Raw genomic sequence first — 57,671 nt, 5'->3', positions numbered from 1 at the left:
AACCGGCACATGGCCGCTTCCCCTTTCAATCCCTCTTCAAGGCGCAGGCGCAGCACGTCGCGGTAGAAGGCATCACCAAACCGCTCGAGCAACGCGGCCATCAGGGTGAGGTGGCGCCAGCCATTCAGCGTCTCGATGGGGGCGGCGGTGACGTACAGCTCCACTGGCCAGCTGGCCTCGCTCTTGTCGCAACTGCTATCGACACTGTGCTGGTCGAGGCAGGCAAAGATGCGCTCCAGCAGCCAGATATTGTCGCCCTTGGCGCTCGCCTGCCAGCCTTGCTCTGCAAAAATAGCGGCAAACTCGGCGGGATCTGGATGCTGGCAGAGGATATCGAGATCGCTGCCGGGCCGATCGAGGCCGATGGCGAGCGTGCTCACCAGCGCCATATCGCTGCACTGCGCGGCCAGCTCATCCCACACACCGGCGGTGAGCAGGACATGGGCCGAGCGCTGGCGCGGGTTGCCGTGGGCCAGATAGTCGAGGCGGCGCCAGTTTGGGCTGGCAGTGGGGGAGGCAGATGGAAAAACTGCGGCCGGGGCCGCAGTTTTGTCAGTGCCGAGTCGGCAGAGATCAGTCAGCAAGGGTCACCTTGGTGATCACCACGTCTTCGGTCGGAACGTCCTGATGGATGCGGCCGTAGTTACCGGTCTTGACGCCCTTGATCTTGTTGACCACGTCCATACCGGCGGTCACTTCACCGAATACGCAGTAGCCGAAGCCCTGAGTGGTGGCGGATTTGAAGTCGAGGAAGTCGTTGTTGTTCACGTTGATGAAGAACTGGGCGCTGGCAGAGTGCGGCTCCATGGTGCGGGCCATGGCGATGGTGCCGATCTTGTTGGAGAGACCGTTGGCAGCTTCGTTCTTGATAGGGGCGCGAGTGTCTTTCTCTTCAAAGCCCGGGGCATAGCCGCCGCCCTGGATCATGAAGCCGTCGATGACGCGGTGGAAAATGGTGTTGTCGTAGTGACCGTCACGGCAGTATTGCAGGAAGTTGGCCACGGTTTCCGGGGCTTTTTCAGCATTCAGGGTGAGGGTGATGTCGCCGTGATTGGTGTGCAGAGTGACCATGATATGTCCTTTCATTTGATGCGGACGACGAAGTGCCCGCAGGTGTATGGCATAAAGTGGTGGCAATTCTAGCCCATCAGGGGCTGGCGGCATAGTCTCTCTGGCGCCGTAACCGTGCTGGCAGGCGGGATTGGCCCGCTTTTCTGCCTCGTTTTCTGCCCCTGAACGGGGTATTATGACCAACCATTTTACTCACAGGCAGTGGTTAGAAGATGCTGAAGATATACAACACACTCACTCGTCAAAAAGAAGAATTCAAACCTATCCACCCGGGCAAGGTGGGCATGTATGTGTGTGGTGTCACCATCTACGATCACTGTCATATCGGCCACGGCCGCACCTTCGTCGCCTTTGATGTGGTCGCTCGCTACCTGCGTTACGCCGGTTATGACCTCACCTACGTGCGCAACATCACCGACGTGGATGACAAGATCATCAAGCGTGCCGCCGAGACCCAAGTGACCTGCGACGAGCTGACCGAGCGTCTGATTGGCGACATGCACGCCGACTTCGATGCCCTCGGCATGGTGCGCCCTGATATCGAACCGCGCGCCACCCAGCACATCGAAGAGATCATCGAGCTGGTGCAATCCCTGCTGGAAAAAGAGCACGCCTACGTGGCGGACAACGGCGACGTGATGTTTATCGTCGAATCCTACGCCGACTACGGCAAGCTCTCCGGTCAGGATCTGGAGCAGCTGCAAGCCGGAGCACGCGTTGACGTGGTCGATGCCAAGCGCAACCCGCTCGACTTCGTGCTGTGGAAGATGTCCAAGCCCGGCGAGCCGACCTGGGAAAGCCCCTGGGGCCCGGGCCGTCCTGGCTGGCACATCGAGTGCTCCGCCATGAACTCCAAGCACCTTGGCAACCACTTCGACATCCACGGCGGCGGCTCCGATCTGCAGTTCCCGCACCACGAGAACGAGATCGCCCAGTCCTGCTGCGCCCACGGTGGCGACTACGTCAACACCTGGATGCACAGCGGCATGGTGATGGTGGATAAAGAGAAGATGTCCAAATCCCTTGGCAACTTCTTCACCATCCGCGATGTGCTGGCACACTACGACGCCGAAACCGTCCGTTACTTCCTGATGTCTGGCCACTACCGCAGCCAGCTCAACTACTCGGAAGATAACCTCAAGCAAGCCCGCGCCGCGCTGGAGCGCATGTACACCGCCCTGCGCGATCTGCCGGTAGCCGCTGCTGCCGGTGGCGACGAGCAGGTAGCGCGCTTCAAGGAAGCGATGGACGACGACTTCAACACCCCGGAAGCCTACTCCGCCCTGTTCGATCTGGTGCGCGAGATCAACCGCCAGAAGGGTGAAGACATGGCCGTTGCCGCCGGGCTGGGCGCCCGTCTGCGCGAGCTGGGTGCCGTGCTCGGCATCCTGCAGCAAGACCCCGAGGCTTTCCTCAAGGGTGACGAAGCGGACGAAGAGGTTGCCGAAATCGAGCGCCTGATCGCCGAGCGCAATCAGGCCCGTGCCGACAAGAACTGGGCCGCGGCGGATGCCGCCCGCAACCGTCTCACCGAGATGGGCATCGTGCTGGAAGACAGCGCTGGCAAGACCAGCTGGCGCCGTGCCTAAGGCCGGTTGGCCTTGTTGGCGTCTGGTGCCAACAGGTTGAGCCAATAAAAACCGCAGCCCTAGGGCTGCGGTTTTTTATTAATATATGTGAGCGTGATGGTATGGAAATCAAACTATTTTGATTTGCTCTCGTTAAGTGAATCAGCTATTTGTTGTTTTTGATCTTTATGGATGCTGCTTGATATATTTTTATACAAATCGCTTTGGCCAAAATTAACCCCAATAGAAAAAATGCTAATAAACGCTCCAAAAATAGTGGCCCATTGGCCTAAAGTTACGTGAGATAACATCCATCTTATAGTGATTTTTTCTATATCAGTTTGAGGTGGGATTTCTGAACAAGATTGATTAGAATTGCTTTTAAAATTCAAACAATACTTTATTTTATTATTTAGGATGGTTTTGAGTGAATCTGAATTAGGATCAATAAAAATGAATGGGACTCCAAAACATTCAATTCTACTTTTATAATGCTCATAGGTACTGTTATGAGAGGTGACAGCGACAATCTCCAATGGATGATTATATATGTTGTTTTTAAATAACATATCTATCAGCTCAACGCCAGCGCCATCTGTTGGCATTTCACCTAATATCTTTGGGAGAACTATATCCACAATTAATATATCACACGCATGGTTTTTTAAGTATAGCAGTGCATCTTTAACATTATTTTTCTGTTCTAGATTTATATATTCCAGGCCATTTATTTCGGCTCCAACAAGAGTCACTTTATCATAGTTATCATCTATAATTAAAACGTTTAAACTATCCATTTAAATATTCTCTATTTAGGAGGCGTTCTAAATTAACTTCCCATTCTTTATCTGCAGAACTATAGTATATGGCACCTAAGTAGAAGCCTGAATATGTTGATTTTAGGAAGCTGTCAATACTTGTTAAATCGACTTGTCCTTCTTCAAAAGTTTGATATTGAGTGATAATTACAACAGGGATTTTCTCCCCCCTTAATTTCATTTGAGCTAAGAATTCTTTACCCGCAAAACTTTCTGGGGTACCACCAAGTGGATCATCTGAACTTGGATCAAAATTTGGCATGCTCATATCTAGGAAAATTAAATCATAAGTGCTAGACATTAAAGCACGTAGTCCACTTCGCAAAGATTGACATACAATGATCATCTCAACATTTAGAAAAAAAGATCTACAAAACTGTTCTATTTCTTTGCTTTTTTCAATTTGGTCTTCAACAATCAATATTTTCATATTAAACTTTGCCCATGTTATAAAGGGTTAATGATACTGAAAACATATTGTTATCTTTATATCCGAAGCTAATTTCATGCTTGATGTTTAAATCCCGCATCATAATCTTCCAGATTTTGAAAAAACCAGTGCCCCCTTCTCCTTGAATTGCATCTCTAGTAAGTTCTTCATCGCCATATGCATTTCGATAAAAATCAAGATTAAAGTTTGCTGTCTCTTGGTTATCAATAGGTTTGGTCTTGTTGGAAACAGTTATTTTAATTAAGTCGTTTTCTTTTTCTATTTCAACACCGATAGATACGTCATTTTTTTCTAAGTTAGATTTAGATATGGCATTTTCAAAGAGAATGAAGAATACATCAACCCAATATGAAACATCTTTTTGTTGAATTTGAATTTCGAAATTTTCAGATAATAATAACGGGATACTGAGTGATCTTTTTGCTATCTCTATTGCGGTCGATAATTCAAACTGTCCATCACCTTCAGCATCTACATGTTCAAACCATGAGCACACAAGAGCAAGGTCATTCTGTAAGTTATTTTTTGCTCTTCTTATCGCATTCGTGAAGCTTGCTTTTGCGCTTCTTGAGATATCTGATGTCTGAATTTCCTTCGTGTATGCTTCAAAGATTGAATTTAAGTTTGCCGTGAATTTTTCACGGATGTAATATTTGACTTCATCAAGAATGTAATCAGTTCTGAACCATAACCAATCCATAATTACTTTTAAGAAGTCATCATACGTAGGTGATAATGGAAGTTCTTGTTGTATTGCATATGTTTCTAATGGGGATATAGAGTAGTTGAACATAGCTCCATCTTTGTTCTTGTTTTCTGCCCCTCCCTCTAATGTATAAATTTGTAGCTTTTTATCATTAAATAGTGAAATTTCGTTTTCAAGGTTTTTTGTAAATGCTTTAGATATTTTCCAGAGTTGTTCAACATCACTTTCTGATACTGTTAGATTGGCTTGCTTAACCAAGCTTTCTATGTAATCTTCTATTTTTGATTGCTCAGGAGTGTAAATTCCCTCTGTGAGTGATGATTTTCTAATTGCTGTTGGTAAAACGCCATGGCGAATCCTTGTGCTGAGATAGTTATTTATTCCTTTTTCACCAAATGTAAATTCGGCTCTTATTAGCTTTGCTAGACTTAAGAAGGTCGCATTCTTCGGAGATAGTTTAGTGTCCGTGATATAGATAAGTGACAAACTTTTCCAATACTCTTTAGGTTTGTTTTTATTCGGTGCTAGAACTTGGTAAACTTCATGATATTGCGCATCATCAGCTATAGTTTGCTGATTTGAGATTAATTCAATATATCGGTCAAATAAAGAACGGTATGGAGTAGATTTTCGGCCTTTAAAAACAGCGGTATCGACATAGATACGACTATTTTCTACCTGCTTAACGGCTTTTCTTACGATCAGGTTTTTGTTTATTTGCTTAATTTCAAACTGCAGGTCATTATTATCGCTCACTTTGTCTAATAAATAATTGCAAATTTCTAGCCTACACTCCTCTATTTGTCTTGCTGTATCAAAATTTAAATAAAGTTTCATTACCTCTGTTGTGCAAACCCAACGTAGGAAATAATGAAGCTTATCTTTGCCAAATACATCTTCTCTGTTGAATAGTTCGGTTGGAAATATTAGGTTGTTTAATCTTAAGAAATTTTCGAAAGAAAACTTCAGGCTGGAGTCATAGGATTCATCGACATATTGTGAATGTAAGGCATAGGCAATTGGGAGATCAATTGTGTCGATATCTTGCACAGAGCTTTCAATAGCTGAAAGTATTTCTCGAGTGTCGAAAATTGAGAATAACTTATCATTAAATAATGAGAATTCGACAAATATTGATAGTGCCTTAAGATACGATTTTGAAAGGATATATAGCCTTGTTAATTCTCTTATTACCTCAATTTTTAATAGTCTATCATTTTCAGAAATTAAAGAAGAGAGTGCTTTCTCTGCATCAATATAATTTCTGTTATTCATCATTTTTATTGCTTGGAACTTCTTGAATCTATCTGTATTAACCCCGAGAAAAGAACCTCTGTCTTCTATACTGAAGCAATCGTACTCTTGATTAAGTATAAGATTAAGAGATGATGACTGTTCATAGTTGTCCTTCAAGTGCTGTAAATATTTGTCTTTGATGTTATCTTTGTAAAGTAGGTGCTTTTTAGGCGTGTTAACACATGAGAATAAGTGAATTCCTTTTTCAAAATCATACCTCTTTCTTGAGGATATATTAGGTGACTCTCGTTCTACGAAATGCCTTAATTGTTTGAACCAGTCAATTGTTCTCAAAGAGTTTGCTATACAGGATAAATACTCTAATGACTTTTCATAATCGACATTTCTTTCTAGAACATTAGACATGTTCTTTACTATTTTAGGTATTAATCCACTACCTAATTCAGTGTTACTCCTTGAATAAGATTTCGAAATAAGCTCGATTAAACAAAAATCAGAGTATTCCATTTTTGATTGATTGAATAAATCTACCACACCTTGATAATCGCCATTGGTGTATAGATCAACCATTATAATTGATAGGTCATCAAATTTGGGTTCAATTTTTATACCGAAAAAGCCATTTAAGTTACAGGACGGTTCATATCCAACTAACTCTAACGTCTTTAATACGTGTTTGATTTCATAATCATAAACATCCGAAAATGAATTGCCTGTTACAACGAAATATTCTAGAGTAGATATGATTAGTTGGAATACATCAATTATTGATGCGTTTTTCTCAACATCAAGTACAACATCAAAATTTACCCCATCGTTCATATCTAAATCAAAAAAACGATACAAATAAAAATCTTTCATCGATGGATGAGCTGACCTTTTAATATCGTTTTTGTGGGTGTTTTTTGAGGTGAAAAATATTTCGTCATCATTAAAATAGCCATTAACATAAAATAAGACGTATTTTAAAAAGCCATTGTTGTCGAGTTGTCCAAACTTTTCGTAAAGGTTTGTTTGTTCTGGCTGTTCTCTTAAAGTGTTTAGCGATGATTGAGTTATAATTGACCACATAGACAAGCCACAGAACTTGTCTATCTCACTAACTAATTGTATAGCATCATCAATTCTGTCTGAAAGGATTATCTCTGATAACTCCTTTTTCTTTTTCAAAAAGAATCTTATTTTATTTGAGTGATGTTCAATTAATGCTATACACCAAGCTAAATTTTTACTTGCATTTGCTCGTGGTGACTTTCTTACATACATTTCATTTATTGGTTTGTTACACGTCAAAGCAATTGCGTTGGAGAAGTGATGACTCTGGCTAATCTCTCTGAAGTTTTGATATATCTCTTTAGGCGTTAATATCTCGAATGTTTGTTGTGTTACGATATGGCGATTACGTCCTGACTTTAGGGTTTTAGTTAATGCCGAACTGTCTTTGCGCTTTCTACTTCGAGTTCTATTCATGTTTATTCCTGATAATTAAATTCCCTTGCTTGAGAAAGGCTAGTTCGATTATCGATGTATGTTCGAACGTTTAAGAAACAAGGTTATGTCATGGTCAAATAGCTCCCAGTCAGTAACCAATAAACTGATAGGGAAATAGTATCGTAGTGTGCAATGAACGAAGTGAATTGAGCATCTATTCAATATATGCCTGTTAACTGTCTCGGTACTACGGGTTGGATGTCGCCCCCTGTTGTTCGCCGAGGTGAGGGCACAAGGTCAGGAGCGCCGTCATGGACGACGGCTCAGACGCAGGCGGTACAGGGATGTACCGTCTGCATCGTTCCGCCAGACCTTTTGCCTGAACCGAGGGAACCCGACGCAGGAGGGCGAACAAGTGGGGGAGAAGACTTTTGGTGTTATTTGCCAAAGAGAGCGGGTCTTTCCAAAGTCACTCGCCAAGCCGCGCAGCGGCGGCGAAACCCCGTCGAGGACGGAGTCCTCGTGTCCTGCATGGCGAAGCCATGCCAATATCTTGTTTCAGGGCAAAGACGTTACCGACCCCTCACCCTAACCCTCTCCCGCAAGGGGAGAGGGGACGGTTACCGCGGACGATTACGCTTCGCTAATCGACCCTACTGGCGAAGCCATGCCAATACCTTGCTGCAGGGCAGAGACGTTACCGACCCCCTCACCCTAGCCCTCTCCCGCAAGGGGAGAGGGGACGGTTACCGCGGACGATTACGCTTCGCTAATCGACCCTACTGGCGAAGCTATGCCAATACCTTGTTGCAGGGCAAAGACATTACCGACCCCCTCACCCTAACCCTCCCCCGCAAGGGGAGAGGGGATGGCGACCGCGGACGATTACGCTTCGCTAATCGACCCTACGCTAAAGTCGCTACCGCCCCTGACTGTCGCTACCAGATTGCGCCGTTGACCATTGATCTCGGAAAAGGGGTCAACAGACGCCCGTTGCCATATTACGGAGCCAGAGTGGTCTTATCTATGGTTTTGATGAGCTAACTATCAGAAAAGAGTGATTTTTTGCGCTGGCACAAACTTTTATTAATTAGCGATTAGTTGTTGGTTGTCGGGGCTTGGCAGTGGCAGGGCGCTGGGGTGACGCCGCGAGAGGAGTGCAAACGGTAAAAAAAGAGTGAAGCGCAAACGGAGCAAAGCGAAGGGGCCCGCGGTGGGCCCCTTGTTGTTGGCGCTCGACGCCGCTATTTGGCTGCGGGGGTAGGGAAGTATTTGCTGTGCAGCAGCGGGTATTCGCTGCTCGCCAGCACCTGGGTCAAGCCGGTCTGGAACTCCTTGACCAGTTCGTCGCTCACCGGATGGCTGAAGGCGAAGCAGAACTGTTCCGAGCTCAGCACCCACTGCTCCTTGAAGCGGGCGGGATCGAGTTTTTGTTCGACGATCAGCTGCTCCATGGTGGTCTTGTTGGTGGAGACCAGATCGACCCGGCCGGAGGTGAGCATCTTGAGCGCCTGTGCCAGCCGGTTGGCGGCCATCAGTTTGCTCTCGTCAAAGCCGTTGTTGAGCAGCAGTTGCTCCCCCACATCGGCCCGTACCGCGCCGATATTGAACGCCTTGGCATCGTCGAGCTTGGTGATGGTGATATTGCGATCGGCCAGCCCCACCAGCACGATCTCGGCATACCCGATGGGGCAGGCCCACTTGAACAGGGGGTCCCGCGCCTGGGTGCGGGCGGTGGAGAAGAGCACCGCATTGGGCTTTTGGGTCAGCAGGTAGTAACCGCGCGCCCACGGCATGATGGTGACGGGCTGCGCCGGTGTATTGGTTTTTTTCCACACCAGTTGCAGCAGCTCGACCGCGAGGCCGGTGGGGGCGCCGCTGGCATCGGCGTAGTTGTAGGGTTTGTACTCTTCGGTGATGTAGTGCAGTTTGCCAAGCTCAGGACTCGCCTGTGCGAGGGTGGCCAGCAGCGCCCCGGCCAATCCAATCCATGGTTTCATTTTTGCCATCCTGATCAAGGGAATATCTGCTCAAGTGTGACCAAGCTGGCCGATTTCGCCAAGGCGACGGAGCATGTTTGGCAAAAAAGTGCGAGGGGCGGCCGCCATCTTGCGCCCTATGTCGGCGGCGATCGGGGCGTTAGCGCAGCGGCAGGTATTTGGCTTGCAGGGCCGAGAAATCCGCCGAGGCGACGACCTGGGTCAGCGCCTGCTGAAAGAGGGCGACCTCACTGTCGGGCACCTGACGGCTGAAGGCGTAGCAGAGCGGTCTGGCATCCAGCACGAAGGCGACATGAAAGTCATCCGGCTTGAAGCCCAGTTGTTGCAGGGTTTGATAGCCCGCCAGCTTGTTGGTCGCAAACAGATCGGCGCGACCTGAGGTGAGCATCTTGGCCGCCTGGGTGAGGCGGTTGGCCAGCATCAGCTGGCGCTCATCGATACCGCGTTCGAGCAGCAGCTGTTTGGAGACGGTGGAGCGCACCACGCCGACCTTGTAGCGGCTGATCTCGGCCTCCGAGCCGAGGGCGATGTTGTCCGCCTTGCGCCCCAGCAGCACAAACTCCGAGTGATCGATGGGGCAGGCCCACTTGAAGAGCGCTTCCCGCTGCGGGGTGCGGGCGGTGGCAAACAGCACCACATTGGTTTTTTGTTGCAGCAGGTTGTAGCCCCGGGCCCAGGGCAGAATGCGGATGGGCTGGGGCGACACGCCCCGCGCTTTCCAGATAAGCTGCATCAGCTCTACCGACAATCCGGTCGGCATCCCTTGCTGGTCGCTGAAATTAAACGGGGGAGAGATTTCGCTCAGATACTCGAGCTTGCCCGGATCGGCCTGCGCGAAGGTGGCCCACAAGAGCAGTAGCAGATGAGGTAGGTGCCATGTCCGCACGGGAAAGATCCTTCACAATCAACTATGTAGCCCAGTTTGACTGCTTGTGGCGGGAATAGCTAGCCACCTCTATTGCATCTTTCATCAATAAAATGGGCAGCGAACCGCTGCCCGTCGGGTGAGTGAGTGCTCAGCGCACCGGCAGGTATTTGGCCTGCAATTTGCGAAACTCTTCCGAGGCGAGGGCGCGGGTCAGGCCCTGCTGAAAGAGGGTGATCTCGCTGTCTGGCACCTGACGGCTGAAGGCGTAGCAGAGCTGCTCTGCGCTCAGCACCATGGCCACGTTGAAGTCGTCGCTGCTCAGCTTCAGTTCGCGGATGGCGTCATATCCCGCTAGCTTGCTGGTGGCGAGCAGATCGGCGCGGCCGGAGAGCAGCATCTTCAACCCTTGCGACAGGCGGTTGGCCGGGATGATGTTGTTGTCATCCATGCCGTTGTTGAGCAGCAACTGCTCGGCGGCATCCGAGCGCACCGCGCTGATCTTGTATTGGCTCATCTGTTCGAAGGCGGTCAGGGTGATGTTCTGCGCTTTGCGGCCCAGCAGTATGTACTCCGAGTAGCCGATGGGGCAGACCCACTTGAAGAGATCCTCCCGCGCCAGGGTGCGGGCGGTGGAGAAGAGCACCACGTTGGGCTTCTGAGTTAGCAAGTAATAACCTCGCGCCCAGGGCAGGATACGCACCGGCTGGGGGGGCACGCCGCTGTGTTGCCAGATCATCTGCAGCAGATCGACCGCAAGGCCGGTGGGCTGGCCATGCGGATCGCTGAAGTTGTAGGGGGGGTACTCTTCGGTGAGGTACTCGAGCTTGCCCAGATCAGCCCGGGCCGTCGAGGCCCAGCAGAGCAGCAACAGATGACAGATCAGCCATATCCTCATTGGGAACATCCTTAGCGATCAACCTTCCCTTGAGTGTGACCATGAACAGAGTAAATAGCCACTCACTGCCGTTACCAGCGGGCGCGGATCTGCCCGATGGGCTGGTAGGCCTCATCCCGCAGTCCCACCAGCAGGGTCTTGCCATCCGCTTGCAGCCGGAACTCGCCGTAGCGGGCCGTTTCGTACTGCTCCCCCGTGCCCTCTTCAAAGAAGTAGGCATCGGGGCCAATCTGCCACTGCCGCTCGCTTTGGTGCACCTGCAATAGCCGCTCATCGCTGGCGAGCCGATCCGGTTTGCCATCGGCCACCAGAGTGGCCACCTGATGGGCATCGAGGCGGATCACCAGGGTGTCGCTGCCCTTGTCTTGAGTCGCACGGGCGTCGCGGCTGGTCAGCTCGCGGGCAATTTCATAGTTGAGCCGCATGTAATCCCCCTGCATCAGGGAGCGGGGATCGACCGGAGCGAGCCGCAGCAGCACCACTTCGCCGCTGCTCATGGCGTGCTCATAGCGCCAGACGGTGGCATTGATGCCTGCCAGGATGGCGAGGCCGCTCAGCAACAGGGCGAGCTGTCGGGTGACGGGTTTCATGAGTCGCTCCTTGCCGCGAAGGTGGTGAGCAGCTGGCGGGCACCCAGCAGCAGGATGCCGGAGCCCAGCAGCAGCCAGGATTTGGTCATCAGGGTTAGCCCCAGATCGTAGTAATAGAGCGAGCCATAACCGAGCAGCAGCAGGGCTGAGAGAGTCATCAGCCCTAGACTGCCAGCATAAAACCCGAGGATCAGCACCAGTGCGCCCGCTCCCATGCCGGGGATGATGGCGCTGATCAGCACCAGCGGCAGGCCAAACAGCAGAGGGAGCCTCAGCTTCACCATCACCGCCAACAGCAGGGCGGCGCAGAGCAGGGGATTGAGCCAGTGCGGCAGGCGCGATAGCCCCAGTTCGTCCAGCACGCTGCTGCTGCCGTCCCAGAGCGGGTGGTGCAGACGGCCCAGCACCAGCAGCGAGAGGGCCAGCCCCAACGTGATGGAGTGGTAGAGCTGGTGGCGCTCTGGATCCCTATCTGCCCGCAGCCAGCAGAAGGTAATGGCCGCCATCACCAGCGGCAGGGCCAGCAGTTGCAGCCCGAGGCAGGCGAGGCCAAGGGTGAGCAGCAGGGCCGCCGCCACGCTGTGAAAAAGCCGCACCAGCCAGTGATCGAACAGCACGGCGATGGCAAGAGAGAGCAGGCACAACCCAAACCAGAGCAGGGCGTGATGAAGATCAAGCTGATCGAGCAGGCCATAGAGCAGCCAGGCATCGGCCGCCAGGGTGAGGGCCAGCACGAACTGATCCCAGAGATCGCCGCTTTGGCTGCGATTTAGGGCGTAGGCCCCCGCAAGCAGCACGGCCCCCAGCAGCAGGGCGCTGTTGGCCTCGCGGGTCAGCTGCTCGAAGGTGAGAAACAGGAAAAAGAGCAGGAACAGGGCGGCAATCCAGCCCACCAGCCCGAGCAGAAAGCGGCTCGACCAGTGGGGTTGGGTATCACGGGGCATCTCCCCTTCCACCAGATTGGCCTGTTGCAGCGTTTGCCAAAGGGTCAGGTCACTCATGGGACCTCCGTTGTTGTTGCAGCCAGCGGGCGGCGGTGACAGAAAGGCCGATGGCAATCAGGCTCAGCAGCAAGAAGCCGTTGATGTCGGGCTCCATCCACTTGCCCAGCGCCGCGAGGATGACGGCAATCAGGCTGAGGCACCCCATGGCGAGTCCGGCGATAAATTTGTGGTGCCACAAGGCATAGGCCGCAGCGAGCCAGCCAAGCCAGAGCGACCACACCAGCGGGGAGGCGGCATCGAAGAGCGCCAGCAGGGTGAGCAGGGTGGCCCCCAGACCTGCGGCCAGGCCCGCCAGCCAGCTTGGCATCAGGCGCCAGCGGTTTGGCGCCAGCAGAAGCAGACCCCAGAGGGCGGCGTTGAGCAGGGTCAGGCACCAGCCCAGCCCCTCTTCATCGAAGGTAAAGAAAAACGTGAACAAACCGAGCCGCCAGTAGAGCACCAGCGCCAGCTGGCCGAGCAGCCAGCTTAAGGTCCAGAGCAGGGGGCTTTGGCCAAATACAGCCAGTGGCAACAGCATCAGCGCCCAGGTGGCAAACAGCTGCCAGGGATCGGCGCCGGTCTGGTAGGTTTGACCCACCAGCGCCAGCAGGGCGCCGATATTGAGGGCGATGGCGAGCAGCAGCGCCTGACGGGGGGTATCCCCCAGCGGTTTGCGCCACAGCAGAATCAGCATGGCGAGCAGCGGTGCCTCCAGCAGGGCGAGGCGGGAGACCCGGCCCAGCTCTTGCCAGTTGAAGGCGACAAAGAAGATGAGGCCAGCCCCGATGCAGAGGGCACCGAGCCAGAGCAACAGCCGGTCAAACAGCCACTGCCAGCGCGCCGGATGGGGGGGAAGATCGGCGAGGGTCAGGGCGTCCGCCAGCTTCTCTGGCGTCAGCCGTCCCTGTTTGACCCATTCGAGAAGCGTCTCTCTTGATACGTTGTGCATGTGGGGACTCCGCGAGGTTTGCCCCATTATGGCATGAGGCACCCGCAACCGTGCACTGCCCCTTGGCTCTGCGGCTGGTGGTTGCGACAGCGGGTTACGCAATAGACACAGCAGTAAACAAAAAAGCCCTCCGAGGTGGAGGGCTTGGTCAGCGGAAAAGGCGATCAGGCAAAGATCAGGGTGCTCACCCCGAGGCCGACGAAGAGGATGGCGCAGGCGATGCGGATCCCCTTGAGCGGCAGCTTGTCTGCCCCCAGCTTGCCGATCAGCACCACAGGTACGTTGGCCAGCATCATGCCGAGGGTGGTGCCGGTAATGACCTGCACCAGCGAGTCATATTTGGCGGCCAGCAGCACGGTGGCGATCTGGGTCTTGTCGCCAATCTCGGCGATAAAGAAGAGCACGAAGGTGGCCATAAAGGGGCCGTATTTATCCAGCGAGCTCTCCTCGTCATCCATCTTGTCCGGCACCAAAATCCAGATAGCCATGGCGATAAAGGCGATGGCGACCAGCCAGGTCATTATCTTGGGATCGAGCCAGCGGCTGATGAACTCGCCAATCCAGGCGGCGCCCGCATGGTTGAGCAGGGTTGCCGCCAGCATGCCGGCGATGATGGGCCAGGGCTTGCGAAAACGGCAGATGAGCAGCAACGCCAACAGCTGGGTTTTATCACCGATTTCGGCAATAGCGACGCTGAGGGTTGAGGTTAACAAGGCTTCCATAAAAATGACCGGGGGACGGAATTGTTATAAACCAAAGACAAGCCTGCGCCATCCGTCCCCGGTATTGGCACTGGCCCGTCAAAGGTCTTGTCAAATCCATGGCTGGCATGGATCACCCTGACCATGGTGATTTGGCACCAAGTATGTTGATCAGGGTCGCAAACCGGTATTCATGCAATGGATGGCACCGGTGTGCGAGACTACTCCCCCTCGATGGGAGCGGGCATTCTAGGGAAAAACCGCATGAGTGACAAGGGGATCAGCCACCCACCAGCTTGACGCTGAAACCGGCTTTCTCCAGCTCGGTTTTGATCAGGTCCCGTTTATCCCCCTGGATCTCGATCACTCCCTCCTTGATACCGCCTCCGGTGCCGCACTTTTTCTTGAGCAGGGTGGCCAGGGATTTTTGCTGATCGGCGGGTACGCCATGAATGGTGATCACCCCGGCACCCTTGCGCCCCTTGGTCTCGCGGCGAATGCGCACGGTGCCGTCGGTGGGGAAGGGGGAGGCGGATTGGGGAGCGCTCTGCTCCTTGATCATGCCGCCATCCGTGCTGTAAACGAGGCGGCTGTTGTTGTCGTGACTCATGGCAATACTTTATGGGTTAGCTAAGCGGAGTTTGATTTTACTCAAATAAAAGTTGAAGACACAGCTTATAATGCCCCAAGTAAAAGCGAATTATTATTGTTTAACTTCAGGAGTCAGTCATGGTACTCACGCAGTTGTCACCGGGACAGAGTGCTCGCATCAAGAATATGAATCAGCTCGCCCGGCCGCTGCGCCGCAAACTGATGGTGATGGGCCTGTTGCCCCAGACTGAAGTCATCTATCTGCGCTCCGCCCCCCTGGGGGACCCGCTCCAGATCCAGTGCCAGGGGATCTGTCTCTCCATGCAAAAGAGTCTGGCCCAGCAAATAGAAGTCGAGCCGGTATAACCCCCTGCTCGGCTGCCGCTCCCGTTTAGAAACGTCACCGGGAGCGGTTCAGAGACAAGAAGTCGAACCTGCAAAGTGGTTTGCCACACAGGCGGCGGGTTCAGAAGAAAATAGAGGTAGAGCTGGTATGAATTATTCCCTGGTAACGGTAGGTAACCCCAATAGCGGCAAGACCTCCCTGTTCAACGCCCTGACCGGCGCCCGCCAGCAGGTAGGCAACTGGAGTGGTGTCACCGTCGACAAGAAGATGGGTGAGTTCAGCGCGGGTGAGCATCACTTCAAGTTGATGGATCTGCCCGGCATCTATAGCCTGGCCAGTCAGGATGGCAGTCTGGACGAGCAGATCGCCAGCCGCTTTGCCCAGGGCCAACAACCCGACCTGCTGCTCAATGTCATCGACGCCGCCAATCTGGAGCGCTCCCTCTACCTCACGCTGCAACTGCGCGAACTGGGCCTGCCCATGGTGGTGGTTCTCAACAAGCTGGATATCCTGCAAAAGCGCCGCATCGTCATCGACGAGAGCAAGCTCGGCAAATCTCTCGGTTGCCCGGTGGTGGCCCTCTCTGCCCACAACAGCAAGCAGGTTGCCGCCTTCAAGCAGCAGATCCGCCAGTTTATCGGTCAGCCGCAAGCCGCCTTGCAACTCGATTACGGCCACGCGCTTGAAACCGATCTGGCGGAGCTGGAGACCCTGCTCGCCCCGCATCACCTCACTACCCGTGGCCGCGCCCTGCGCCTGCTGGAAGAGGATGCGGTGATGCAGGAGACCCTGCTGCCCGGTCAGCAGGCGGCCGCCGCCAATGTAGTGGCTCGCGCCCATCAGGGACAGGATATCGACCTGCAACTGGCGGATATTCGCTACGGCCATATCCACCAGTGGGTACAACAGGCTCGTCAGCAGAAGGGCAAGCTCACCGAGGCCCAGAGCGAGTGGCTGGATCGGGTGCTGCTCAATCGCTGGATTGGCATCCCCTTCTTCCTGTTTGTCATGTACCTGATGTTCCTGTTTGCCATCAACGTTGGCAGCGCCTTTATCGACTTCTTTGACATCATGGGCGGCGCCCTGTTTGTCGATGGGGTGCACCACCTGCTGGGACTGGTCAATGCCCCCGAGTGGCTGGGCGCCATTCTGGCGGACGGCTTTGGTGTCGGCTTGCAGACCGTGGCCACCTTTATTCCGGTGATTGGCTGCCTCTATCTCTTCCTCGCGGTGCTGGAGAGCTCCGGCTATCTGGCCCGTGCCGCCTTCGTGGTGGATGCCCTGATGCGCCGCCTCGGCCTGCCGGGCAAGGCGTTCGTGCCGATGCTGATGGGCTTTGGCTGTACCGTCCCCTCGGTGATGGCGACCCGTACCCTCAACTCCGAGCGGGAGCGGCTGATGACCTCCGCCATGGCCCCCTTCATGTCGTGCGGTGCCCGTCTGCCGGTTTACGCCCTGTTTGCGGTGGCCTTCTTCCCCGAGTCTGGCCAGAACCTGGTGTTCGGTCTCTACCTCATCGGCATTCTGGTGGCGGTGTTCACCGGCCTGTTGCTGCGCAGCACCCTGCTGCCGGGCAAGAGCGACTCCATGCTGATGGAGATGCCGGATTACGAGTGGCCGCGGCCGGTCAACGTTGCCATCAAGACCTGGCAGAAGCTCAAATCTTTCGTCTTTGGCGCCGGTAAAACCATCGTACTGGTGGTTGCCGTGCTGAGCGTGCTCAACTCCCTGGGTACCGATGGCAGCTTTGGCCATCAGGAGCAGGAGAGTTCGGTGCTGAGCAAAATCAGCCAGGCGGTGACCCCGGTGCTGCACCCCATAGGTGTACGCGATGACAACTGGCAGGCCACGGTCGGTATCGTCACCGGTATCTTCGCCAAAGAGGCAGTGGTCGGTACCCTCAACAGCCTCTACGCCGGTGGTGGTGGTGAAGAGGAGGAGAGCGAGTTCTCGCTGGTGGCCAGTTTCCACGAGGCGATCGATGCCGTGGCGGCCAATCTGGCGGAGATCAACCCGAGCGACCCCATGGGGCTTGATGTTGGCAACCTCGACGACCAGAAAGCTGCCGCCGAGGCGCAGGAGGTGGATGTCTCCACCTACGGCAACATGCAGACCCACTTCGACGGGGCGGCCGGTGCCTTTGCCTACCTATTGTTCGTGCTGCTCTACATGCCTTGCGCCGCCGCCATGGGCGCGCTGGTGCGGGAAACCGGTCGTCAGTGGGCGCTCTTTACCGCCGCTTGGTGCAACTATATGGCCTTTATGTGCGCGACCCTCTTCTATCAGGTCGCGACCTTTGCCGCTCATCCGGAGAAGAGCCTGTTCTGGATCGCCAGCTACGGCCTCTCTCTGGTACTGCTCTGGTGGGCCGGTCGCCGTCACGGTGACATCGTCGCCCGCAAGGTGGTGACCTTATGATCCTGCGCGAGCTGGGGGATTACCTCGCCGCGCAGCAGAAGGTGAGCCGGCGTGATCTGGCTCGCCACTTCCACACCTCGGAAGATGCGGTGGAGGCCATGCTCGGCGTCTGGATGCGCAAGGGGCGGGTCATCAAGCGCGAGAGTCGGGTCTGTGGTGGCAGTTGCTGCGGCAAGAGCGAGGAGGTGATGTTCGAGTGGTGTGACGCGGGCCAGATTGGCATCAAGATCCGCTAAACGACAACCAAACCTCATCACCAAACATCGAACAAGAAAAAACGGCAGGCCCTGCTTTAAACGAGGGTCTGCCGTTTTTATTGCTGAAAACAGGCGGGATCAGGCGCCTTGGCGAGCCTCGCTCAGCAGTGCCAGCGCTGGTTGGGCGTTGTCCGGCATCAGCCGGTAGGCCTTGTGGTGTTTGACCAGGGAGGTTTTCTTGTTGCCCTGGCTCAGCAGCAGGCCGTGCTTGAAGGCCGCCTCGGCCAGCACCTTCTCGTCACCGCGCACATAGAGGGTGAGGGGGTTGACAAGCTCACCGTCCTCGATATGGCCTTCATATTCGCTATGGCTTACCACCAGACTCGCTTGACCGCCCGATTGCAGGCGCAGCTTGGCGTTCACTTCGCTCTCGATCAGCACCAGCCAGCCTGCCGCTGAGAGCTCCTCCAGCAGGGCAGCCAGCTTGGCTCCCAATTGCCGCGGATTGGTCATGGCGCACTGGTATTGGAAGGCGATGCGCTCCAGCAATCCCTTGAGATCGGCCCCCGCACCCAGAGTGCGGCCAAGCTGCACCCAAGCTTTCAAATCTTCCATCACCAGACGGGAGAAGCGCTTCTCCTTGAGGGAGTCGGCCATCCAGGTGCAGAGAAAGTGGCTCTCTTGGGCCGGAGTGCGCTTGCCCGCCTTTTGCTCGGCGGTGCGGGCCAGTTCGGCCAGGCTCTGGGTGGCCATCTCGAACAGGGCCTGATTGTAGGTCGGAGAGGTCATAAGCAATCCTTGAGTTGACCACCAGGGGTCAACACCGATGACAGAGATGGCAAAGGCGCCAGTGGCGCCTTTGCGGTTCAATAGAGCAACTGCCCGCCTTATTTCGGCTGACGGGGCTTCTTGGCTGCAGCCAGACGCTTGAGGCGCTGACCCTGCAGCTTGGCTTCGGCCATCACCTGGGCCACGGCGTTATCTTCACGCTGCGGACGCTTGCCGAAGCGGCGACGCTCCTGCAGCTGTTTGATCAGCTCGTCACGGCTGCTCACTTCATAGCCCGGCACCATGATGCGGCGGATCTTCTGGCCGATCAGGGCCTCGATCTCCAGCAGGGTACGCTCCTCTTCACGGCTGACGAAGGAGATGGCCATGCCGCGCTTGCCGGCACGACCGGTACGACCGATGCGGTGCACGTAATCTTCCGCCAGGAACGGCAGATCGTAGTTGACCACGTATTCCAGATCCGGAATGTCCAGACCACGGGCGGCCACTTCGGTGGCGACCAGTACCCGTACCTTGCCTTCCATGAATTCGCGCAGGGCGCGGCGACGGTTGCCCTGGGCCTTCTCGCCATGGACCACGGCGGACTTGATGCCGTCGAGGTTCAGCTCCTCGACCAGCACATCACAGCTCTCGCGGGTACTGGCGAACACCAGCACCTGCTGCCAGTTCTGCTTGCCAATCAGCTCGGAGAGCAGCTCGCGCTTGCGCTTCTGCTCGACCGGATAGACGGTGTGGCTGACGGTGTCGGCGGTGGAGTTCTGCTTGTTGACGCTGACGATCTGCGGGCGATCCAGCATCAGGTTGGCCAGCTTCTTCACAGCATCGGAGAAGGTGGCGGAGAAGAGCAGGTTTTGACGGGTCTTGTTGACCGCTTGCAGGATCTTCTGCACATCGGCACTGAAGCCCATGTCGAGGATGCGATCCGCTTCATCCATCACCAGACACTCGACGCCAGAGAGGCTGAGGTTGCAGGCGGTGAGGTGCTCCAGCAGACGGCCCGGGGTGGCCACAATGATGTGAGCGCCCGCTTTGAGCTTCTTGGCCTGCACGTCCTGCTTGCCACCGCCGACGATGGTGATGGTGGTGATATCGAGATACTTGGCGAAGTCATTGATGTTGCTCGCCACCTGAGCCGCCAGCTCGCGGGTCGGGGTCAGGATCAGCACCCGGGCGTTGGAAGGCTGGACCGGAGCCGGATTGTCTACCAGACGCTGCAAGATGGGCAGGGCGAAGGCGGCGGTCTTGCCGGTACCGGTCTGGGCGCTGGCCAGCACATCGCGGCCACGGCGAATGGCCGGGATCGCCTGTTGCTGCACAGGGGTCATCTCCTGATAACCGCAATCTGAGACAGCACGCAAAATCTCGGGGGCAAAATCGAACGATTCAAATCTCATAATGGGTTCCTGTGTTCCAGCTGGGCTGTGTTTGGCTTGGTTAGCTCGGCATGAGCGAGACGGAGGTTGTAACCACCGACGGCTGCGCCTGACATCAAGTCAGAGAGTGAGCCGGAAAATGGCGGGCGCGAAGTGTAACAGATAGACGTCACAAATTCTGCCTCAAATGGTTGTCCTTTTCTCATCCTTTGTGGTGTGAATGGCGGTTGAAAGCAATCATTTGACTCCCAAAGACCAAGCCAAGAGCAGTGGGTGAACGGATTTGGGCAAGGACGAAAGGGATATCGATGGAACTGGAACAGTTAAAACGCCAGCTGGAGCAGCTTGGCGAGCGCAATGACAGCATGCAGCAGGCTCGCCACCGCAAGTTGCTCAATATCACCCGCGACACGGGGGAGTTGCTGTCAGTATTGGTGCAGACCCGTGGGGCGCAGGCGGTGCTGGAGATTGGCACCTCCAATGGTTACTCCACACTCTGGCTGGCAGAAGCGGTGCGTCGGTTGGAGGGGCACGTGACCACCATTGAGCTGGATGAGGATAAGCGCGTACAGGCCCATGACAACTTTCAGAGGTCAGGGTTGGCCCCCTGGGTAACCTTGCTGGCAGGGGATGCGAGTGAGCTGTTACCGACCTTGCCGCAAGCCGGCTATCAGCTCATCTTCCTCGATTCGGATCGTCAGCACTACCGGGCATGGTGGCCGCAGATCCGCCGTCTGCTGGCACCCCGTGGCCTGCTGGTGGTCGACAACGCCATCTCCCATCGCAGCGAGATGGTGGAGTGGATGAACGAGGTCGGGCAGGATCCGGCCTTTGCCACCTCGCTGGTGCCGGTCGGCAAGGGGGAGTGGCTGGTGGTGCGTTTGTAGGGGGTAGCTACAAAAAATCAGCCCCGCATTGGCGGGGCTGATTGTGAAAGCGCATCAGGGTCTCGGTCGGTCGGATCAGACCGCCAGATAGTCCATAATCCCTTCGGCCGCTTTGCGCCCTTCGTAGATGGCGGTCACCACCAGATCGGAGCCACGCACAGCGTCGCCACCGGCGAACACCTTGGGGTTGCTGGTCTGGAAGGCGTATTCCGCCTGCTCGCGGGCCTTGATGCGATCCCGGTTGTCGAGCTCGATGCCGAACTCTGCCATCCAGGGCTGGGGGTTAGGCTGGAAGCCAAACGCCATTACCACCGCATCGGCGGCCAGCACCTGCTCTGAGCCCTCGATAACCACCGGATTGCGGCGGCCATTGGCATCGGGTTCACCCAGCTCGGTGCTCACCACCTTGATGCCGACGGTGCGACCGCTGGCATCCAGCTCGACCGCCACCGGCTGCAGATTGAACATAAACTCAACCCCCTCCTCGCGGGCGTTTTTCACCTCCCGCTTGGAGCCCGGCATGTTCTCCTCGTCGCGGCGATAGGCGCAGATCACCTTGGCGGCCCCCTGACGGATGGCGGTACGCACGCAGTCCATGGCGGTATCGCCACCGCCCAGCACCACCACCTGCTTGCCAGCGAAGTCGATGTAGTCGGCTTGCGCCTTCTCGAAGCCCAGCAGCCGGTTGGCGTTGGCGATGAGGTAGGGCAGGGCGTCATAGACGCCCGGTGCCTCTTCGTTGGCAAAGCCGCCCTTCATGTACTTGTAGGTACCGACCCCGAGGAAGACCGCATCGAACTCGCCGAGCAGATCGGCGAAGGTGATGTCCTTGCCCACTTCGGTCTCGAGACGAAACTCCACGCCCATCCCCTGGAAGATCTCGCGGCGACGCTGCATCACCTCTTTTTCCAGCTTGAAGGAGGGGATGCCGAAGGTGAGCAGGCCGCCGATCTCCGGATATTTGTCAAACACCACCGGGGTGACGCCATTGCGTGCCAGCACATCGGCACAGGCGAGACCCGCAGGGCCGGCGCCGATGACGGCGACCCGCTTGCCGGTCTTGACCACGTTCGAGAGATCGGGCTTCCAGCCCATTTCGAACGCCTTGTCGGTGATGTACTTTTCGATGTTGCCGATGGTCACCGCGCCGAAGCGATCGTTAAGGGTGCAGGAGCCCTCGCAAAGGCGATCCTGCGGGCAGACCCGACCGCACACTTCCGGCAGGCTGTTGGTCTGGTGGGAGAGCTCTACCGCCTCCAGAATGCGCCCCTCTTTGGCCAGTTTCAGCCAGTTGGGGATGTAGTTGTGGACCGGGCACTTCCACTCGCAGTAGGGGTTGCCGCACTCGAGGCAGCGATCCGCCTGCATCTGTACCTGCGGCTGATTGAAGGACTCGTAGATCTCCACAAACTGGATTTTGCGGATCTTAAGCGGCTTCTTGGGCGGGTCAACCCGCTGGACATCGATAAACTGAAATACGTTCTGGCTCATAGGGTTCCCTCCTTATTGCGCCTGGATTCTGAGTTCTGCACTGGAACGGCTGGTGTGACCCAGCAGCGATTTCACGTCGCTGGACTTGGGTTTGATCAGCCTGAACTTGGGCACATAGGAGTCGAAGTTGGCCAGGATCTCCTCGGCGCGCGAGCTGCCGGTCTCATTGAGGTGCGCCGTGATGATGCCGCGCAGGTGCTCCTGATGGATGGCGAGATCCGCCACGTCCAGCAGTTCCACCAGCTCGGGGTTAGTGCGCTTGGCAAAGTTGCCGCACTCGTCGAGCACGTAGGCAAAGCCGCCGGTCATGCCTGCCGCAAAGTTGACGCCGGTCTGACCGAGCACGGTGACGATGCCACCGGTCATATATTCACAGCCGTTGTCGCCAATCCCCTCGACCACCGCCAGGGCACCGGAGTTGCGCACCGCGAAACGCTCGCCAGCAGTGCCTGCGGCGTAGAGCTTGCCGCCGGTGGCACCGTAGAGGCAGGTGTTGCCGATGATGGCTGCTTCGTGGGATTTGAACGCCACGCCGACATGGGGCTTGATCACCAGCTTGCCGCCGGTCATCCCCTTGCCCACATAGTCGTTGGCGTCACCGGTGAGGATCATCTCGAGGCCGCCTGCGTTCCAGACGCCGAAGCTCTGGCCCGCGGTGCCGTTGAAGTGCACCTTGACCGGATCCGCCGCCATTCCCTGGTTGCCGTGACGTTTGACGATCTCGCCCGAGAGGCGCGCACCCACCGAGCGGTCGGTGTTGCGAATGTCGTAGCGGAACTCGCCGCCGCTTGAGGTTTCCACCGCCTCCAGCAGATCCTCCACCATTTTCAGGTTGAGTGGCCCCTTGTCGAAGGTGGGGTTGTGCTGCTGGCTGAACAGGCTGGAGCCTGCCGGTGCCACCGGACGGGCCAGAATGCCGGAGAGATCCAGCTTGGCCTGACGGGCGGTGAGGCCGGGCAGGGCTTCCAGCAGATCGGTGCGGCCAATCAGGTCGGTCAGCTGGGTGACGCCGAGCTGGGCCATCAGCTCGCGGGTCTCCTCGGCGATGAACTTGAAGTAGTTCATCACCATCTCCGGCAGGCCGGTGAAGTGCTCGCGACGCAGCTTCTCATCCTGAGTGGCAACGCCGGTGGCGCAGTTGTTCAGGTGGCAGATCCGCAGGTATTTGCAACCGAGCGCCACCATGGGGCCGGTGCCAAAACCGAAGCTCTCGGCGCCGAGGATGGCCGCCTTGATGATGTCGAGGCCAGTCTTGAGGCCGCCATCCACCTGCAGCCGCACCTTGTGGCGCAGACCGTTGGCGACCAGCGCCTGCTGGGTTTCAGCCAGACCCAGTTCCCACGGGGAGCCGGCATATTTGACCGAGGTGAGGGGGCTCGCGCCAGTGCCGCCGTCATAACCGGAGATGGTGATGAAGTCGGCATAGGCCTTGGCCACGCCGCAGGCGATGGTGCCGACGCCGGGTTCGGAGACCAGTTTCACCGACACCAGACAGCTCGGGTTGATCTGCTTGATGTCGAAGATGAGCTGGGCCAGATCCTCGATGGAGTAGATATCGTGGTGCGGCGGCGGCGAGATCAGGGTCACGCCGGGCACGGAATAACGCAGCTGGGCGATCTGGGCGGTGACCTTGTCACCGGGCAGCTGGCCACCTTCGCCGGGCTTGGCCCCCTGCGCCACCTTAATCTGCACCACATCGGCGTTCATCAGGTAGTGGGGGGTGACACCGAATCGGCCGGAAGCCACCTGTTTGATGCGGGAGTTCTTCTCGGTCCCGAAACGCTTGGGATCTTCGCCACCTTCGCCGGAGTTGCTCTGACCGCCGAGGCGGTTCATGGCCACAGCCAGTGCCTCGTGGGCCTCAGGGCCGAGGGCGCCGATGGACATGGCGGCGGAGTCGAAGCGGGGGAACAGCTTGTCGGCTGGCTCAACCTGATCCAGCGCGACCGGATTGTCGACCTTCTTCAGCGCCAGCAGATCGCGCAGGGTGGCAACCGGGCGCTCGTTGACCAGACGGGCGTACTCCTTGTAGTCGGCATAGTTGCCGGAGCGCACCGCGGTTTGCAGGGTCTGCACCACATCCGGGTTGTAGGTGTGGTACTCGCCGCCGTGGACGAACTTGAGCAGGCCGCCGTGGGGGAGGGGTTTGCGCACCAGCCAGGCCTGACGGGCCAGATTGTGCTGATCCTGCTGGATGTCGGTAAAGTCGGCACCTTGAATACGGCTCGACACGCCGCGGAAGCAGGTATCGACCACCGCCTTGGCCAGGCCCACCGCTTCAAACAGCTGGGAGCAGCGGTAGCTGGCGACCGTGCTGATGCCCATCTTGGACATCACCTTGTAGAGCCCCTTGTTGATGCCGTTGCGGTAGTTGACCATGGCCTGGCGCAGGGACATGGTGAGCACGCCCTCTTCAACCTGTTTGGCCAGGGTTTCGTAGGCCAGATAGGGGTAGATGGCGGTCGCGCCAAAGCCCAGCAGCACCGAGAAGTGGTGCGGGTCGCGGCAGCTCGCGGTTTCCACCAGAATGTTGGCGTCGCAGCGCAGGTTGTTGTCCACCAGGGTGCGCTGCACGGCACCCACCGCCATGGCGGCCGGGATCGGCAGGGTGTCGGCGCTGATATCGCGATCCGACAGCACCAGCAGCACGGTGCCACTCTTGGCAGCGGTTTTGGCCTCCTCGCAGATGCGCACGATGGCCGCTTCCAGCCCCTCTTCTGGCTTGAAGTTGAGGCTGATCACCTGATGACGGTAGTACTCACCTTCCAGTGCCAGTAGCTGGTGGAAGTCGGAGTAGAGCAGGATCGGTGACTGGAACAGCACCCGGTGGGCGTGGCCGAAGGTCTCGTTGAAGACGTTCTGCTCGCGACCGATACAGGTGGCCAGCGACATCACGTGGTTTTCCCGCAGCGGATCGATGGGCGGGTTGGTCACCTGGGCAAACATCTGGCGGAAGTAGTCATAGAGGGTGCGCGGGCCGGAGGAGAGCACCGCCATCGGGGTGTCATCCCCCATGGAGCCCACCGCTTCCTGACCATTTTCACCGAGAACCCGGATGATCTGATCCAGCTCCTCGAAGGAGTAGCCAAACAACTTCTGATAGGTTTTCAGCTGGTCGTAGGAGAACTCGCGGCTACCGGTCTGGCTGTCGTCCATCTGCTCGAAGGGGACCAGTCGGCGGCAATGTTTATCCATCCACTGCTTGTAGGTGTGACGGTTCTTGAGGTCGTCATCGATCTCGAAGCTGGTCCACACCTTGCCGTTGCTGGTATCCACCACGAACAGCTCGCCCGGGCCGACTCGGCCCTTCTCCAGCACTTCGTCCGGGGTGTAGTCCCAGGTGCCGACCTCGGAGGCGAGGGTGATGAACTTGTCCTTGGTGATGACGTAGCGGGCCGGACGCAGACCGTTGCGATCAAGTGCGCAGGTGGCGTAGCGACCATCGGTCATGACGATACCGGCCGGGCCGTCCCACGGCTCCATGTGCATGGAGTTGAAGTCGTAGAAGGCGCGCAGGTCATCATCCATGTTCGGATGTTTTTGCCATGCAGGCGGGATCAACAGGCGCATGGCGCGGAACAGGTCCATGCCACCGGCGAGGAAGAGATCCAGCATGTTGTCGAGACTGGAGGAATCCGACCCCGTGGTGTTGACGAAGGGAGCCGCTTCCTGCAAATCGGGGATCAGCGGCGTCGCAAACTTGTAGCTGCGAGCCTTGGCCCACTGGCGGTTGCCGGCGATGGTGTTGATCTCGCCGTTGTGGGCCAGATAGCGGAACGGCTGGGCCAGCGGCCAGCGCGGGCTGGTGTTGGTGGAGAAACGCTGGTGGAAGACGCAGATGGCCGCCTGCATACGGATGTCGGCGAGATCCAGATAGAAGCGCGGCAAGTCCACCGGCATGCACAGTCCTTTATAGACGGTGACCAGATTGGAGAGGCTGACCACATAGAAGTAGTCGTCGTTGACGCGCTTTTCGATGCGGCGACGCACGATATAGAGGCGGCGCTCGAGATCCTTGTCGACCCAGCCGGGCGGGGCGTTGACAAAGACCTGTTCAATGCTGGGCAGGGAGGCTTTGGCGATGGTACCGAGTACGTTGGTATCGACAGGCACCTTGCGCCAGCCGACCAGACTCAGGGTCTCTTTTTCCAGCTCTTCGTCGATGATGTCGCGGGTCTGCTGGGCCAATACGGGGTCAGGGTTGAGAAACAGCATGCCGACCGCATAGTTGCGGCCAAGGTGCCATCCCTTCTCCTCGGCGACAGCTCTGAAGAAGCTGTCCGGTTTTTGCAGCAGCAGACCGCAACCATCGCCGGTCTTGCCATCGGCGGAGATCCCGCCGCGGTGCTGCATGCGAGCCAATGCTGACATCGCGAGACGGACAAGCTTGTGGCTGGCTTCCCCTTCCATGTGGGCCAACAGGCCGAAGCCACAGTTATCCCTCTCCAGCTTTGGATCATATAGTGACATTGCATTTCTCCCTTGCTCGGCCTTGTATCGCACAGTCATCACCTGACTGCATAAATCGCGATTGGCTCTTGTGGTTCCGTCTGCCTGACGTGGCGAATCTCCAAACTAATGGGATTTTCTGGCGAGGTCAATCGCAGGTCAGGTTTGTCTTCATGGTTACATTCGCATAACAAAATGTCGGGTTAGGGGGATTCGCTCGCAGTTATGAAGTATTTATTCTGTGTTGTTTGATTTTGTTGGTTAAATATATCGCCATTGACAGGCTCAATGGTGTGCTCGGCGACGATGGGCGAATGTAGTAATTTTACCAACCCGATGTGGCCGACAGCGGAAGGGATCACATTTTCAATATCCCATGCTTGCAATTGTGTGCTGTCGGGTCTCTTTGAATTTTTCATTGTTCAACAGTGGGTTATCAGGTCTCATTTTCATATGGATGTTTACTGTTTGAATCGTCAAAGAACTGTAAAAATCCTTTTTTTGCGTTTTTTCTCTATATTTATTCAAAATTGGTCGGGTATTTATATGTTTTACCCTCTCCGCTAGCTTGATCCAGCTCAGCCCCTGTTTTGCGCAAGCTCGTACAATGGCGCTCCTTTAGTGGAGGTGTCATGCAGTTACACGAACTCGTCAATACATTCGGTCAGGATCTCAAGCAGCGTCATGGTCAGAAGATCCACAAACTCTCTATCCACGGGGCCTTCACCTGCCCGAACCGTGACGGCACCCTGGGCCGTGGTGGCTGCACCTTCTGCAACGTATCCTCTTTTGCCGACGAGTCGGCTCAGCAACTCTCTGTGGTGCAACAACTGCTGGCTCGCCGGGACGAAGTCACCCGTGCCAAGCGTTATCTTGCCTACTTTCAGGCCTATACCAGTACCTATGCCGGGGTCGAATATCTGCAGCGGATGTATGAAGAGGCGCTGTCGGTGAGCGATATGGTGGGGCTCTGCGTGGGCACTCGCCCCGATTGCGTGCCGGATGCGGTGCTGGATCTGTTGGCGGGCTATCAGGCCCGGGGTTACGAGGTGTGGCTGGAGCTCGGGCTGCAAAGTGCCAATGACAAGACCCTGCAACGGATCAACCGCGGCCATGGTTATGCCGCCTATGAGGATGCGGTAAGACGTGCCCATCAGCGCGGCATCAAGGTATGTGCTCATCTGATCGTCGGCCTGCCGGGCGAAGTGCCGATGGACAGCCTCGATACCCTGCATCGCATCGTTGCGACCGGCGTGGAGGGGATCAAGTTGCATCCGCTTCATGTTGTTGAGGGTAGTACTCTTGGCAAAGCGTGGCAGGCGGGTCGGCTTGAGGTATTGACGCTGGAGCAGTATGTGGAAGCGGCCGTTGCCATGATCCAGCACACGCCGCCCGAGGTGGTGTATCACCGGATTTCGGCCTCCGCGCGCCGTCCTACTCTGTTGGCGCCAGCCTGGTGTGAAAATCGCTGGACGGCCATGGCGGACATTGCCAAAGCACTCTCATTGAACGGCCCGCAAGGTCACGCGTTGGGCAGACCCTTCATACTTCCTGACCTATAATTGAGCGCCAGATTATTATTTTCACGTAAAACATAGGGTTATATAAAAAACTTCATACCCTAAACTATAGTTTTGGTACGTGCCGGTTGATATAGTGGTGCGCCATAATAAATGTCATTATCAATTAACTCCGACATTCACCCTGATTGCAGTGTTAGCATGGTGTTGATGAGCCGATTATTTTTACCAATAACGATTCATGCCGCCATTGCTGCTGTGCCGGGAAATTGGGGATGAGTGTCGCGATCTATCTGGACAGGTTTATCCCCTGATCAGTCTCATCAGCGGGAAGGCCACTCGGTTTTAGCGTGGCTATAGCAGGGAAATATGAGCGATGAACGCTCTTATCTACCTCATTTATGCAGTGACAGGATGCTATGCAAGCAGAAACAAGTCGTATTGATGAGTTATTGGAGTGTCTGGTCTTCTTGACCCGTTTTTATGGTGTGCCCAACAGTCAGGATGCCCTGACGACCGGGTTGCCACTGGTCTCTGGACGCCTGACTACCGCACTCTTTTGCCGTGCTGCCGAGCGTGGCGGGTTATCCGCCCGTGAAGTGATACAGCCACTGGCCGATATTTCTCCCTTGCTGCTGCCTTGCGTATTGCAGATGCGCAGTGGTGGCGCCTGCATTTTGCTGGAGTGGAACGAAGATCGCAGCCAGGGGAAAGTGATTTTCCCGCAGGCCGGTGATGCCGCGCAATGGCTGACCGCAGCCCAGTTGGGTGATGAGTATCTGGGGCGCCTCTTCTACGTGAAGAAGCAGTTCAAGTTTGATGAGCGCTCGCCCAAGGTGCTGGAAACCCGTGATGGCCACTGGTTCTGGAGCACCTTGTTCGAATCCCGCGGCATCTATCGCGATGTGCTGATCGCCTCCATTCTGATCAACCTGTTTGCCATCGCCAGCCCTCTTTTCACCATGAACGTCTATGACAAGATTGTGCCCAATCTGGCGTTTGATTCGCTCTGGGTGCTGGCGGTCGGGGCTATGGTGGTCTTTACCTTCGATTTTGTGATGCGGCAGTTGCGCAGTTACTTTATTGATATCGCTGGCAAAAAGTCTGATGTGCTACTGTCCGCCAAGATTTTCGCCAAGGTGATGGGCATGAGGATGGAGTCTCGTCCCGCTTCCACTGGCGCGTTCGCCAAACATCTGCAGGAATTTGAATCGGTGCGGGAGTTTTTCACCTCCGCAACGGTTTCTACTCTTATCGATCTCCCTTTTGCCGTCTTCTTCCTTTTTATTATCTGGATGTTTGCAGGCGTAATGGTGGTGGTTCCCATCGTCGCCATGCTGATCCTCATCGCCTACAGCTTCTATATTCAGGAGCCCCTCAAGCAGTCCATCGAAGAGGGTTCACGCCTTGCGTCCCAGAAGAACGCCAACTTGATTGAAAGTATTTCCGGGCTGGAAACCGTCAAGATTTTCGGCGCCGAGAGCATGTTCCAGCATCGCTGGGAGCAGGCCGTCTCCCATATTTCCACCTGGGGCGTACAGACCCGCCGCATTACCAACTCCATGTCCTCGCTGGCCAGCTATATCCAGCAGGTGGTGACGGTCGGTCTGGTGATCGTCGGTGTTTACCAGATCTCCGAAGGTTTGGTCACCATGGGGGGCATGATTGCCGCCGTGATGCTCTCCAGCCGCGCCATTGCGCCCATGGTGCAACTCTCCGTGTTGTCGACCCGTTATAACCAGGCCAAATCTGCACTGGATATTCTGGAAAAAATCATGCAAACCCCGGGAGAGCAGGAGGAAGGCAAGCAATATATTCATCATCCGGTGATTGCCGGTCGAATTGAATTCGAAAATGTCTCCTTCAAATATCCGGGAATGGAAACCAGCACCCTGCACAATATCAATTTGCGCATTCAGCCGGGCGAAAAGGTGGCGATTATCGGCAGGATTGGGGCGGGTAAAACGACCCTCGAAAAGCTGTTGATGGGGTTGTATCGACCGACCGATGGCTCGGTACGTATCGACGGCTTTGAACTCGATCAACTGCCACCTGCGGTGATCCGTCGCAATATCGGTTGTGTCCCGCAAGATGTCATTCTTTTCTTTGGCTCGGTGCGGGACAACATCATGCTGGGTAATCCGCTGGTGGATGATGTGAGAGTCTTGCGCGCAGCCAAGCGGGCGGGTGTCACCAACTTCACCAACCGGGATCCTAATGGGTTAGATCGGCAGATAGGCGAGGGGGGCCGTCAGCTATCCGGTGGCCAGCGTCAGTCGATCCTGCTGGCACGCGCCCTGCTCAATGATCCCCCCATTCTGGTGATGGATGAGCCGACCTCCAACATGGACAATCAGTCCGAGATGCAGGTCAAACAGGAGCTCGCCAGACTGGGCCCGGAAACCACATTGATCCTCATCACTCACAAAACCTCGATGCTGGATGTGGCATCGCGAGTTATCGTCATCGAGCAGGGGCAGATCGTTGCTGATGGTCCCAAAGAGGTGGTGTTACAGCAGTTGAAGGAAGGCAAGGTGCGCGTGCAGGAGGTGTCCCATGGTTAAGGGGCTCATGGACTGGTTCAAACGCAGCAAAAAGACGCCTTCCGGCGAGGTATTGCCAGCACCCGAGCATCTGGAGTTTGTCGATGACGGCGCGGCAGCTGTACTGCTGACCACGCCGACCGGAGCTCGCATCCTGTTGTGGTGCTGTTTCCTCTTTTTCATGAGTGCCATCGTCTGGGCGGCCTGGGCCGAACTGGATGAAGTCACCGTGGGTCAGGGCAAAGTTATTCCGTCCCGTCAGCTGCAGGTGATCCAGAACCTGGAAGGGGGGATCGTCAAAGAGATCTTCGTCAAAGAGGGGGACATCGTCGAAAAGGGGCAGCCGCTGCTGCGTATTGATGACACCCGTTTCCGCTCCGACTTTAGAGAACGGGAGCAAGAGGTCGTCACCCTCAAGGGGGATGTGGCCCGTCTGCGCGCCGAGATGGCCAGCGTCGAGGTGAAAAACGACCCGGCACTGGGGTGGCGTGAACAGGTCGTGGTAGGTGAAGCGCCAATCCAGTTTCCCGATGGTTATGAAACTGTCTTTGCCGAATACGCACACCGTGAGCGCTCTGTACAGCGGGATCGCCTCAATAACCTGAAGAACCAGCTTTATATTCTTGGTCAGCAAATCGAACAGAAAGAGCAGGAGCTGATTGAACTTAATGCCAAAATTCGCACCGTGAATCGCAGTGTGGATCTGGCCAGACAGGAACTGAATATTAGCCGTCCGCTGGCGAAAGAGGGTATAGTGCCTCAAGTGGAGCTAATTAAGCTGGAGCGGCAGGTCAACGAGATGCAGGGGGAGCTGGAGAGCAACCGTCTGCTGATCCCAAAACTCAATTCGGTACTGCGTGAGACCATCTCCAAGCGTAATGATATTGCGCTGAAGTTCAGAGCAGACTCCCAGACTGAACTGAATGAGAAACAGGGGCGGCTTGGCCAGTTATCAGAAGGGCAGGTTGGCTTGCGAGACAGGGTCGACCGGACCAGCGTGATTGCTCCGCTCAAGGGCACCATCAAGAAACTCAAGATCAACACCCTGGGCGGTGTGGTTCAGCCCGGCATGGATTTGATGGAGATTGTGCCGTTGGAGGATACCTTGCTGGTTGAAGCCAAGGTGTCACCGAAAGATATCGCCTTCCTGCGACCGGGGCTGGATGCCATCGTCAAAATTACTGCCTACGACTTTACAATCTATGGAGGATTGCATGGCAAGGTTGAACAGATAAGTGCGGATTCGATCCAGGATGAGGAGGGGAACTCCTTTTATCTGGTTCGTGTTCGAACAGAGAAGAGTTACTTGGGCGATGAGCTTAACGCACTTCCCATCATCCCCGGTATGTTAGCCAGTGCTGATATCATTACTGGTAAAAAAAGTGTCCTAGACTATTTGCTTAAGCCGATTTTACGGGCAAAGCAGTCGGCACTGAGAGAACGATAAGCCAACAATCTAAAAACAAAACATGACTGGAGATAACATGAAAAAAACGATTGTTGCCATGCTGGTCAGTGGCTGCATCCTGATCCCGAGTTTGGGTCAGGCCCAGACTCTGGAAGAGTCGGTGGCACAGACACTTGCTACGCATCCCAAGATCAAGGAAGCGTTTGATCTGTATCAGGCACGACTCTATCAGCATGATGGAGCCAAGGGTGGCTATTATCCTACGATCGATCTGCGTGGTGGCGTAGGCTATGAAAAAACTGACAGCCCTTCTACCCGTGCTGCCAGTGCCAACAGCAATATTGATGATTCCATGACTCGCAAAGAGGCTGGACTCAGTCTGCGGCAAATGTTGTTTGATGGCTTTGATGTCAGCAACAACGTCTCCAGAACCGAAGCTGAAGCCAATGCCCAGCGTCTGGCGATGATCTCCGAAGCTGAAAATACCGCGCTGCGAGTAGCTGAGGTCTACCTCAATATGCTGCGTCAGCAGGAGATTTTGGAACTCTCCAAACAGAACCTAGAAACCCACGAACAGATCCGCAGCGACATCAGCAAGCGGACTGATTCAGGGCTTGGCTCTACTGCGGATCAGACCCAGATTGAAGGTCGTGTTGCCCGGGCCTATTCAAATCAGGCCGCTGCCGAGAACAACTATCGCGACGCAGAGAGTGAATTTATTCGTGTCGTGAACGAGGTTCCCAAAGATCTGGTACAGCCGGTTCCCAATACCGAGCTTATCCCGACCAGCCTCGATAGTGCGCTGAAAACAGCGACCGAAGTCCACCCGACCCTGCTCTCTTCCCTGCAGGATATCGAAGCGGCCAAGTATCAGCATGAAGGTGCCAAATCCGGTTTCTACCCCAATGTAACATTCGAGGTCGATCAGAACTGGAATGAGGATATCGATGCGGTCAAAGGGCGCAACGATGATCTGACAGCCATGGTGCGGATGCGTTACAACCTGTTCCGTGGTGGTTCTGATGTGGCAGAGAGCAATGCAACATCGGCGCTCTACTCTCAGGCGAAAGACATTCATTTGAATGCGTTCCGCCAAGTAGAGGAAGGCACTCGTCTGGCCTGGAACGCGAAAGAGTCGCTGGCCAAGCAAAAGACCTTCCTGAAAGAGCATGTTGACGCCAGCTATGACACCGTACAGGCGTACAAGAAGCAGTTTGGGTTGGGTCAACGGACATTGCTGGACGTATTGAACACCGAGAACGAACTGTTCGAGGCGCGTCGCAGCTACATTACTGCCGAGTATGATGCACTGCTGGCGGACTATCGCATTCTCAACGCGACAGGTAGCCTGCTCAATGCATTTAGCGTCAAACAACCCGCTGAATGGCAGGCCAGGCAATAACCGTTTGCCCATGATCCCGCTGGGATCATGAACGCCAATATGATGGTGACTGCTGCTGGCAGTCACCATGTTTGGCTAAAGCAGATGGTTGCACGGGCTTTGAGGAGTGCAGCAGCAATAATGCAGCAGGAATATGACGTGACACTCCAGCGCGGAACCGGCGGCAGATGGTGTTATCTTCTTAATGAATGGAGATACCGATCCTTACGCGCTCTGCGCCACTCCTTATGGATCCTGCTGTTACCCTTCTCACTTCTGCTCTGTGCCAGTCAGCCTCTGCCACAGGAAGATCTCAACTTGATCAAACGGGCGGAGCAGACCTATGGCGCCAGAGCCGGCAAGCGTGTAACTAGTTGGCGTATGCTGGTCATGGAGACGAAGGGCAGGGCCCTGAGCGAAGAAAAAAAGCTTGAGCGGGTAAATAATTTTTTCAATCGGATGCGTTTTATTGACGATATCAAGTTGTGGCGCAAAAAGGATTATTGGGCAACCCCGCTAGAATTTTTGGGAGCCGCTGGGGGAGACTGTGAAGATTTCAGTATCGCCAAATACTCTACGCTGCTCGAGCTTGGGATCCCGGATGATAAAATGCGGATGGTGTACGTTAAGGCTCTTGATTACAACCAGTTTCACATGGTGGTGGCATATTATGAGACACCCTCTTCCGTTCCGGTTATTTTGGATAATTTGATAGGCTCGATTCGCCCAGCCACACAGCGGCGTGATCTGGTGCCTATTTACAGTTTTAACGGTAGTCACTTGTGGTTGATGAAGGCACGAGGCCAAGGGGAACTGGCTGGTCAATCATCCCGCTTGGGATTATGGAATGATTTACGCAATCGCATGACCTCGGGGCGATTGGCTCGGCCAGTGGTGAATTTGGATGATTAACCTATGACGCTCTATCGACAGTTATTAGCCACCATGCTGCTGCTGTTTGGATTGTTATTTGCGGCCACATACTGGGTGCAATTCAATTCAACCCGCACTTATCTGGCGCAGCAACAGGAAACAACGGTCATCAATACGGCAACCTCGCTGGGGCTTGCGCTCACCCCCTATCTGGAAAATGGTGACAAGGTCGGTGCCGAGTCGGTGATCCAGGCCATTTTTGATGGCGGCTATTATCGATTGGTTCGCCTTGATCTGCTGGCATCAAAGGATGTCATCGAGCAGGAAAATACCAACAATATTCAGGGGGTACCGCGGTGGTTTGTAAATTTGGGACTTTTTCCTGAGGTATCCAACGAATCAATTCTGACATCTGGCTGGTTGCAGCTTGGAAAATTAAAAGTAGTGGGTCACCCCGGCCAGGCTTATTACGAGTTGTGGCGGGGGATGAGCGAGCTGGCGAGCTGGTTTCTGGTCGGCTTTTTGATCACCACAATTTTGTTGATGAGAGCACTAAACTACTTGCTCAAGCCACTCAAACAGATCTGTGATCAAGCCGTCGAGATCGAGCTGCACCATTTCGGTCATACGATCCCGGAGCCTAAAACCCATGAATTGAAGCAGGTCGTTCAGGCGATCAACACCCTCTCAAGCAAGTTGGCGTTGCAGTTCAAAGAGCAAGCCGATGAGGCCGAGAAATTGCGTGAGCGGGTTTATGTCGATGCCGTGTCGGGGCTTGGCAACCGAGCCTATTTTGTGGGTCAGGTAAACGCATGGATAGCGGAGGCTGGCCAAGGTGGCGTCATGCTGGTTGCGGTCGACATGCTGGATGATATCTATCGGGATGAAGGCTTTGCTGCCCGTGACAATATGGTCAAATCGATAGCTCAGGCTTTGAAAGAGCAATTAAAAGGGTGGGATGGCGCAGCCTTGGCACGGATCTCCGCGACGGAATATGCGCTGCTCTGTCCAACTGACGATCTGACTCAGCTAAAAGAGCTGGCTGAAGTGATTAATAGCCGCATTGCCGATCTGGTGGTGAATCCAATGGGCGAAGGGGATGCGCTCTCCGTCATCGGTATTGCCGGTCGTGATGGCAATGATGATCTCTCTGCCTTGTTGACCAAAGCCGATAATGCGCTTGGCAAGGCGCGCAATGAACGCCGTGGTGCTGTGGTGATGGAAGGGGGGACCGAGCAAGGTTTGATGGGGCGTTTGGCCTGGCGAGATCTGGTACAAGATGCAATTTCACGACAACTTTGGCGCTTCAAAGCACAACCAGCTTGCCGGTTTGATAATGGAGCAAGGTTGCATGCCGAGCTGTTTGCTTCTATCTCTCGGGATGGCACAGATTATTTTGCAGGTCAGTTCTTGCCCGCGATTGAACAGTTCAAATTGGGTGGCGAGTTTGACCAGGCGGTGCTTGATGCTTGCGTTCCATTACTGCAAAAACAGTCTGATCTGGTACTGGCGATCAACATCACTGCTGGCTCGCTCTGCTCGGATGAATTTTTAACCTGGCTGACGCGTTACCTGACCGAGCATGTTGAGCTGAAAGAGCGGTTGTTATTTGAAATACCTGAAGCTGCCATCATGAAACATAAAGACAACGTGGCTGCGTTGGTGGGCACCTTGCAAGCTCATGGCTTCCAGTGGGGGGTTGACCACTATGGTCGTCACTTCCAGTCTCTGGGCTATCTGGAGGAGTTGTCGCCGGCTTATGTCAAGGTTGATCACGGTTATACCAGTCAGGTCATGGAGCCGGGGGCTGACACCTCATTCCTGGCTGCAGTGTGTCGCGCCGCACATAATGCCGGTGTGACCACCATTGCAACCCGCGTCGAAGATCAACATCAAGTGGAACTGCTTTCCAAGTTGCATATCGATGGTTACCAGGGATTTGTTCATCCTGCCTTCCCATTATCTTGAACTAAATGCTGAAAATGGCCCCGATAGGGGCCTTTTTATCCATTCAGGCGAGATCGACAGTCTTCACGGATGTATTAAGTTGGCGCTTTTAGGGACCAGAGTGATATCAGTAATGACAAGGGGGCTTTCAAGCCCCCTCGATATTTTAGATATAGATGCAGACATCAAAGTGGTTTCGTATTTTCCATCATTTGCCTATTTTGGCTGCTGTTCGGCCCCTGACAGCTCGATCTGCACATTCACCCCTTCGCTCTTGAGCTTGGTGGCGATGGCGTTGAGATCGGTGCCCGGTTTGGCCTCCAGCAGGGCGATACCACCACTGCTCTGTTTGAAGTTCAGGCTGTGGCGAGTCGCCAGCGCCTTGGCGCTGGCATCGTCAGCTTCCACCAGCAGGGTGCCGCTTACAGTCAGCTCCGGGCTAGCGGCCCCTTGCATCAACACGTCACCGCGGCGCAGGGTCTGTTGCGGGACCTTGCTGTCAAGGCTGCGGGCGACCCGCTTCTTGCTGCCGTTGTCAGGAATGAGGTAGGTCTGGCCGTTCACCTCTATGATGCTGTACTGCTTGCCATCCATGGTGACGGACTCCTGGGCGCAGAGCTGTCCCGAGAGGGGGGCCAGCAGGGTTGCCAGAAGCAAGGTAACAGGTTTGTTCATGGTAATACTCCTAGCGTGTTAGCTGCGGTTGGCATCGTGACCCAGGACCCGCAGGGACCATGAGATCAGCTTGCCCGGTTGGCGATTGTTGCGCTCGGTCAGGGTGGTACGCTCACGGGTCTCGCGATTGAGCAGAGAGACCTGACGGGTACCGTTGGCAACATCGGTTACTTCCAGTCGCCATGTGCCTTGCGCCGATTCGCCGTAGAACTTGTTGGATAGCATCCGCATGTCGCGCAATCCCTTGGTTCGCACAAAGCCCAGCTGCTGCTGGTCGAGAGATTGGCCGACCAGGCTGTTGAAGGGGCTCAGCAGGATGCTGCGGGTGCCGGCGGGGGAGACCAGTTCGATCAGCAGATCGGGCAGGCGCTGATGATCCAGACTCACCATCACCTGAACCGCTTCCACCGTCAATGGTGTCGCGATGCGGGTGGTGGAACGGGTCGGGCTGTTGCCCACATCCGCAATGGCGGCGGCACTGCCGGTGACATTGATCTTCTGCCACGGCAGTTGCACCAGCGGGGGGAGGGGTTGGTGATTGGCTGCCAGCTCAAGGGCCTTGTTGACGTCGATCAGACCAAAACCGTAAGACGGGTTGAACCACATGCCGGCGGCATTGCGCTCCCACCCTTCCAGCCCTTTCACATCACGCACCTTGCCGGTGCTGCTGGTGTAGCTGACCATCACAGGTTTCTGTGTGGCATCGACCCGGGTTGCGCTGCGCGCCAGCAGATCCCGCAGGTCACGTACCGACAGATCCGGGTAGGCGGACATCAGCAGCGCCATGGCGCCGGAGGTGCTGGGGGTGGCGGAGGAGGTGCCGTTCATCACGCCGTTGTAGTCGCAGCTGGCATCCAGTTGCGGGTTGCCGTGCAGCCGGTTGGTGCTGGGATCGTCGGTGCGGTTGTAACCCATGTCGCAGCCGGGCAGATCCGTGGTCACCATCGCCGGAGAGTCGGTACCGTATTCGCCGCCGGTCGCGCTCAGGAAGATGTTGCTGCCGACGCTGGAGTAGGAGGATCTGACGCCATCGGCGTTGAGCGCGCTCACCACCAGGTTCCAGAAGTTGCTGTTGGAGGGATCGAGGTTGCTGTTTTCAAACGGCAATTTGGGACCATTGCCGGTGCGGTTAAGCACATAGCCGCCCGCCGCTATCTTGTTGAAGCCGTTGCCGGCGGCCTTGATATAGGCCGCGCCTTGCGCCTTGAGGGTCTGCTGTTCAAACAGGCGATCAAGTTGGGATTGATCCAGAGAGTTGGCTGAGCGGGGATCCACCACACTCATGCCGTAGCTCTGGTTGAACACCCGGTTGTCGCGGCTGGCATCGCTGTCGCCAAGGGCGTAGAGCCAATCCTTCTGCAACTGCTGGCTGTTGTCATCCAGCAGGTTGAACCCCTGCAGCTGGGCTCGTGGGGCTATCCCCTTGGTACCGATGGCGTTGTCTACCGCCGCTATGATGCCGGAGACCGAGGTGCCGTGGGCCGTATCCGGATCGGTCGGTGTCGGGTCATCGCTGCCGGTCACCACGTTTTTCGAACCCGGGCGCACGTTCTCCGCCAGATCCGGGTGGGCGATGGCCAGACCATCATCCACCACGGCCACATTGACTCCCTGGCCCAGCACGCCGGTGCGATGAGCCCACCAAAGGTTGAGATCATTGCCCGCTATGCCGCCACGGGCGCTGAATCCATCCTGGCCGCTGTTGAGCAGATACCACTGCTGATCTTGCAGGGGATTGGCACCTGGCAGGCAGCGCTCGGTGCTGCTGCGTCCGATATCCATGCCGCTCTCCTTGCCGGTGAGCGGCGCACAACCTTCATTTGCCTGAACGAGCGCACTGGGCAGGGTCGACAGCAGTGCTGTGATCGCCAGTGCTAACGATGTTTGCTTCATTATTTTTTTAACTCCATCTTGGATCGCACTCATCCTGAGTGCGACGGAAATCTATACACGGGTGAAAGGGGTTCAAAAAGAGCCATTTTCAAAAAACGCAATGAGGTTCAAAGAAATCCGATTCAGTTTGTGGTACGTATTCCAAAGACACTGGTTATGTGTTCTATTGAGAATGGTTCTCACCGCTCGCTACTGATCTTTTTATCTGTAATTCACTCCTCTCGCGACTCTCCTTCGCCGCAGCCATCTCGATTCGGGGCAATCCCGAGGGGAGCTCGTGCGCTCTTGAACGTAACGTGAGTGCAGCTATGCATTCGGGGGTGACAGCAAGGGTGATGAGGTGGAACCAGCAGTTTATTGCTTGGCGGCGGTGGATGGCTCTGTTATGGTAATTGAAATAGCCTTTTGGATGGCTAGATTGCTGCGGTTTGAGGGGCTTAATCTCTGAGAGCCACCCCGCCGCAGTCCCATAGCTTGATGCGTACCTGACAGGGAGTCCCTATGCCGTTTCGTTCCTTCTTATCTTCTCTTTTTACTGCTTCCTTGCGCGCCACTGCTGGCGCCAGCACCTTTATTGCCGCGATAGCGGTCGGGAGCCTCTCTTTTTCCGCGGTTGCCGCCGATGCGTCCTTGCCGACCAAACAGGAGATCGTGATTGGTACCACGGTGGGGGATTTTGCCGACATGGTGACCGACTCCATCAAGCCGCAGCTGGAGGCCAAGGGGTACAAGGTCAAGCTGGTGGAGTTCACCGACTATGTGACCCCCAATATTGCTCTGGCTGACGGATCACTGGATGTGAACTGCTTCCAGCACAAACCTTATCTGGAGAGTTTTGCCAAAGATCGCGGCTTGTCGCTGGCGCCCATTACCCAGGTGCCAACCGGTCCGATGGGACTCTATTCCGGCAAGCTGGCAGCACTCGACAAGGTGAAAGAGGGAAGCACGGTGGCCATTCCCAACGATCCCACCAATCAGGCGCGGGCGCTGTTGATGCTGCAGGATCTTGGTTGGCTCACTCTCAAGGAGGGGATAAACCCGCTAAAAGCGAGCGAGTTTGATGTGGTGAACAATCCGCACAATCTCAAGCTGGTACTGCTGGAAGCCGCGCAGTTGCCCCGCTCGCGGGAGGATGTGGACTTCTCGGTGATCAACGGTAATTTTGCCGCCTCCAGCGGAATCCCGTTCAGTGAAGGACTGTTTCTGGAGCGCAGCTACGATTTCATCAACTGGGTGGTGGTGAAAAGCGCAGATGCGGATCTGCCGTTTGCCAAAGATGTGGCGGCGGCCTACAACTCGGCGGCTTTCAAAGCCTATGCAGCCAAGCGTTTCGTCGGCTACAAGTACCCGCAAGGGTGGGGTGGCTAACTGTCGTGAACGTGGCCCGGCTATACAACGAAAAACGCCCCGAATTCGGGGCGTTTTTTATGGTATCAAGCCATCAACGGGCGTTTCACTGGTTGCGATAGAAGCGGTTCAGCTCGTTCATCACCTGGATCATGGCGCCCATATCCGGGGTGCCGTGCTTGATAGGGCGATAGCTGTTGCGCTCCAGCAGTTCGAAGTCACCCTGCTTGTTGAAGTGGGTGATGGTGTCCCCTTCATAGATGGCGAAGTCATTCTGGTCCCCGGCCAGCAGCCAGTTGCGCGGGCTGGTATCAAACAGCGAGCGGCCAACGCTGTAATCGCGCGCCGGATTGCGCACGCCCAGCATCCCCTGCATCAGGGTCGGTGCCAGATCGAAATGGCTGCTAGGTTGTTCCCGAACGTCACTGCCGCGCCCCGGCCAGGCCAGTACCAGCGGTACCTGCACCTGATAGGGTGAGTAGTTGCTGCCTGCGCCCCAGCTGTTGCTGCGGGTGTCGTTGAACTCCTGACCATGGTTGGAGGTGATGACGACGATGGTGTTGCTGTCCATCCCCTGCGACTGCAATTTGGTCAGCATCTGCTCAAGCAACTGGTCGGTATAGAAGACCGAGTTCTTGTAGCGGTTCTCCAGTTTTTGCAGGTTCTCCGCCCGATAGGCGGTCGCCGGATTGAAGTTGGCAAGCTCCGGCTGGAACGGCCCCTTCATGGTGGCGGGCAACTGGTAGTCGCCGGGGCTCGAGAGATAGACCAGCGAGAACCAAGGACGCTCGGGAGAGCGCTTCTCCAGCCACTGTTGCCAGTCGGTCAGCAGCTTGCCATCGTCACTCTGCTCGGAGACAAACACCTGTTTGCGCAGACCGGCGAGGATGCTCTTGCGATACTTCTGGGCATCTTCCATCGCGCCGAACAGCCCGAACTGGTAATCCTGGCGCAGCATCTCGTCGAACAGCACCGGCGGACGCTTGTCGCTGCTGATGTCCTTGTAGTAGTGACCGGGCAACCCGTAGAAGAGGCTGAACATGCCCATCAGGTCGTCGTTGCCGCCACTCAGGTGATTGCGGAACGTCAGATGCTGATCCGCATAGCGTTGCAGATTGGGCATGTTGATGTTGTTGAGCATGTCAAAACGCAATGAGTCGACCACCACAATCAGCAGATTGTTGTGAGTCAGGGGGGCGTTGACGTTGAGCGGGCGCAGTGGGTAATGCATCCGGCTGTCGCTGTTATCACCCTGGGAGGCCGCCTGCTTTTCGTACTGATCCAGATCCAGCCAGCCATGTTTGGCCAGGAAGGAGCGGGCCGTCATGGGGTAGGAGAGGGGGAAGTTGGCTCTCTGCATGGTGATGGGCTGATAGAGGGTCGCATCGGCCCAGCTGTTGACCACGTGGGTCAGAATAAAGCAGATCAGCAGGGCCAGCCCCACCTGATTGCCGTACTGGCGGCGCTTGCGCTTGTTGATCTTGCGCCAGACATAGGCCGACAGCAGCAGTTGCAGCAGGAAGATGGTGGGCACGGCAACGAAGATGATGCTCCAGATTGAGCCCTCTTCGGTCTGCGCCTGATCCAGCAGCAACTGCCATACCTGACTGTTGAGGTGGAACTTGAACAGCCGGAATACCTGGGTGTCGATCAGCAGCAGCACCAGCGCCAGGGTGGCGATGATGGCGGAGATGAACCGCAACGACTTCTCCTTGGGCAGCACGAAGCTGAGCGGGAAGATCGTCAACAGGTAGGTGACAAAACTCAGAAACGAGAAGTGGCCAATCCAGCTTACAACGAGATAGATCACGCCAAGCGTGGTCGATGGCCAGCTGATGGCACCCAGATAACGGGTGGCGATGAGCATGGCCAGAATAATGTTGAAGAAGGAGAACCAATGCCCCCAGGTGATCAGGCGAGAGACATTATCACGATAGGGGTTACCGGTTTCGACCATAGTGATCCATCTGCGTTGAGAAACGTCAAATCAACAGAGTCGGGGACTCAGTGTGCGTCGTGGCGATTATCGACCGATGCGGTCAGAGCCTGGACAAACTTTTCAGTGATGGCCTGGCGCTGGGCCGGTGCCATACCGTTGATGATATTGGTGGTCAGATTGCCAAGCACCATAAGGCTGAGATCTACCGGCGCTTTATGCTTTTCCAGCGCGGTGATCAGGTCGTTCATCAGGGCGTCAAATTGCTCGTTATTGTACTTTGATACGATAGGCATAATCTTCAGTTCATCTCGGTTCAAAGCGCCTTATAATACTTCACCCTTTCGGCTAACACTATGGCTTTGTGACATGAGTCTCGATATCGACAAGATCATTCTTCACTCCTTGCGCCAGGGCGGCGATGGTCAACCCCACGCCGATACCCGCAGCCAGACCCTGCCCCCTGATGAGGCGGTACAGGGACTGATGGCGGAACTGCATCGGATCTACAACGGCAAGGGCGGCAAGGGCTTTGGCTTCTTTGCCGACCCCGAGGCCGCCGTCGCCGAGCTGGCCGACGGCATCGATGCTCCCAAGCAGCCTTCACCCGCGTTTCGTATCGCCCTCGAACAACTGCTCGACGAGCAGCTCGAATTCGTCCCCTTCTCGGTGGAGATGACCCGGCTGCTGGTCAGGCAACTGGTGGAACATGCCCTCGACGAGCAGGGGGTACTGCTGTTTGCCAAGTACAACTATGTGGGGGTTGATTACCTGATGATCGCTCTGCTGGAAGGCAAGGAGAGCGTCACCGTCAGCGAAGCGCTGGAATTGCGCCACATCCAGTATCTGGATATCGGCAAACTCAATCTGGTGGCCCGCATCGATTTGACCGAATGGAAAACCCAACCGGATTCGCGCCGCTATATCACCTTCAGCAAGGGACGTATCGGTCGCAAACTGGGCGACTTCTTTATGGATCTGCTGGGGGCCCGCGAGGGGATGGATGCCAAGGTGCAAAATAAAGGCTTGCTGCAGGCGGTAGAAGATTATTGCGACAGTCGCCAGCTCGAACCGACCGAGCGCAATGACTATAAAAAGCAGGTCTTCAAATATTGCACCGAGCAGGCGAGCGCCGGTGAAGAGATCGAAATCAAGGAGCTGTCAGCGGAATTGCCCGGCGATGGCGATCTCGATTTTTACAGCTTTATCGGTCAGGAGTATGAGCTGGAAGAGCGTTTCCCGGCTGATCGCTCTACCCTGCGCGGCTTGACCAAGTTTGTCGGCTCCGGCGGCGGCCTGACTCTGAGCTTTGAGCAGAAACTGTTGAACAGCCGGGTGTTTTATGACCCGCAGACCGATACCCTGACCATCAAGGGGGTGCCGCCCAATCTCAAGGATCAGCTGCTGCGCCAGTCATAATGTGATCCGGCCTTCATTTTTGGCAAAAAGACACCGCAGTTCGCTGCGGTGTCTTTTTATTTAATGGGGCAGGGGGTAGCGAAAGCAACTCGGTGCTTTGTTAACAAATTAAACAGAATTATCCATGTGAAAGGGTTTTCAATGAGGTGAAAACCCTTTCATTCATGTCTTTTTATTTCTATTTGGTAATTTAATTTCTTGTGTTGGCGAGAAATATGCCAATAAATGGCGCTAACCCCCTGAAATAAGAAAATGTTTTCAAAACTTTCTGGAAGGAAATACGTAATTGCATTTCAAAAATGCGAGTTGCGTCATGTGAGCCGTTTGCCGCTTGGGATAATATTCATCTCGCACACAATGCTCTTACAGCGCGGAACTAATACAAGGAAAGGCTCATGAAAAAGAAATTGCTGTCATCCCTGATCGGTCTGGCCACTCTTGGCGTCGCTTGCTCTGCTACTGCTGCCATCGATGAAGGCCAGCTGACCATCTGGATCAACGGTGACAAGGGATACAACGGTCTGGCTGAAGTGGGTAAGAAGTTTGAAGCAGAAACCGGCATCAAGGTTACTGTGGCTCACCCGGATCAGGTTGAAGTGAAATTCCAGCAAGCCGCCGCCACTGGCAACGGCCCGGACATCTTCTTCTGGGCTCACGACCGTTACGGTGAGTGGGTCAAAGCCGGTTTGCTGGTTCCGGTAACGCCGAACGCTGCCACCAAAGGCAAATTTGAACAGCTGGCATGGGATGCCATGACTGTTGATGGCAAAACCTATGGCTACCCGGTTGCCATGGAAGCAGTCAGCCTGATTTATAACAAGGACCTGCTGCCCGAGCCGCCGAAAACCTTCGAAGAGATCGCCAAGATTGACGAGACTCTGAAGAAAAACGGCAAGCGCGCCATCATGTGGGCTTATGACACCCCGTACTTCAGCTATCCGCTGGTGGCTGCCAACGGTGGTTACGCCTTCAAGAAAACCGCTACCGGTTATGACGTCAAAGATACCGGCGTGAACAACGCAGGTGCCAAGATGGGCGTGGGCTACATCTCCGAGATGATCAAGTCCGGTCACCTGGAAAAAGGCATCGACTACGGTGTGATGGACGCCAAGTTCAACAAGGGCGAAGTGGCCATGATGATCAACGGTCCCTGGGCCTGGAGCAACCTGGACAAGAGCGGCATCAAGTACGGCGTAGCGCCGCTGCCGACCCTGAACGGCAAGCCGGCCAAAGCCTTCGTTGGCGTACTGGGTGCCACCATCAACGCCGCCAGCCCGAACAAGGATCTGGCTATCGAGTTCCTGGAAAACTACCTGCTGACCGATGCCGGTCTGGCGCCGGTTAACGCCGACAAGCCGCTGGGTGCCGTTGCGCTGAAATCCTTCCAGAAGACCCTGGAATCCGATCCGCACATCAAGGCCACCATGCTGAACGCCCAGGCTGGCGAGCCGATGCCATCCGTTCCCGAGATGAGCCGTTTCTGGTCTTCCTTCGAAACTGCCCTCAAGAACGTGACCTCCGGTCGTCAGGGTGTTGACGAAGCTCTGGATACCGCTGCCAAGCGTATCGTTCAGTAAGCACGCACTACCCGGGAGGCCGTCATGGCCTCCCACTCTCTCAAATCTCTCTTGGCGTTATAAAGGTTAATTGGCATGGAAGTAGTACCTTCTGTTGAGTCCTATGCCGGTCCGAAGGATAAGCACACCTGGCTTAAGTGGACCATAGCGGCCCTGGTTGCCATCCTCAACGGCTACGCAGCCGTGATGATGTACGCCAGTGGCGAGTGGGTATTCGCGCTGCTGGATCTGGTGGTGGTTTCCGTCGGTCTGTATGTCTTCATGAACAAGAAGACCTATGCCCATCGCTACATCTTTCCGGGTGTCGCGGGCATGGTTGTGTTTATCATCTTCCCTCTTGCCTACACCATTGGCATTGCCTTCACCAACTATTCGGGGTCCAACTTGCTCTCCGTGGAGCAGGCGCGGGACTACCACCTGAAGAAAACCTACAAGGTGGCGGGCGGTGAATTCGATTTTACCCTGCTGGGTGGCGACAACGGCCAGTTCCAGCTGCTGCTGACACAGGATGATCAATCCTTTATCAGCCAACCTGTTTCCCTGATGACCAACAAGGCCCGTGAGCTGGCGTCCCGCGAGGGCCGTGTGCAGAACACCCAGCAAGTGGTCGAGCTGCAGCCCTTCACCGGCGAAGCGGCCAGCAAGGCCGCACCGATCCGCGCCATTGTTGAGCATCGTACTCACCTGAGTGACCTTGATCTGGTACTGCCGGATGGCGGTACCCACCTGACCCTGAGCAGCCTGCGCAAGTTTGCCGCCCAGAAGCAGCACTACACCCGTCTGATGGATGGTGCCGTGCTCAAGTCCGGCGTGGTGATCAAAGACAGCAACCTGCTGCGTGATACCCAGAATGGCGAGCTGATGCTGCCCAATGGCGAGACCGGCTTCTATCAGTACATCGACGAACAGGGTCAGTTTGTCGGCAAGGGTATTGCTCCGGGCTTTGTGGTGAGCGTCGGTTGGAAGAACTTCGCGCGCATCGTCACCGATCCGGGCATCCAGTCACCCTTCCTGCAGATCTTCATCTGGACCGTGATCTTCTCAACCTGCTCCGTCGCTTTCACCTTGGCTATCGGCATGGTGCTGGCCTGTCTGGTGCAGTGGGAAGAGCTCAAGGGGCGCGGTTTCTATCGAGTCATGCTGATCCTGCCCTACGCGATTCCGGCGTTTATCTCCATCCTGGTGTTCAAGGGGTTGTTCAACCAGAACTTCGGTGAGATCAACATGTTCCTGGAAGCGGCGTTTGGCATCAAGCCGGACTGGTATACCAACCCCTTCCTGGCCAAGGTGATGATCCTGATTGTCAACACCTGGCTCGGCTACCCCTACATGATGATCCTCTGCATGGGCCTGCTCAAAGCCATTCCGGAAGATCTCTATGAAGCGTCCGCCATGGACGGTGCCGGCCCGGTACAGAACTTCTTCAAGATCACCGTGCCGCTGCTGATGAAGCCGCTGACACCGCTGTTGATTGCCTCGTTCGCCTTCAACTTTAACAACTTCGTGCTTATCCAGTTGTTGACCAACGGTGCGCCCGACATCATCGGCGCCAGCACCCCGGCCGGTACCACCGACTTGCTGGTGAGTTATACCTACCGGATTGCGTTCCAGGGATCGGGTGGTCAGGACTACGGTCTGGCCAGTGCCATCGCCACAGCTATCTTCCTCATCGTAGGTGCGCTGGCGCTGCTCAACCTGAAATTGTCCAAAGCCGACAAGCAGCTGTAAGGAGGCTTCAACATGGCAATCGTACAACCCAAATCAGTCAAATACCGGGTGTGGGCAACCCACCTGGTCATGTGGGGCTTCCTGGCGCTGATCATCTTCCCGTTGATCATGGTTATCGCCATCTCGTTCCGTAACGGTAACTTCGCGGTAGGGGAGATCATCCCCTCCAATCCGACGCTGGATCACTGGAAGCTGGCGCTGGGCATGTCCATCACCAACGCCGACGGCAGCATCACGCCGCCGCCGTTCCCGGTGCTGACCTGGTTGTGGAACTCCATCAAGATCGCCGGCATCACAGCCCTGATGATCGTGACGCTCTCCACCACCTGTGCTTACGCCTTTGCCCGCCTGCGTTTTCGTGGCAAGTCCACCATCCTGCAGGGCATGCTGATTTTCCAGATGTTCCCGGCGGTGTTGGCGCTGGTAGCCATCTACGCGCTCTTTAACAAGATTGGTGACTATATTCCCTGGCTGGGTCTCAACACCCACGGTGGCCTGATCCTGGCGTACATGGGGGGGATTGCCCTCCACGTCTGGACCATCAAGGGCTACTTCGAGACCATCGACTCCTCCCTGGAGGAGGCGGCGGCCATCGACGGTGCGACCCCGTGGCAGGCATTCCGTCTGATCCTGTTGCCCCTGTCGGTGCCCATCCTGGCGGTAGTGTTTATTCTGGCCTTTATCGGTTCCATTACCGAGGTGCCCATGGCCTCCATCCTGCTGCAGGATGTGAACAATCTGACCCTGGCGGTCGGGGCCCAGCAGTACCTCTATCCGCAGAACTATCTGTGGGGTGATTTCGCGGCGGCCGCAGTGCTTTCCGGTTTCCCCATCACAGTGGTCTTCCTGTTGGCACAGCGCTGGTTGGTTGGCGGTCTGACTGCTGGTGGTGTGAAAGGTTAAGTTTATGGCCGGGGGAGCTGACTCCCCCCGCTATCACGATTTGCAAAGATTCAAGAGCGGAGCTCGTCATGGCTGAAGTAGTACTCAACAACGTTCGCAAAAATTACGATCCGGCTGTTCACAAGGACACCCTGCGCAACATCAACCTCTCCATCAAGGAGGGCGAATTCATCGTCTTCGTCGGCCCGTCCGGCTGCGGTAAATCCACCCTGCTGCGGATGATCGCGGGTCTGGAAGACATCACCAGCGGTGAGCTGACCATCGGCGGTCGCTACATGAACGACGTGCCGCCGGTAGAGCGCAACGTCGGCATGGTGTTCCAGTCCTACGCCCTTTATCCGCACATGAACATCTACGAGAACATGGCCTTTGGTCTGAAGCTCAAGAAAATGGACAAGGAGAACATCCACAAGCGGGTGATGCGTGCCGCCGAGATCCTGGGTCTTGAGCCGCTGCTGGACAGAAAGCCCAAGGCGCTCTCCGGTGGTCAGCGTCAGCGGGTCGCCATCGGTCGCTCCATCGTGCAGCAGCCGCAGGTGTTCCTGTTTGACGAACCCTTGTCCAACCTGGATGCCGCCCTGCGGGTCAAGATGCGGATCGAGATCGCCAAGCTGCACAAGGAGCTCAACTCCACCATCATCTACGTGACCCACGATCAGGTGGAAGCGATGACCCTGGCCGACAAGATTGTGGTGCTGAGCCCGCTCAAGGCCGAGGCTGCTACCAACCTGGAGCAGTTCGGTTCACCGCTGGATCTCTACCACAACCCGGACAACAAGTTCGTGGCGGGCTTTATCGGATCTCCCAAGATGAACTTCCTGGCGGGCGAGTTGCTGGAGATTGGCGAGCAGGAGTGCCTGGTCAAGCTGACCTCTGGCGATACCGTGCGTGCCCGGGTCGATGCCCGCAGTGGCGCGGTGGGTGACAAGGTGGAGCTGGGCATTCGCCCCGAGCACCTGATGCCGCTGGATCACCCCCATGCGCACAGCAAGGTGAGCGGGATCGTGCAGGTGGCCGAGCACCTGGGTGCAGAGTCCTTCGTTTATATGGATGTGGATGGTCACGACTTTACCGTCAAGGCCACCTCGGATGTGGATGTGGCGACCGGTCAGACCTACAGCGTGGGTATCCCGGCCGAAGCCTGCTACCTGTTCGATGCCAAGGAGCAGGCGTTCCCCCGTACCGCCAAATATATCCGTACCTGATTTTTTGTTGTGCCGGTTTTCCTTTCTTAATAATCAATGCCTTTTTGCCGGTCGTCAGACCGGCTTTTTATTGCCTGCGATTTGAACATGCAGATAGGCAAGGTAACCCGGTTCAGGCCTCGAGTTCGGCGGTAATATCGGGCACAAAGGTCTGGCTGGCCAGCGGCGGGCGCTCATACCCTTCGGTCTTGATGGGGGGAAGCTTGATAGGCTCGTAGTGGATCGCCTCGTAGGGCACCTTGCTCAGCAGATGGGCGATACAGTTGAGGCGGGCACGGCGTTTGTCATCTGCCTCCACCACGAACCAGGGGCAATCCTCGGTGTCGGTGTAGGTGAACATGTCATCCTTGGCGCGGGAGTACTCCACCCAGCGTGACCGGGATTGCAAATCCATCGGGCTGAATTTCCAGCGCTTGATGGGGGTGTTGATCCGCTCCTTGAAGCGCTTCTCCTGCTCCTCGTCGCTGACCGAGAACCAGTATTTGATCAAGGTGATGCCGGAGCGGATCAGCATCCGCTCAAACTCGGGGCAGGCGCGCAGAAACTCGCGATACTCGGCATCGCTGCAAAATCCCATCACCCGCTCGACTCCGGCCCGGTTGTACCAGGAGCGGTCAAACAGCACCATCTCGCCAGCGGCGGGCAGGTGGGCCACATAACGCTGAAAGTACCACTGGGAGCGCTCCCGATCGGAGGGGGCGGGCAGCGCCGTGACCCGGCAGACCCGGGGGTTGAGCGGCTCGGTGATAGCCTTGATGACGCCCCCTTTACCGGCGGCGTCCCGTCCCTCGAACAGCACCACCACCTTGAGTCCCTCCTGCTTGACCCACTCCTGCAGCTTGACCAGCTCCTCCTGCAGATGGGCAAGGTGGTGCTCGTAGCACTTCTTGTCCAGACGCGGCCGTTTCTTGCTCTTCTCCTTCGCCATGGGCTTCTCCTTTTGGCATCCTTTCATGGGTGACTTCTTTGAGTCACTGCCAGCTTGCACCAGGGAGGCGTCACCTGCCAAGGGGGACGTGATACACTGCCCGCCCATCGCTGGCAACAGGAGATAACATGAAGCATTTTATGGAGATAGCGGGCCGCCGGATGGCCTATCTGGACGAAGGGCAAGGGCCGGTACTGCTGTTTGGTCACAGTTATCTGTGGGACAGTGCCATGTGGGCGCCGCAAATCGAGGCGCTCAAGGGCAGCTATCGCTGCATCGTTCCCGAGCTGTGGGGCCACGGCGATTCCGACCTGCTCCCCGAAGGTGGCTGCACCCTGGCGACGCTGGCGCGGGATCACCTGGCGCTGCTCGATGCCCTCGGGGTTGACGAGTTCGTACTGGTGGGCCTCTCCATCGGCGGCATGTGGGGTGTTGAGCTGGCGCGCATGGTGCCAAACCGCCTCAAGGGTCTGGTGCTGATGGACAGTTTTGTTGGCCTCGAGCCGCAGATCACCTGCGAGCGCTACCTCGGCATGCTGGCGATGATCGAGCAGCTCGGCACCGTGCCTGCGCCCATCATCGAACAGGTGGCGCCTATCTTCTTTGCCAGCCAGCCTGATGAGGCACTGATGAGTGGCTTCAAGGCGCGTCTGGCCGCTTGGCCAAACGAGAAGATTGCCGCCATGGTGGCGGTGGGCCGCAGCTTTGTGACCCGCGAAGATCGTATCGAGTGGCTGGAGGAGATCACCACTCCCGCGCTGGTGATGACCGGCTGCGAGGACAAGGCCCGTCCGGTGCTGGAGGGCTATCTGATGGCCGAGGTGCTGGGTTGCCCGTTCAGGGAGATCCCGGCCGCTGGCCACATCTCGTCGCTGGAAAATCCGGCCTTCGTCAATCAGCAACTGAGCGAATTTCTGGCAGCGCTATGAGCCTGAATGGGCAGCCTGAACAAGCGGTACTACCAGCCTGATGATCGTGAAAAAGGGAGCCGAGGGCTCCCTTTTGTTTGGTCGTGTCTCACGGTTCAAGACTCATAACCGTTACCAGATATAGCCCAGCGCAAAGCCTGCATAGAGTTCGCCATCGTGCTGGACGATGGGGCTATTTTTGATGTCCCGATCATACCATTCGTAGTTCATGGCAAACATGCCAATCCAGTTGGGGCTGAAGCGGTAGCTGGTGATGAGCGCCGCCATCGGGGAGAGGGTAGTGCCGGTATCCCAGGCGGGCCGCTGGGCGGTCGCTTCACTCTCGGAGATGCCGCCGAAGTAGTAGTTGGCCATCTTGTCGCTGCGCAGCATCAGCCCCATCCCCGGCATGATCAGCAGGTTGTCGCGCAGGATGGGGAAGTCGGCCCACAGCAGCAGTTCCTGCCCCTTGCTGCGGCCGGTGACATCGCTGTTGGCCCGCACGGTCAGCAGGGCGTAGGGGGTGATGATGTTGCCACCGATCCCGCCTTCCAGCTGCCATTTTCGCTGCTCCATGCCAGTAAAGGCCGGAGAATCCTCGGGATCCAGATTGCCAAAACGGACCCGGCCATAGCCGTAGAGGGCCACGTTCTCATCCTTGTGGAAGTAGTAGCGGGCCCGATCCCCCAGAAACATAAACTCGTCGCCGAAGTAGATAAAGCCGGGGATGGCGTAGAGGGCGTTGTCCTGCGCTTCATAGCGGGCTTGTCCCCCGATGAGCGCCGCTCCGGCGACAAAGCCTTGTGGCACCGGACTGGTTGGGCTGTTGCTGGTGAGCAGATCCATGGCGCCAAGATCGATATCGGCACGCGCTGGGAGGGCTGCAGCGAGGAGCATGGCCGTCAGCCCTGCCGCTCTGATTTGACGAAAAAAGGTCATGGACACTCCGTTGTCACGATTGCAGGGGAAGCAGGTTATTTTGCGGCACTGGGCATCTCTTCACGTTTTGGCCAGGCATTGATCACCGCCTTGACTAGGGTGGCGAGGGGAATGGCGAAGAAGACTCCCCAGAATCCCCACAAGCCGCCAAAGACCAGCACGGCGATGATGATGGCCACCGGATGGAGGTTGACCGCTTCCGAGAAAAGCACCGGCACCAGCAGGTTGCCATCGAGGGCCTGAATGACCAGATAGGCCACCATCAGCCAGGCAAACTCCGGGGTGAGCCCCCACTGGAACAGGGCGACCATGGCGACCGGCACGGTCACCACGGCGGCGCCGATATAGGGGATCAGCACCGAGAAGCCGACCGCGACCGCCAGCAGCACCGAGTAGCGCAATCCCATCAGGGCGAAGGGGACATAGGTGGCGATGCCGACGATGAGGATCTCGATCACCTTGCCGCGGATGTAGTTGATGATCTGGTTGTTCATCTCCACCCACACCCGGTTGACCAGGGTGCGGTTGCGCGGCAGGAAGCGGCGCAGGCTACCCATCAGTACCCGCTTGTCTTTGAGCATAAAGAAGACCATCAGCGGCACCAGAATGAGGTAGATCATGATGGCGACCACGTTGACCAGCGAACTGAGGGAGGCGCTTACCAGATGCTCGCCGCCACTGAGGATGCGCTGGCGAATATTGTCGATGACGGTCTCCACCAGACTGACGTCGATGAGCTCGGGGTATTTGTCCGGCAGGGTGCGCACATAATCCTGAGCGTGGGTCAGCATGGCCGGCGCCTCTTTGGCCAGATTGATCCCCTGACTGACCAGCGTCGGGATAAGACCCAGCAAGGAGGCGACTGCTACCGCAATAAAGAGGATCAGAATGACGCTGGTGGCCAGGGTGCGCGACAGCCCCGCTTTTTGCAGCCGGGCGACCGGCCACTCCAGCAGATAGGCCATTACCAGCGCCACCAGCAGGGGGGCCAGCAGATCGCCAAACAGCCAGATGATGGCAAAGCAGAACACCAGCAACAGGAACAGGGTAACGGCATCGGGATCGGAAAAACGGGTCTGATACCAGTGCTTCAATACTTCTAACATGACGGCATCCTTACATCACTGGGGCTCAAGATGGTTGTTTCGCCCCGACAACCAACTGCAAAGAGAGGGTATTGTCCGGTTGTTGCTGCATCTCGACATGGTGGCCCTGACGGTGCAGATAGGCCGGAATATCCTGCCGGGAGCCCGCATCGGCCAGCCGTATGGTGACGGTTTGACCGCTTTTGGCCTCCCTTAACCAGAGCTTGAGCCGGATCAGCGGCTCGGGGCAACGCCAGGGGGTCAGGTCGAGAATTTCCATGGGGGCTCCATCAGGCAGGTGGCCGCTATTATGGCCGTGATAAGAGCATGAAACAACGCTTGTAGCCCTTGATGGGCAAGGGTATTCTGCCGAGGCCCTTTCTGATGGAGATAGAGATAACGTGGCACGTTTTTCCCCCCTGATGGCATCGCTTCCCCTGCTGGCTTCCCTGATGGGCGCCACGTTTTATGCCGAGGCCAACAATCAGCTTCCCGACATCGGCACGGCCGGGGTTGCTGCCCTGCCCATCGAGCAGGAAGTGCGTTACGGCAACGCTTTTATGCGCTTTGCCCGTGCGGGTCTGCCGATCATCGATGATCCGGTGCTGAGCCAGTACATTGACGATCTGGGTCAGCGACTGCTGACCAACGCCGATGGGGTGCGTTTCCCGTTTACCTTCTTCCTCATCAATGATCCCACCATCAACGCGGCCGCCTTCCTCGGCGGGCGAGTCAAGGTGCACACCGGCCTCTTCCTCTACGCCGACAGCGAGAGCGAGCTGGCCTCGGTACTGGCCCACGAAATCACCCACGTAACCCAGCGCCATATCGCCCGTTATATGGAGGCGCAGGCGAGCAGCTCTGCAGTGACCCTGGCCGGTCTGGTGGGATCCATCGCACTGGCGGTGATCAACCCGACTGCCGGTATCGCTGCGTTGCAGACTACGCTGGGCCTCTCCATGCAGTCGGCCATCAACTACACCCGCGACAACGAATATGAAGCGGATCGCATCGGCATGAAGACCCTCTATGATGCCGGTTTCGACCCCATGGGGATGGCCAACTTCTTCCAGAAACTGGCTGCCGAATACCGTTACGCCAGCAAGCCGCCGGAAATGCTGCTCACTCACCCGCTGCCGGAGACCCGGATCAGCGAGGCTCGCGCTCGGGCGGGCAGCTATGGCCGCCGCGATTTGCCGCCCAGTCTCGACTTCTGGCTGGCCAAGGTGCGGATTCAGGTGCGTTTTGGTACCGATACCCCTCAGGGGCTGCTGAGCTACTTCGATAGCCGGATCCAGAAGGGGGATTATCCGCTCAAGGATGCCGCCATCTATGGCAAGGCGCTGGCGCTGATCCAGCTCAAGCGCACCGACGAGGCTGATACCCTGATGCAGGAGCTGGCGGCCCGTCATCCGGAAGATCTCTTTATCGTCGATGCCCAGACCGACATCGATCTGGCCAAGGGGCGCAGTGCCCAGGCCATCGCGCGCCTCGAGAAGTTCCGCAGCCGGATGCCGGATAACGAAGTGGTGGTGGTCAACCTCGGCAACGCCTACCTCGAGAGCGGCAACTACAAGAAGTCCATTGCCATCCTCGACCCCTATGCCCGTGCGCATGAGGAGAACAATCTGGCCTGGAACCTGCTGGCTGATGCCTATCGCAAGGCGGGCAGAATGACCGAGCTGCATATGGCGCGGGCCGAGATGCTCGCACTGCGCGGGGATTATCAGGCGGCCATCGACGAGCTGATCGTGGCGCGCGGTACCACCAGCGACCGGATGACTCTGGCTCGTCTGGAGGCGCGCATCACCGAGCTGGAGCGGGCCAAGAAGGATCTCGACAGCCTCAAGGGCTAACGAAACCTATCAAACAAGGGCGCACCACGGTGCGCCCTTGTTGTTTATAGCGGTGGCGTTGATGTGGGGGACGGTGATAGCAGCGATGGGCTAGTGACTCAGGCTGCTGGCGGTCGCCTTGAGCATCTCGATCTGCTGCTGGTCGAGCTCGCCGATCAGCGTCTGCTTGAGCTTGCCCTCGCTATCGAGCAGATAGCTGGTGGGCAGGCCGCTTGGGCGAGGGAAGGGGAGCTTGGCATCTTCATTGGCAATAAGGAGCGGCACCTTGATGTGGTACTGGGCAGCCAGCCTGTCCAGCTCTGCTGGGGTGGTCGGGTCGTAGTTGATGGCCACCACTGTGAGCTGGCCTTCTGCCGCCAGCGCGTTGAGGCGCGGCATCTCCCGCAGGCAGGGGGCACACCAGGGGGCGAAGTAGTTGACCAGTAGCGGCTTGCCGGCAAAGTGGCGCAGGCTGACCGACTGCCCTGTTGCATCGGTAAATTCGGGGACGGGTGTGCAGGCGCCCAGCAGGCCCGCCACAATCAGCCAACAAATTCGTTTCAATTCCTTTCCACTGCCGCTTACCCTGACCATCACTTTCCCCTACAATAGCGCCGTTTCTAGTCCCATCTTGCGATTAATCAGGGAGTTACCATGAGCGAGACCCAAATCTACCACAATCCGCGCTGCTCCAAGAGTCGCGAAACCCTGGCCCTGCTGGAACAGCACGGGATCGCCCCTGATGTGGTGCTCTATCTGGAGCAGGCCCCGAGCGAAGATGAGATCCGCAACCTGCTCTCTCTGCTCGGTTTTAGCGATCCCCGCCAGCTGATGCGCACCAAGGAGGATCTCTACAAGGAGCTGGGATTGGCCGATGTCAGCGGTGATGCCCTTATTCGCGCCATGCACCAGCATCCCAAGCTGATCGAGCGTCCCATCGTCATCAAGAATGGTCAGGCCCGCATTGGTCGCCCGCCGGAGCAGGTGCTGGAGATCCTCAAGTGAGCACCCGCTTCGCACGTTGGCTGACTCTGGTCGGCTTCTTCGGTCTGCTGTGTTGGGTCATCCTCTGGCATCTGTGGCTGTCGCCCCATCCGGACCTCAACCCCTGGCTGCTGCCGGTGATCTGGACGGTGCCGCTGCTCTTCCCTCTCAAGGGGATAGTGCAGGGCAACCCCTACACCCACGCCTGGGGCAACTTCGTGTTGATGCCCTATTTCCTCCACGCCCTCACCCTGATCACCACGGATGAGGGGGAGCGGTGGCTGGCGGTGGTGGAGCTGGTCTTCACCACTCTCGCCTTTGTCGGCACCATCTATTACGCCCGACTGCGTGGCCGGGAACTTGGCTTAAGCATTCGCAAAAAGAAAGACGAAGCCAACTGATGACAAACGCCCCGCAAGGGGCGTTTTTTATGGGGAAGCAGCTCTATCCAGAGGGATCACTGTGCCCCTTGGGCTGCCCGATATTGGGCCAGCTGCTGCTGGCTAAATTCCATCAGCTGGGGATAGAAGCGCAGAAATCCCGCCTCGCATGTTTGCCACTGCGACTCATCGAGGGCCAGCAGCGCCTCTCCCAGTTGTACCGGGCGGCGCAGTCGGCGACCGATGCCATTTAGCGCTTGCCCCAGCCCCTCCCTGTGGCGGTAGGAGGCGATCCAGTTTTGCTCGGCCATCCGTTTGAGGGGGAGTGGCAGTCCGTCCGGCAGGCGTGGGTGATCCGCCAATAGCTGCTCATAACCGCGTTGCAGGAAGCGGGGCAGGGGCTCGGTGCTGAACAGTCCCCAGTGCAGGCTCAGCCAGTGGTCGTAGATCATATCCACCACTATGCCGCCAAAGCGGCGCCAGGGGGCCTCGAAACAGGCGACGGCCGCCTTGTGCTCGGGGTGGCTGTCTGTGAAAGCGTCAATTTTGCGGTGTAGCCAGATCCCCTCATCGAAGTGGGCGGCAAGCCCCGTGGGCAGCGTGCCTTTGACGAAATCGCCGAGCAGATTGCCGGTGAGAGAGCTTCGGGTGTGGGCAGCCAGATGGAGATGTGCCAGAAAATTCATCGGTCGCTGTGTGTCTGTTATGGGATGGCAAGGTGCTTCGAGCCTAACGGATCCCGCCCGCCTTGACCATGATCGGGATTTTGCTACTGCCCTACTGCTGCCTCTTGCCGGGCAAATTTGGGGCGTGCTAAGGTGATTGCCATCTTTGTCACAGGACGCGACAAACCACCATGATGCGCAAAGCCAGAGGCTTTTTTCTGGCCTTCTACTTCAAGCCTTTCTATCTCTCCGAGTGGTTCGACGAATAGATCGAACCTCTGGAGCAGTTCACTGACGCCCGCTCGGGCGTGATCTCGCTCATCCAGATTTTGCCGCTTTTGGTCATCGCATGCATTCGCCTGCGGTGCCTTGTCCGCGCTTGTGCGCTTTTTATGTAATGGAGTACACATGATGAAGATCAGACTGACCCTCTCAGCCCTGTTTGTTGCCAGCCTGCTGGCCACCCCCGCCATGGCCAAGGAGTGGAAAACCGTGCGTTTCGGGGTGGAGGGGGCCTACCCGCCCTTCTCCTGGACCGATGCGTCGGGCGAGATCAAGGGGTTTGATATCGATCTCGCCAATGCCCTGTGTCAGCAGATGGCGGTCAAGTGCGAGCTGGTGGCGCAGGATTGGGACGGCATGATCCCGGCCCTGCTGTCGCGCAAATACGATGCCATCATCGCCGCCATGTCGATCACCGACGAGCGGCGCCAGAAGGTCGACTTCACCGAGAAATATGCCCATATTCCCAATCGCTTTGTGG

49 protein-coding genes (2 of these 49 running past the window's edge) are annotated in these 57,671 nt (G+C 56.4%); 22 read left to right on the top strand and 27 right to left on the bottom strand.

The window, feature by feature from the left end; translation table 11 throughout:
• Both NOM06_RS04560 and NOM06_RS04555 read right to left on the bottom strand, forming a co-directional pair.
• Window positions 1-584 carry the 5' portion of a DUF4269 domain-containing protein gene (locus tag NOM06_RS04560; protein WP_255910036.1) on the bottom strand. Its footprint begins 214 nt before the window's first position, so only the first 584 of its 798 coding nucleotides appear in the window; the start codon lies at window positions 582-584; the stop codon falls past the left edge of the window.
• Entirely contained in the window at window positions 574-1,071 is a 498-nt protein-coding gene (locus tag NOM06_RS04555; RefSeq protein WP_033115878.1) for a peptidylprolyl isomerase, read from the bottom strand. The genes NOM06_RS04560 and NOM06_RS04555 overlap by 11 nt, the downstream gene beginning before the upstream one ends.
• Window positions 1,072-1,283: 212 nt before the next feature.
• On the opposite strand from NOM06_RS04555, the gene cysS reads away from it, so the two are divergent.
• On the top strand, window positions 1,284-2,660 hold the full coding sequence (gene cysS, locus NOM06_RS04550; protein ID WP_255910035.1) for a cysteine--tRNA ligase: 1,377 nt from the start codon (window positions 1,284-1,286) through the stop codon (window positions 2,658-2,660).
• A gap of 113 nt (window positions 2,661-2,773) precedes the next feature.
• Here the strand turns inward: cysS and NOM06_RS04545 are convergent, their stop codons facing one another.
• From NOM06_RS04545 to NOM06_RS04495, 11 genes are all read right to left on the bottom strand, one after another.
• On the bottom strand, window positions 2,774-3,436 hold the full coding sequence (locus NOM06_RS04545; protein WP_255910034.1) for a response regulator: 663 nt from the start codon (window positions 3,434-3,436) through the stop codon (window positions 2,774-2,776).
• The gene (locus NOM06_RS04540) at window positions 3,429-3,887 is read right to left on the bottom strand and encodes a response regulator (protein WP_255910033.1); all 459 of its coding nucleotides are present in this window, start codon (window positions 3,885-3,887) and stop codon (window positions 3,429-3,431) included. The genes NOM06_RS04545 and NOM06_RS04540 overlap by 8 nt, the downstream gene beginning before the upstream one ends.
• A gap of 1 nt (window position 3,888) precedes the next feature.
• The gene (locus NOM06_RS04535) at window positions 3,889-7,341 is read right to left on the bottom strand and encodes a hypothetical protein (protein WP_255910032.1); all 3,453 of its coding nucleotides are present in this window, start codon (window positions 7,339-7,341) and stop codon (window positions 3,889-3,891) included.
• Between the two features lie 1,205 nt (window positions 7,342-8,546).
• Complete coding sequence (locus NOM06_RS04530) at window positions 8,547-9,302, bottom strand: ABC transporter substrate-binding protein (protein WP_058059324.1); 756 nt, start codon at window positions 9,300-9,302, stop codon at window positions 8,547-8,549.
• A 139-nt stretch (window positions 9,303-9,441) separates the two neighbouring features.
• On the bottom strand, window positions 9,442-10,188 hold the full coding sequence (locus NOM06_RS04525; protein WP_255910031.1) for a transporter substrate-binding domain-containing protein: 747 nt from the start codon (window positions 10,186-10,188) through the stop codon (window positions 9,442-9,444).
• Window positions 10,189-10,318: 130 nt separating this feature from the next.
• Window positions 10,319-11,065, bottom strand: coding sequence for an ABC transporter substrate-binding protein (locus NOM06_RS04520; protein WP_255910030.1), 747 nt, complete (start codon window positions 11,063-11,065; stop codon window positions 10,319-10,321).
• A gap of 71 nt (window positions 11,066-11,136) precedes the next feature.
• Window positions 11,137-11,655 (bottom strand): GDYXXLXY domain-containing protein, encoded by a 519-nt coding sequence (locus tag NOM06_RS04515; RefSeq protein ID WP_255910029.1) that lies wholly within the window; start codon window positions 11,653-11,655, stop codon window positions 11,137-11,139.
• Window positions 11,652-12,656: a DUF4401 domain-containing protein gene (locus tag NOM06_RS04510; RefSeq protein ID WP_255910028.1), complete on the bottom strand. Its 1,005-nt coding sequence runs from the start codon at window positions 12,654-12,656 to the stop codon at window positions 11,652-11,654. The genes NOM06_RS04515 and NOM06_RS04510 overlap by 4 nt, the downstream gene beginning before the upstream one ends.
• On the bottom strand, window positions 12,649-13,587 hold the full coding sequence (locus tag NOM06_RS04505) for a DUF2157 domain-containing protein (RefSeq protein WP_255910027.1): 939 nt from the start codon (window positions 13,585-13,587) through the stop codon (window positions 12,649-12,651). The genes NOM06_RS04510 and NOM06_RS04505 overlap by 8 nt, the downstream gene beginning before the upstream one ends.
• A gap of 164 nt (window positions 13,588-13,751) precedes the next feature.
• Window positions 13,752-14,309, bottom strand: coding sequence for a TMEM165/GDT1 family protein (locus tag NOM06_RS04500; protein WP_005337386.1), 558 nt, complete (start codon window positions 14,307-14,309; stop codon window positions 13,752-13,754).
• Between the two features lie 259 nt (window positions 14,310-14,568).
• Window positions 14,569-14,898: a translation initiation factor gene (locus tag NOM06_RS04495; RefSeq protein WP_005337385.1), complete on the bottom strand. Its 330-nt coding sequence runs from the start codon at window positions 14,896-14,898 to the stop codon at window positions 14,569-14,571.
• Between the two features lie 119 nt (window positions 14,899-15,017).
• Here NOM06_RS04495 and NOM06_RS04490 point away from each other — a divergent pair, with 119 nt between their 5' ends.
• The 3 genes from NOM06_RS04490 (at window position 15,018) to NOM06_RS04480 (ending at window position 17,879) form a co-directional block, all read left to right on the top strand.
• Window positions 15,018-15,245, top strand: coding sequence for a FeoA family protein (locus tag NOM06_RS04490; RefSeq protein WP_005337384.1), 228 nt, complete (start codon window positions 15,018-15,020; stop codon window positions 15,243-15,245).
• Window positions 15,246-15,372: 127 nt separating this feature from the next.
• Entirely contained in the window at window positions 15,373-17,643 is a 2,271-nt protein-coding gene (feoB, locus tag NOM06_RS04485) for a Fe(2+) transporter permease subunit FeoB (protein WP_255910026.1), read from the top strand.
• Window positions 17,640-17,879: a FeoC-like transcriptional regulator gene (locus NOM06_RS04480; protein WP_005350974.1), complete on the top strand. Its 240-nt coding sequence runs from the start codon at window positions 17,640-17,642 to the stop codon at window positions 17,877-17,879. Before feoB ends, NOM06_RS04480 begins: the two co-directional genes overlap by 4 nt.
• 99 nt (window positions 17,880-17,978) lie before the next feature.
• Here NOM06_RS04480 and NOM06_RS04475 read toward each other — a convergent pair whose 3' ends face one another.
• Together NOM06_RS04475 and NOM06_RS04470 are read right to left on the bottom strand one after the other, a co-directional pair.
• Complete coding sequence (locus NOM06_RS04475; protein WP_255910025.1) at window positions 17,979-18,629, bottom strand: DUF2913 family protein; 651 nt, start codon at window positions 18,627-18,629, stop codon at window positions 17,979-17,981.
• 98 nt (window positions 18,630-18,727) lie between these two features.
• Entirely contained in the window at window positions 18,728-20,023 is a 1,296-nt protein-coding gene (locus NOM06_RS04470; RefSeq protein ID WP_005337380.1) for a DEAD/DEAH box helicase, read from the bottom strand.
• Between the two features lie 287 nt (window positions 20,024-20,310).
• Between NOM06_RS04470 and NOM06_RS04465 the strand changes: the two genes are divergently transcribed.
• Window positions 20,311-20,889, top strand: coding sequence for an O-methyltransferase (locus tag NOM06_RS04465; RefSeq protein WP_139442617.1), 579 nt, complete (start codon window positions 20,311-20,313; stop codon window positions 20,887-20,889).
• Between the two features lie 75 nt (window positions 20,890-20,964).
• Here NOM06_RS04465 and NOM06_RS04460 read toward each other — a convergent pair whose 3' ends face one another.
• The gene (locus tag NOM06_RS04460) at window positions 20,965-22,380 is read right to left on the bottom strand and encodes an FAD-dependent oxidoreductase (protein WP_005346752.1); all 1,416 of its coding nucleotides are present in this window, start codon (window positions 22,378-22,380) and stop codon (window positions 20,965-20,967) included.
• 12 nt (window positions 22,381-22,392) lie between these two features.
• Complete coding sequence (gene gltB, locus NOM06_RS04455; RefSeq protein WP_255910024.1) at window positions 22,393-26,850, bottom strand: glutamate synthase large subunit; 4,458 nt, start codon at window positions 26,848-26,850, stop codon at window positions 22,393-22,395.
• A gap of 611 nt (window positions 26,851-27,461) precedes the next feature.
• On the opposite strand from gltB, the gene NOM06_RS04450 reads away from it, so the two are divergent.
• The 6 genes from NOM06_RS04450 (at window position 27,462) to NOM06_RS04425 (ending at window position 36,522) form a co-directional block, all read left to right on the top strand.
• A complete protein-coding gene (locus tag NOM06_RS04450; protein WP_255910023.1) occupies window positions 27,462-28,391 on the top strand; it encodes a TIGR01212 family radical SAM protein in 930 nt (309 codons plus the stop codon).
• 377 nt (window positions 28,392-28,768) lie between these two features.
• Complete coding sequence (locus NOM06_RS04445; protein ID WP_005350980.1) at window positions 28,769-30,913, top strand: type I secretion system permease/ATPase; 2,145 nt, start codon at window positions 28,769-28,771, stop codon at window positions 30,911-30,913.
• Window positions 30,906-32,339 (top strand): HlyD family type I secretion periplasmic adaptor subunit, encoded by a 1,434-nt coding sequence (locus tag NOM06_RS04440; protein WP_005350982.1) that lies wholly within the window; start codon window positions 30,906-30,908, stop codon window positions 32,337-32,339. Before NOM06_RS04445 ends, NOM06_RS04440 begins: the two co-directional genes overlap by 8 nt.
• A 37-nt stretch (window positions 32,340-32,376) precedes the next feature.
• Window positions 32,377-33,702, top strand: a complete 1,326-nt coding sequence (locus NOM06_RS04435) for a TolC family outer membrane protein (RefSeq protein WP_005359768.1) — start codon at window positions 32,377-32,379, stop codon at window positions 33,700-33,702.
• 138 nt (window positions 33,703-33,840) lie between these two features.
• Window positions 33,841-34,593, top strand: a complete 753-nt coding sequence (locus NOM06_RS04430; protein ID WP_223849329.1) for a transglutaminase-like cysteine peptidase — start codon at window positions 33,841-33,843, stop codon at window positions 34,591-34,593.
• A gap of 3 nt (window positions 34,594-34,596) precedes the next feature.
• Entirely contained in the window at window positions 34,597-36,522 is a 1,926-nt protein-coding gene (locus NOM06_RS04425) for an EAL domain-containing protein (protein ID WP_160881688.1), read from the top strand.
• 195 nt (window positions 36,523-36,717) lie between these two features.
• Here the strand turns inward: NOM06_RS04425 and NOM06_RS04420 are convergent, their stop codons facing one another.
• Both NOM06_RS04420 and NOM06_RS04415 read right to left on the bottom strand, forming a co-directional pair.
• Complete coding sequence (locus NOM06_RS04420; RefSeq protein ID WP_255910022.1) at window positions 36,718-37,176, bottom strand: hypothetical protein; 459 nt, start codon at window positions 37,174-37,176, stop codon at window positions 36,718-36,720.
• Between the two features lie 18 nt (window positions 37,177-37,194).
• Window positions 37,195-39,069, bottom strand: coding sequence for a S8 family serine peptidase (locus tag NOM06_RS04415; protein WP_255910021.1), 1,875 nt, complete (start codon window positions 39,067-39,069; stop codon window positions 37,195-37,197).
• A 501-nt stretch (window positions 39,070-39,570) separates the two neighbouring features.
• Between NOM06_RS04415 and NOM06_RS04410 the strand changes: the two genes are divergently transcribed.
• Window positions 39,571-40,437 carry a MetQ/NlpA family ABC transporter substrate-binding protein gene (locus NOM06_RS04410; RefSeq protein WP_255910020.1) on the top strand — a complete coding sequence of 289 codons (867 nt, stop codon included), beginning with the start codon at window positions 39,571-39,573 and terminating at the stop codon, window positions 40,435-40,437.
• An 85-nt stretch (window positions 40,438-40,522) separates the two neighbouring features.
• On the opposite strand, the gene NOM06_RS04405 is transcribed toward NOM06_RS04410, so the two are convergent.
• Window positions 40,523-42,373 (bottom strand): DUF3413 domain-containing protein, encoded by a 1,851-nt coding sequence (locus tag NOM06_RS04405; RefSeq protein WP_005352950.1) that lies wholly within the window; start codon window positions 42,371-42,373, stop codon window positions 40,523-40,525.
• A gap of 47 nt (window positions 42,374-42,420) precedes the next feature.
• Complete coding sequence (locus NOM06_RS04400; protein WP_005333874.1) at window positions 42,421-42,648, bottom strand: YejL family protein; 228 nt, start codon at window positions 42,646-42,648, stop codon at window positions 42,421-42,423.
• A 73-nt stretch (window positions 42,649-42,721) separates the two neighbouring features.
• Between NOM06_RS04400 and yejK the strand changes: the two genes are divergently transcribed.
• The 5 genes from yejK to NOM06_RS04375 all read left to right on the top strand — a co-directional run bounded on the left by yejK (window position 42,722) and on the right by NOM06_RS04375 (window position 49,184).
• On the top strand, window positions 42,722-43,771 hold the full coding sequence (gene yejK / locus NOM06_RS04395; protein ID WP_255910019.1) for a nucleoid-associated protein YejK: 1,050 nt from the start codon (window positions 42,722-42,724) through the stop codon (window positions 43,769-43,771).
• 395 nt (window positions 43,772-44,166) lie between these two features.
• Entirely contained in the window at window positions 44,167-45,348 is a 1,182-nt protein-coding gene (malE, locus tag NOM06_RS04390) for a maltose/maltodextrin ABC transporter substrate-binding protein MalE (RefSeq protein ID WP_005333871.1), read from the top strand.
• A gap of 75 nt (window positions 45,349-45,423) precedes the next feature.
• Window positions 45,424-47,076 (top strand): maltose ABC transporter permease MalF, encoded by a 1,653-nt coding sequence (gene malF, locus NOM06_RS04385; RefSeq protein ID WP_005333870.1) that lies wholly within the window; start codon window positions 45,424-45,426, stop codon window positions 47,074-47,076.
• A gap of 12 nt (window positions 47,077-47,088) precedes the next feature.
• Window positions 47,089-47,979 carry a maltose ABC transporter permease MalG gene (malG, locus tag NOM06_RS04380; RefSeq protein ID WP_005333868.1) on the top strand — a complete coding sequence of 297 codons (891 nt, stop codon included), beginning with the start codon at window positions 47,089-47,091 and terminating at the stop codon, window positions 47,977-47,979.
• 68 nt (window positions 47,980-48,047) lie between these two features.
• The gene (locus NOM06_RS04375) at window positions 48,048-49,184 is read left to right on the top strand and encodes an ABC transporter ATP-binding protein (protein WP_005333867.1); all 1,137 of its coding nucleotides are present in this window, start codon (window positions 48,048-48,050) and stop codon (window positions 49,182-49,184) included.
• A 112-nt stretch (window positions 49,185-49,296) separates the two neighbouring features.
• Here NOM06_RS04375 and ppk2 read toward each other — a convergent pair whose 3' ends face one another.
• Entirely contained in the window at window positions 49,297-50,112 is an 816-nt protein-coding gene (gene ppk2 / locus NOM06_RS04370) for a polyphosphate kinase 2 (protein ID WP_005361444.1), read from the bottom strand.
• 128 nt (window positions 50,113-50,240) lie between these two features.
• On the opposite strand from ppk2, the gene NOM06_RS04365 reads away from it, so the two are divergent.
• The gene (locus NOM06_RS04365; RefSeq protein WP_255910018.1) at window positions 50,241-51,041 is read left to right on the top strand and encodes an alpha/beta fold hydrolase; all 801 of its coding nucleotides are present in this window, start codon (window positions 50,241-50,243) and stop codon (window positions 51,039-51,041) included.
• A 111-nt stretch (window positions 51,042-51,152) separates the two neighbouring features.
• Here NOM06_RS04365 and NOM06_RS04360 read toward each other — a convergent pair whose 3' ends face one another.
• From NOM06_RS04360 to NOM06_RS04350, 3 genes are read right to left on the bottom strand one after another with little or no spacing between them, the layout of a single operon-like run.
• Window positions 51,153-51,959 (bottom strand): MipA/OmpV family protein, encoded by an 807-nt coding sequence (locus NOM06_RS04360; protein ID WP_255910017.1) that lies wholly within the window; start codon window positions 51,957-51,959, stop codon window positions 51,153-51,155.
• Between the two features lie 35 nt (window positions 51,960-51,994).
• On the bottom strand, window positions 51,995-53,065 hold the full coding sequence (locus tag NOM06_RS04355) for an AI-2E family transporter (RefSeq protein ID WP_255910016.1): 1,071 nt from the start codon (window positions 53,063-53,065) through the stop codon (window positions 51,995-51,997).
• Between the two features lie 25 nt (window positions 53,066-53,090).
• Complete coding sequence (locus NOM06_RS04350) at window positions 53,091-53,324, bottom strand: sulfurtransferase TusA family protein (protein ID WP_167558267.1); 234 nt, start codon at window positions 53,322-53,324, stop codon at window positions 53,091-53,093.
• A gap of 121 nt (window positions 53,325-53,445) precedes the next feature.
• On the opposite strand from NOM06_RS04350, the gene NOM06_RS04345 reads away from it, so the two are divergent.
• Entirely contained in the window at window positions 53,446-54,900 is a 1,455-nt protein-coding gene (locus tag NOM06_RS04345; RefSeq protein ID WP_370688905.1) for a M48 family metalloprotease, read from the top strand.
• A 90-nt stretch (window positions 54,901-54,990) separates the two neighbouring features.
• On the opposite strand, the gene NOM06_RS04340 is transcribed toward NOM06_RS04345, so the two are convergent.
• Entirely contained in the window at window positions 54,991-55,473 is a 483-nt protein-coding gene (locus NOM06_RS04340; protein WP_255910015.1) for a TlpA disulfide reductase family protein, read from the bottom strand.
• Window positions 55,474-55,533: 60 nt separating this feature from the next.
• On the opposite strand from NOM06_RS04340, the gene arsC reads away from it, so the two are divergent.
• Both arsC and NOM06_RS04330 read left to right on the top strand, forming a co-directional pair.
• Window positions 55,534-55,884 (top strand): arsenate reductase (glutaredoxin), encoded by a 351-nt coding sequence (gene arsC, locus NOM06_RS04335; RefSeq protein ID WP_042657676.1) that lies wholly within the window; start codon window positions 55,534-55,536, stop codon window positions 55,882-55,884.
• Window positions 55,881-56,264 carry a DUF2069 domain-containing protein gene (locus NOM06_RS04330; protein ID WP_005352922.1) on the top strand — a complete coding sequence of 128 codons (384 nt, stop codon included), beginning with the start codon at window positions 55,881-55,883 and terminating at the stop codon, window positions 56,262-56,264. The genes arsC and NOM06_RS04330 overlap by 4 nt, the downstream gene beginning before the upstream one ends.
• Before the next feature lie 56 nt (window positions 56,265-56,320).
• Here NOM06_RS04330 and NOM06_RS04325 read toward each other — a convergent pair whose 3' ends face one another.
• Window positions 56,321-56,929, bottom strand: a complete 609-nt coding sequence (locus NOM06_RS04325) for an ACP phosphodiesterase (RefSeq protein WP_255910014.1) — start codon at window positions 56,927-56,929, stop codon at window positions 56,321-56,323.
• A 387-nt stretch (window positions 56,930-57,316) separates the two neighbouring features.
• On the opposite strand from NOM06_RS04325, the gene NOM06_RS04320 reads away from it, so the two are divergent.
• Window positions 57,317-57,671, top strand: partial view of an ABC transporter substrate-binding protein gene (locus NOM06_RS04320; RefSeq protein WP_019445361.1) — the 5' end (the start) only. It continues 428 nt past the right edge of the window; only the first 355 of its 783 coding nucleotides appear in the window; it begins with the start codon at window positions 57,317-57,319; its stop codon lies beyond the right edge, outside the window.

Origin of the sequence: Aeromonas sp. JL9 (assembly GCF_024436075.1) — a bacterium.
In the GTDB taxonomy this organism is placed as follows: domain Bacteria; phylum Pseudomonadota; class Gammaproteobacteria; order Enterobacterales; family Aeromonadaceae; genus Aeromonas; species Aeromonas veronii.
The sequence above is the reverse complement of the archived record's forward strand: the minus strand, read 5'-3'. Positions and strand labels throughout refer to the sequence as shown.

Bases quoted from the DNA above. Each gene is read 5' to 3' on its own strand.
- NOM06_RS04555 (WP_033115878.1), bottom strand. From the start codon at position 1,071: ATGGTCACTCTGCACACCAATCACGGCGACATCACCCTCACCCTGAAT.
- cysS (WP_255910035.1), top strand. From the start codon at position 1,284: ATGCTGAAGATATACAACACACTCACTCGTCAAAAAGAAGAATTCAAA.
- NOM06_RS04545 (WP_255910034.1), bottom strand. From the start codon at position 3,436: ATGGATAGTTTAAACGTTTTAATTATAGATGATAACTATGATAAAGTG.
- NOM06_RS04540 (WP_255910033.1), bottom strand. From the start codon at position 3,887: ATGAAAATATTGATTGTTGAAGACCAAATTGAAAAAAGCAAAGAAATA.
- NOM06_RS04535 (WP_255910032.1), bottom strand. From the start codon at position 7,341: ATGAATAGAACTCGAAGTAGAAAGCGCAAAGACAGTTCGGCATTAACT.
- NOM06_RS04530 (WP_058059324.1), bottom strand. From the start codon at position 9,302: ATGAAACCATGGATTGGATTGGCCGGGGCGCTGCTGGCCACCCTCGCA.
- NOM06_RS04520 (WP_255910030.1), bottom strand. From the start codon at position 11,065: ATGAGGATATGGCTGATCTGTCATCTGTTGCTGCTCTGCTGGGCCTCG.
- NOM06_RS04515 (WP_255910029.1), bottom strand. From the start codon at position 11,655: ATGAAACCCGTCACCCGACAGCTCGCCCTGTTGCTGAGCGGCCTCGCC.
- NOM06_RS04510 (WP_255910028.1), bottom strand. From the start codon at position 12,656: ATGAGTGACCTGACCCTTTGGCAAACGCTGCAACAGGCCAATCTGGTG.
- NOM06_RS04505 (WP_255910027.1), bottom strand. From the start codon at position 13,587: ATGCACAACGTATCAAGAGAGACGCTTCTCGAATGGGTCAAACAGGGA.
- NOM06_RS04500 (WP_005337386.1), bottom strand. From the start codon at position 14,309: ATGGAAGCCTTGTTAACCTCAACCCTCAGCGTCGCTATTGCCGAAATC.
- NOM06_RS04495 (WP_005337385.1), bottom strand. From the start codon at position 14,898: ATGAGTCACGACAACAACAGCCGCCTCGTTTACAGCACGGATGGCGGC.
- NOM06_RS04490 (WP_005337384.1), top strand. From the start codon at position 15,018: ATGGTACTCACGCAGTTGTCACCGGGACAGAGTGCTCGCATCAAGAAT.
- feoB (WP_255910026.1), top strand. From the start codon at position 15,373: ATGAATTATTCCCTGGTAACGGTAGGTAACCCCAATAGCGGCAAGACC.
- NOM06_RS04480 (WP_005350974.1), top strand. From the start codon at position 17,640: ATGATCCTGCGCGAGCTGGGGGATTACCTCGCCGCGCAGCAGAAGGTG.
- NOM06_RS04475 (WP_255910025.1), bottom strand. From the start codon at position 18,629: ATGACCTCTCCGACCTACAATCAGGCCCTGTTCGAGATGGCCACCCAG.
- NOM06_RS04470 (WP_005337380.1), bottom strand. From the start codon at position 20,023: ATGAGATTTGAATCGTTCGATTTTGCCCCCGAGATTTTGCGTGCTGTC.
- NOM06_RS04465 (WP_139442617.1), top strand. From the start codon at position 20,311: ATGGAACTGGAACAGTTAAAACGCCAGCTGGAGCAGCTTGGCGAGCGC.
- NOM06_RS04460 (WP_005346752.1), bottom strand. From the start codon at position 22,380: ATGAGCCAGAACGTATTTCAGTTTATCGATGTCCAGCGGGTTGACCCG.
- gltB (WP_255910024.1), bottom strand. From the start codon at position 26,850: ATGTCACTATATGATCCAAAGCTGGAGAGGGATAACTGTGGCTTCGGC.
- NOM06_RS04450 (WP_255910023.1), top strand. From the start codon at position 27,462: ATGCAGTTACACGAACTCGTCAATACATTCGGTCAGGATCTCAAGCAG.
- NOM06_RS04445 (WP_005350980.1), top strand. From the start codon at position 28,769: ATGCAAGCAGAAACAAGTCGTATTGATGAGTTATTGGAGTGTCTGGTC.
- NOM06_RS04440 (WP_005350982.1), top strand. From the start codon at position 30,906: ATGGTTAAGGGGCTCATGGACTGGTTCAAACGCAGCAAAAAGACGCCT.
- NOM06_RS04435 (WP_005359768.1), top strand. From the start codon at position 32,377: ATGAAAAAAACGATTGTTGCCATGCTGGTCAGTGGCTGCATCCTGATC.
- NOM06_RS04425 (WP_160881688.1), top strand. From the start codon at position 34,597: ATGACGCTCTATCGACAGTTATTAGCCACCATGCTGCTGCTGTTTGGA.
- NOM06_RS04420 (WP_255910022.1), bottom strand. From the start codon at position 37,176: ATGAACAAACCTGTTACCTTGCTTCTGGCAACCCTGCTGGCCCCCCTC.
- NOM06_RS04415 (WP_255910021.1), bottom strand. From the start codon at position 39,069: ATGAAGCAAACATCGTTAGCACTGGCGATCACAGCACTGCTGTCGACC.
- NOM06_RS04410 (WP_255910020.1), top strand. From the start codon at position 39,571: ATGCCGTTTCGTTCCTTCTTATCTTCTCTTTTTACTGCTTCCTTGCGC.
- NOM06_RS04405 (WP_005352950.1), bottom strand. From the start codon at position 42,373: ATGGTCGAAACCGGTAACCCCTATCGTGATAATGTCTCTCGCCTGATC.
- NOM06_RS04400 (WP_005333874.1), bottom strand. From the start codon at position 42,648: ATGCCTATCGTATCAAAGTACAATAACGAGCAATTTGACGCCCTGATG.
- yejK (WP_255910019.1), top strand. From the start codon at position 42,722: ATGAGTCTCGATATCGACAAGATCATTCTTCACTCCTTGCGCCAGGGC.
- malE (WP_005333871.1), top strand. From the start codon at position 44,167: ATGAAAAAGAAATTGCTGTCATCCCTGATCGGTCTGGCCACTCTTGGC.
- malF (WP_005333870.1), top strand. From the start codon at position 45,424: ATGGAAGTAGTACCTTCTGTTGAGTCCTATGCCGGTCCGAAGGATAAG.
- malG (WP_005333868.1), top strand. From the start codon at position 47,089: ATGGCAATCGTACAACCCAAATCAGTCAAATACCGGGTGTGGGCAACC.
- NOM06_RS04375 (WP_005333867.1), top strand. From the start codon at position 48,048: ATGGCTGAAGTAGTACTCAACAACGTTCGCAAAAATTACGATCCGGCT.
- ppk2 (WP_005361444.1), bottom strand. From the start codon at position 50,112: ATGGCGAAGGAGAAGAGCAAGAAACGGCCGCGTCTGGACAAGAAGTGC.
- NOM06_RS04365 (WP_255910018.1), top strand. From the start codon at position 50,241: ATGAAGCATTTTATGGAGATAGCGGGCCGCCGGATGGCCTATCTGGAC.
- NOM06_RS04360 (WP_255910017.1), bottom strand. From the start codon at position 51,959: ATGACCTTTTTTCGTCAAATCAGAGCGGCAGGGCTGACGGCCATGCTC.
- NOM06_RS04355 (WP_255910016.1), bottom strand. From the start codon at position 53,065: ATGTTAGAAGTATTGAAGCACTGGTATCAGACCCGTTTTTCCGATCCC.
- NOM06_RS04350 (WP_167558267.1), bottom strand. From the start codon at position 53,324: ATGGAAATTCTCGACCTGACCCCCTGGCGTTGCCCCGAGCCGCTGATC.
- NOM06_RS04340 (WP_255910015.1), bottom strand. From the start codon at position 55,473: ATGGTCAGGGTAAGCGGCAGTGGAAAGGAATTGAAACGAATTTGTTGG.
- arsC (WP_042657676.1), top strand. From the start codon at position 55,534: ATGAGCGAGACCCAAATCTACCACAATCCGCGCTGCTCCAAGAGTCGC.
- NOM06_RS04325 (WP_255910014.1), bottom strand. From the start codon at position 56,929: ATGAATTTTCTGGCACATCTCCATCTGGCTGCCCACACCCGAAGCTCT.